The sequence below is a fragment of the Candidatus Krumholzibacteriia bacterium genome, assembly GCA_035649275.1.
Taxonomy (GTDB): Bacteria; Krumholzibacteriota; Krumholzibacteriia.
This window is the reverse complement of record DASRJW010000088.1, coordinates 1-57,361: the sequence shown is the minus strand read 5'-3', so window position 1 is coordinate 57,361 and position 57,361 is coordinate 1. Positions and strand designations below refer to the sequence as shown.

Annotated in this window: 45 protein-coding genes; 15 read left to right on the top strand and 30 right to left on the bottom strand. The window is 67.0% G+C overall.

Annotated features, from left to right (window positions below):
- A partial coding sequence (locus VFE28_09060) for a FlgD immunoglobulin-like domain containing protein (GenBank protein ID HZM16137.1) occupies positions 1-385 on the top strand: 385 nt, incomplete at its 5' end.
- A 98-nt stretch (positions 386-483) separates the two neighbouring features.
- Here the strand turns inward: VFE28_09060 and VFE28_09055 are convergent.
- Positions 484-780 carry a FlgD immunoglobulin-like domain containing protein gene (locus VFE28_09055; GenBank protein HZM16136.1) on the bottom strand — a complete coding sequence of 99 codons (297 nt, stop codon included), beginning with the start codon at positions 778-780 and terminating at the stop codon, positions 484-486.
- Here VFE28_09055 and VFE28_09050 point away from each other — a divergent pair.
- Both VFE28_09050 and VFE28_09045 read left to right on the top strand, forming a co-directional pair.
- Positions 720-3,077 (top strand): S8 family serine peptidase, encoded by a 2,358-nt coding sequence (locus tag VFE28_09050; protein HZM16135.1) that lies wholly within the window; start codon positions 720-722, stop codon positions 3,075-3,077. The two genes, VFE28_09055 and VFE28_09050, sit on opposite strands and share 61 nt — an antisense overlap.
- Positions 3,078-3,443: 366 nt before the next feature.
- Positions 3,444-3,974, top strand: a complete 531-nt coding sequence (locus tag VFE28_09045) for a DUF4097 family beta strand repeat-containing protein (protein ID HZM16134.1) — start codon at positions 3,444-3,446, stop codon at positions 3,972-3,974.
- Between the two features lie 66 nt (positions 3,975-4,040).
- On the opposite strand, the gene VFE28_09040 is transcribed toward VFE28_09045, so the two are convergent.
- Positions 4,041-4,619, bottom strand: a complete 579-nt coding sequence (locus VFE28_09040) for a DUF1579 family protein (protein HZM16133.1) — start codon at positions 4,617-4,619, stop codon at positions 4,041-4,043.
- A gap of 207 nt (positions 4,620-4,826) precedes the next feature.
- Between VFE28_09040 and VFE28_09035 the strand changes: the two genes are divergently transcribed.
- A complete protein-coding gene (locus tag VFE28_09035; GenBank protein ID HZM16132.1) occupies positions 4,827-5,738 on the top strand; it encodes a tetratricopeptide repeat protein in 912 nt (303 codons plus the stop codon).
- Positions 5,739-5,798: 60 nt separating this feature from the next.
- On the opposite strand, the gene VFE28_09030 is transcribed toward VFE28_09035, so the two are convergent.
- Positions 5,799-6,323, bottom strand: coding sequence for a hypothetical protein (locus VFE28_09030; protein ID HZM16131.1), 525 nt, complete (start codon positions 6,321-6,323; stop codon positions 5,799-5,801).
- Positions 6,324-6,450: 127 nt separating this feature from the next.
- Between VFE28_09030 and VFE28_09025 the strand changes: the two genes are divergently transcribed.
- Both VFE28_09025 and VFE28_09020 read left to right on the top strand, forming a co-directional pair.
- Positions 6,451-7,503 (top strand): proline iminopeptidase-family hydrolase, encoded by a 1,053-nt coding sequence (locus VFE28_09025; protein ID HZM16130.1) that lies wholly within the window; start codon positions 6,451-6,453, stop codon positions 7,501-7,503.
- A 510-nt stretch (positions 7,504-8,013) separates the two neighbouring features.
- Entirely contained in the window at positions 8,014-10,989 is a 2,976-nt protein-coding gene (locus VFE28_09020; protein HZM16129.1) for a TonB-dependent receptor, read from the top strand.
- 107 nt (positions 10,990-11,096) lie between these two features.
- On the opposite strand, the gene VFE28_09015 is transcribed toward VFE28_09020, so the two are convergent.
- The 11 genes from VFE28_09015 to VFE28_08965 all read right to left on the bottom strand — a co-directional run bounded on the left by VFE28_09015 (position 11,097) and on the right by VFE28_08965 (position 23,788).
- Positions 11,097-12,479 (bottom strand): T9SS type A sorting domain-containing protein, encoded by a 1,383-nt coding sequence (locus VFE28_09015; protein ID HZM16128.1) that lies wholly within the window; start codon positions 12,477-12,479, stop codon positions 11,097-11,099.
- Positions 12,480-12,778: 299 nt separating this feature from the next.
- Positions 12,779-13,744, bottom strand: coding sequence for a tetratricopeptide repeat protein (locus VFE28_09010; protein ID HZM16127.1), 966 nt, complete (start codon positions 13,742-13,744; stop codon positions 12,779-12,781).
- Positions 13,741-14,166: a biopolymer transporter ExbD gene (locus VFE28_09005; GenBank protein HZM16126.1), complete on the bottom strand. Its 426-nt coding sequence runs from the start codon at positions 14,164-14,166 to the stop codon at positions 13,741-13,743. The genes VFE28_09010 and VFE28_09005 overlap by 4 nt, the downstream gene beginning before the upstream one ends.
- A 13-nt stretch (positions 14,167-14,179) precedes the next feature.
- A complete protein-coding gene (locus tag VFE28_09000; protein ID HZM16125.1) occupies positions 14,180-14,659 on the bottom strand; it encodes a biopolymer transporter ExbD in 480 nt (159 codons plus the stop codon).
- Positions 14,632-15,339, bottom strand: coding sequence for a MotA/TolQ/ExbB proton channel family protein (locus VFE28_08995; protein HZM16124.1), 708 nt, complete (start codon positions 15,337-15,339; stop codon positions 14,632-14,634). The genes VFE28_09000 and VFE28_08995 overlap by 28 nt, the downstream gene beginning before the upstream one ends.
- Positions 15,340-15,399: 60 nt before the next feature.
- Positions 15,400-16,158 (bottom strand): energy transducer TonB, encoded by a 759-nt coding sequence (locus VFE28_08990; GenBank protein ID HZM16123.1) that lies wholly within the window; start codon positions 16,156-16,158, stop codon positions 15,400-15,402.
- 21 nt (positions 16,159-16,179) lie between these two features.
- On the bottom strand, positions 16,180-17,046 hold the full coding sequence (locus VFE28_08985) for a hypothetical protein (GenBank protein ID HZM16122.1): 867 nt from the start codon (positions 17,044-17,046) through the stop codon (positions 16,180-16,182).
- Between the two features lie 301 nt (positions 17,047-17,347).
- Complete coding sequence (locus VFE28_08980; GenBank protein ID HZM16121.1) at positions 17,348-18,412, bottom strand: DMT family transporter; 1,065 nt, start codon at positions 18,410-18,412, stop codon at positions 17,348-17,350.
- A gap of 4 nt (positions 18,413-18,416) precedes the next feature.
- A complete protein-coding gene (locus tag VFE28_08975) occupies positions 18,417-21,539 on the bottom strand; it encodes a CusA/CzcA family heavy metal efflux RND transporter (GenBank protein HZM16120.1) in 3,123 nt (1,040 codons plus the stop codon).
- A gap of 4 nt (positions 21,540-21,543) precedes the next feature.
- Positions 21,544-22,905 (bottom strand): efflux RND transporter periplasmic adaptor subunit, encoded by a 1,362-nt coding sequence (locus VFE28_08970; protein ID HZM16119.1) that lies wholly within the window; start codon positions 22,903-22,905, stop codon positions 21,544-21,546.
- A 571-nt stretch (positions 22,906-23,476) separates the two neighbouring features.
- Entirely contained in the window at positions 23,477-23,788 is a 312-nt protein-coding gene (locus VFE28_08965) for a hypothetical protein (protein ID HZM16118.1), read from the bottom strand.
- A gap of 621 nt (positions 23,789-24,409) precedes the next feature.
- On the opposite strand from VFE28_08965, the gene VFE28_08960 reads away from it, so the two are divergent.
- Complete coding sequence (locus VFE28_08960; GenBank protein HZM16117.1) at positions 24,410-25,633, top strand: hypothetical protein; 1,224 nt, start codon at positions 24,410-24,412, stop codon at positions 25,631-25,633.
- 1,240 nt (positions 25,634-26,873) lie between these two features.
- A complete protein-coding gene (locus VFE28_08955; protein HZM16116.1) occupies positions 26,874-29,522 on the top strand; it encodes a VIT domain-containing protein in 2,649 nt (882 codons plus the stop codon).
- Between the two features lie 66 nt (positions 29,523-29,588).
- Here VFE28_08955 and pepE read toward each other — a convergent pair whose 3' ends face one another.
- From pepE to VFE28_08935, 4 genes are all read right to left on the bottom strand, one after another.
- Positions 29,589-30,305 (bottom strand): dipeptidase PepE, encoded by a 717-nt coding sequence (pepE, locus tag VFE28_08950; GenBank protein HZM16115.1) that lies wholly within the window; start codon positions 30,303-30,305, stop codon positions 29,589-29,591.
- Between the two features lie 202 nt (positions 30,306-30,507).
- Complete coding sequence (locus tag VFE28_08945) at positions 30,508-30,939, bottom strand: hypothetical protein (protein HZM16114.1); 432 nt, start codon at positions 30,937-30,939, stop codon at positions 30,508-30,510.
- 98 nt (positions 30,940-31,037) lie between these two features.
- Positions 31,038-31,853 (bottom strand): hypothetical protein, encoded by an 816-nt coding sequence (locus VFE28_08940; GenBank protein HZM16113.1) that lies wholly within the window; start codon positions 31,851-31,853, stop codon positions 31,038-31,040.
- Positions 31,850-33,844 carry a M28 family peptidase gene (locus VFE28_08935; GenBank protein HZM16112.1) on the bottom strand — a complete coding sequence of 665 codons (1,995 nt, stop codon included), beginning with the start codon at positions 33,842-33,844 and terminating at the stop codon, positions 31,850-31,852. The genes VFE28_08940 and VFE28_08935 overlap by 4 nt, the downstream gene beginning before the upstream one ends.
- A 171-nt stretch (positions 33,845-34,015) precedes the next feature.
- Here VFE28_08935 and VFE28_08930 point away from each other — a divergent pair, with 171 nt between their 5' ends.
- Together VFE28_08930 and VFE28_08925 are read left to right on the top strand one after the other, a co-directional pair.
- Positions 34,016-34,210 (top strand): hypothetical protein, encoded by a 195-nt coding sequence (locus VFE28_08930; protein ID HZM16111.1) that lies wholly within the window; start codon positions 34,016-34,018, stop codon positions 34,208-34,210.
- Between the two features lie 389 nt (positions 34,211-34,599).
- On the top strand, positions 34,600-34,989 hold the full coding sequence (locus VFE28_08925) for a hypothetical protein (protein HZM16110.1): 390 nt from the start codon (positions 34,600-34,602) through the stop codon (positions 34,987-34,989).
- Between the two features lie 3 nt (positions 34,990-34,992).
- Here the strand turns inward: VFE28_08925 and VFE28_08920 are convergent, their stop codons facing one another.
- The 12 genes from VFE28_08920 to VFE28_08865 form a co-directional block, all read right to left on the bottom strand.
- A complete protein-coding gene (locus tag VFE28_08920) occupies positions 34,993-36,153 on the bottom strand; it encodes a hypothetical protein (GenBank protein ID HZM16109.1) in 1,161 nt (386 codons plus the stop codon).
- Between the two features lie 109 nt (positions 36,154-36,262).
- Entirely contained in the window at positions 36,263-37,282 is a 1,020-nt protein-coding gene (locus VFE28_08915) for an energy transducer TonB (GenBank protein HZM16108.1), read from the bottom strand.
- Complete coding sequence (locus VFE28_08910; protein ID HZM16107.1) at positions 37,279-37,701, bottom strand: biopolymer transporter ExbD; 423 nt, start codon at positions 37,699-37,701, stop codon at positions 37,279-37,281. Before VFE28_08910 ends, VFE28_08915 begins: the two co-directional genes overlap by 4 nt.
- Position 37,702: 1 nt before the next feature.
- Positions 37,703-38,107, bottom strand: a complete 405-nt coding sequence (locus VFE28_08905) for a biopolymer transporter ExbD (GenBank protein HZM16106.1) — start codon at positions 38,105-38,107, stop codon at positions 37,703-37,705.
- A gap of 43 nt (positions 38,108-38,150) precedes the next feature.
- Positions 38,151-38,828: a MotA/TolQ/ExbB proton channel family protein gene (locus tag VFE28_08900; GenBank protein ID HZM16105.1), complete on the bottom strand. Its 678-nt coding sequence runs from the start codon at positions 38,826-38,828 to the stop codon at positions 38,151-38,153.
- An 18-nt stretch (positions 38,829-38,846) separates the two neighbouring features.
- Positions 38,847-41,930 (bottom strand): tetratricopeptide repeat protein, encoded by a 3,084-nt coding sequence (locus VFE28_08895; protein HZM16104.1) that lies wholly within the window; start codon positions 41,928-41,930, stop codon positions 38,847-38,849.
- Positions 41,931-41,944: 14 nt separating this feature from the next.
- Positions 41,945-43,210 (bottom strand): PorV/PorQ family protein, encoded by a 1,266-nt coding sequence (locus VFE28_08890; GenBank protein ID HZM16103.1) that lies wholly within the window; start codon positions 43,208-43,210, stop codon positions 41,945-41,947.
- Positions 43,211-43,221: 11 nt separating this feature from the next.
- Positions 43,222-46,329: a FlgD immunoglobulin-like domain containing protein gene (locus VFE28_08885; protein HZM16102.1), complete on the bottom strand. Its 3,108-nt coding sequence runs from the start codon at positions 46,327-46,329 to the stop codon at positions 43,222-43,224.
- 391 nt (positions 46,330-46,720) lie between these two features.
- Positions 46,721-47,194 (bottom strand): hypothetical protein, encoded by a 474-nt coding sequence (locus VFE28_08880; protein HZM16101.1) that lies wholly within the window; start codon positions 47,192-47,194, stop codon positions 46,721-46,723.
- A 157-nt stretch (positions 47,195-47,351) separates the two neighbouring features.
- A complete protein-coding gene (locus VFE28_08875; protein HZM16100.1) occupies positions 47,352-49,187 on the bottom strand; it encodes a glutamine--tRNA ligase/YqeY domain fusion protein in 1,836 nt (611 codons plus the stop codon).
- Positions 49,184-50,338, bottom strand: a complete 1,155-nt coding sequence (locus tag VFE28_08870) for an AI-2E family transporter (protein ID HZM16099.1) — start codon at positions 50,336-50,338, stop codon at positions 49,184-49,186. The genes VFE28_08875 and VFE28_08870 overlap by 4 nt, the downstream gene beginning before the upstream one ends.
- 91 nt (positions 50,339-50,429) lie before the next feature.
- Positions 50,430-51,374 carry a shikimate kinase gene (locus tag VFE28_08865; protein ID HZM16098.1) on the bottom strand — a complete coding sequence of 315 codons (945 nt, stop codon included), beginning with the start codon at positions 51,372-51,374 and terminating at the stop codon, positions 50,430-50,432.
- Between the two features lie 127 nt (positions 51,375-51,501).
- Between VFE28_08865 and boxC the strand changes: the two genes are divergently transcribed.
- From boxC to VFE28_08840, 5 genes are all read left to right on the top strand, one after another.
- Complete coding sequence (gene boxC / locus VFE28_08860) at positions 51,502-53,130, top strand: 2,3-epoxybenzoyl-CoA dihydrolase (protein HZM16097.1); 1,629 nt, start codon at positions 51,502-51,504, stop codon at positions 53,128-53,130.
- A complete protein-coding gene (gene boxB, locus VFE28_08855) occupies positions 53,127-54,533 on the top strand; it encodes a benzoyl-CoA 2,3-epoxidase subunit BoxB (protein HZM16096.1) in 1,407 nt (468 codons plus the stop codon). The genes boxC and boxB overlap by 4 nt, the downstream gene beginning before the upstream one ends.
- 164 nt (positions 54,534-54,697) lie before the next feature.
- Positions 54,698-54,916: a hypothetical protein gene (locus tag VFE28_08850; protein ID HZM16095.1), complete on the top strand. Its 219-nt coding sequence runs from the start codon at positions 54,698-54,700 to the stop codon at positions 54,914-54,916.
- A 74-nt stretch (positions 54,917-54,990) separates the two neighbouring features.
- A complete protein-coding gene (locus VFE28_08845) occupies positions 54,991-55,935 on the top strand; it encodes an ATP-binding cassette domain-containing protein (GenBank protein ID HZM16094.1) in 945 nt (314 codons plus the stop codon).
- Positions 55,932-57,251, top strand: a complete 1,320-nt coding sequence (locus VFE28_08840; GenBank protein HZM16093.1) for an ABC transporter permease — start codon at positions 55,932-55,934, stop codon at positions 57,249-57,251. Before VFE28_08845 ends, VFE28_08840 begins: the two co-directional genes overlap by 4 nt.
- Positions 57,252-57,361: the final 110 nt, after the last annotated feature.

Genomic DNA, 57,361 nt, shown 5'->3' with positions numbered 1-57,361 from the left:
GGGCGGCAATCTGCAGGTGAAGAGTGGCAGCGGCGCCACGATCGCCAGCAAGGCCTCTCCGGATTCGCCGGATGCCGTAGCGCTGCCCCAGAGGTACGCACTCTCCCAGAACTGGCCGAACCCGTTCAATCCCAGCACGTCGATTCGCTTCGACCTGCCCGAAGACAGCCACGTCCGGCTCGTCGTCTATGACGCGCTCGGCCGGCAGGTCGTGGAGCTGGTCAACGGCACGCGGAGCGCGGGAATGTACCAGGAGCTCTGGCAGGGCCGCGATGCGAGCGGTCGAGCGGTGCCTTCGGGAGTCTACTTCGCTCACATCGAAGCCGCGTCGGTGATGGGTGCCGGCAACCTGAGCTCGACCCGGAAGATGCTCCTGCTCCAATAAGGTCCATCGTCCTCTCTGAATACCACAGCCAAACGGAACGCCCGCACGAAGTCCGTGCGGGCGTTCGTCAGTCCGGGTGTGCGTGTTCCGGCCCCGGGCTATTGCACCACCGCGAGCTTCCGCGTCAGCCGCCGCGTCCCCACCTGCAATTCGTAGACGTACACGCCGCTCGCCACCCGTGTGCCCGCGGCGTCGATCCCGTTCCAGGTGACCCCGTAGGCGCCTTCCCCTTGCCAGGTGTCCACGAGCCGCCGCACCACGCGCCCGGCGACGTCGCAGATCGTGAGCGGCGGCGCCGTGTTCTCCGCGAGGTCCGTCGTGCCGCACGCAGGGGTTGCATCGCACGTCGTCTCGAAGGATTTCCGGAATCGGTGAGCGAGATGTCGTCGGACCACCAGCCCTCTCCCGCTGTCAGGTTGGCGGCGTTGCAGCCGAGCCGCCAGCGGACGCGCACGGATTTGCCGGCGTAAAGCGGCTGGCCGAGCGGCGCGGTCATGCCGCCCAAGTTCACCGTCACCGTTTGGAAGCCGTTCGAGTTGCCGCTCCAGAAGAGCGTCCCTCGGGCGAAGGGGCTGCCGTTCGGGTTCACCGGCACGCGCGTCGAGTTGTACGAGTTGCCGACATCCTGCCAGGTGGCGCCATCGTCGGCGGAGATCTCGAGCACCGCGCCGTCGTAGCCGTCCTCGAGGATGAAGCGGTGCTGGAAGTGGAGCATCGAAGTCGAGCTGACATTACTGCGTTGCGCCCGCGCTCCTTTCCGCACCCCGACCGGGGCCGAGCGATTCCTCTTCCCTTCGCTCCCTCGCTGGTCTATCATTCTCTCCTCCGCACGTTGCCCGATTGCTGCACCGACATCACCATGGTTCCCACCGACTTCCGAAAGGAAGGCAACGTGAAACGCGCATTGGTTTGGCTCAGCCTAGCCGGATTCGTCCTCGCGTTGTTCGCCGCGGGCTGCTTGCAGGAGCCCGATCTGACCGGCCCGCAAAAGACCGGTAACCAGGCACTTGCCCCGTTCATCGCCCACCCGAACGCCGAGATCGTTCCGGATGGATACATCGTGGTGCTCAAACAGGACATCATGCAGGTCGACAGCGATGTCGATGACATCGAACGCTCTTACGGCATCCGCGCCGCATACAGGTACCAGACGGCGCTCAAGGGGTTCGCCGCCCGGTTGTCCGCGGCGTCGCTCGACGGGCTGAGACACGACCCGCGCGTGGCCTACATCGAGCAGGATCAGGTCGCCCACGCGGTCGGCACACAACCCGGGGCGACGTGGGGCCTGGACCGAATCGACCAGCACGATCTGCCGCTCAACAGCACCTACAACTACAACCAGACCGGCACCGGCGTGGACGCGTACATCCTCGACACGGGAATCCGCATCACGCACAACGAGTTCGGCGGCCGGGCCGCCGCCGGCGTGGACGAGATCACGCCGGGTGGTACGGCGGACGACGCCAACGGCCACGGCACGCACGTCGCGGGCACCGTCGGCGGCACCACCTACGGCGTCGCCAAGAACGTGCATTTGATCGCCGTCCGCGTGCTGGATGCGAGCGGCTCCGGCACGTTTGCCCAGGTCATCGCGGGTGTCGACTGGGTCACGGCCGACCACACCACGCGTCCCGCGGTCGCCAACATGTCGCTCACCGGCTCGGTCTCCGCCTCGCTCGATGCTGCGGTGCGCAACTCCATCGCCGACGGAGTCACCTACTGTGTCGCCGCCGGCAACTCGGGCGCGAACGTCTCCAACTTCTCGCCGGCGGATGTGGCCGAGGCGATCACCGTCGGCGCCACGAACATCAACGATGTGTGGGCGTCTTTTTCGAACTTCGGTGCCGGCGTCGACATCCTGGCCCCCGGAGTGAACGTCACGTCGGCCTGGAACACCTCGAACACGGCGACGAACACCATCTCCGGCACCTCGATGGCGACGCCGCACGTGTGCGGCGCCTCGGCGCTCTTCCTCGAGGCGAATCCCGCGTCGACGCCGGCCCAGGTGGTCGCCGGCCTGACTGCGATCGCGTCGCCCAACAAGATCACCGGCGTCCCGAGCGGCACCGTGAACCTGTTGCTCTACTCGCTCATCGGGGGCGCCACGCCGCCGCCGGCCGCGCCAACGCTGGTGTCGCCAGCAAACGGCGCCACAGGCGTCTCGACGAGCCCGACACTCACCTGGAACGCGTCCGCCACCGCGACGTCGTACCGGGTGCAGGTGGCGACCGACGCCGCCTTCGCGACGCTGGTCAGCGACCAGAGCGTCCCGGGGACCTCGGCGAACGTGACTGGACTCGCCGCGGGCACGGTGCACTACTGGCGCGTGAACGCGACCAACGCCGGTGGCACGAGCGCCTGGTCCACGGTGTCGAGCTTCACAACCGCAGCCGGCGGCAGCCCGCCTGCGGCGCCGACGCTGGTGTCGCCCTCGAACGGCACGCCCAACGCCTTCCGCACGCCGACCCTGACGTGGAACGCTTCCACGGGAGCGACCTCGTATCACGTGCAGGTCTCGACCAGCTCGAGCTTCGCGACGTTGACGTACGACAATGCGAGCGTGACGGGAACGTCGGTGACCCTGCCGCTGCTGACCGGCAAGGTCACCTACTTCTGGCACGTGAGCGCATCGAACGGCTCCGGCACGAGCGCGTACTCTGGCACCTTCAGCTTCAGAACGCGCCCGAACTGAGCGATTTCATGTTTGCATGGGAGCGGCGCCCCGTCCTGGGGCGCCGCCCTCTTTTCCGCCGTGGGAGGTCGTGGTTCTCGGCCCGAAGTAACCCTGGGCCGGCCTGCCGCGTAGCATCCGATGGGACTCCGCCGCAAGGGCTTCTGGCCTGGGAGGTTCATCGTGGATAGGTCGAACCGACCTGCCGTTCCCTGTTTCCGAAGACCTTGGGCCGGCCTTCCGCGTACTGGCCTGGGGCGAACTCGGAGGAAACTGGCAGCCCAGGGGCTGCCCTTCTTCGCCGCAGTCTGCCTCGTCTCCTCCCCTTCCCAGGCCAGTGAGGAGCGCACGGCAGATTACGACTTCCCGGCGGCCGGCGTCCGTGACGTGGAGCTGCACTTTCCGTTCGGGGCTCTGAGCGTGGAGCCTGGCGACGACGATCAGGTGCACGTAAAGCTCGAGCTCGAGTGCCGCCACCATTGGGGCGACTGCGAGGAGCGCCTCGAGCGGATCAAGGTGGAAGCCGACCCCCGAGGCAGCCACCTGTACCTCGAGGTCATGGGCATGTCCAAGAGCTCGAACCACGGCCTGCACGTGGGAATGCGTGTCACCCTGCCGAAGGAAATGGGCCTCGAGGTGCACATGGGGGCCGGAGAGCTGCGCATCGCGGGACTGCGCGGCGACATCGACGTCCGCCTCGGCGCCGGCGACATCGACATCCGCCTGGCCGAGGACGACGTGGGTTCGGTGGACCTGGAGGCAGCCGTGGGCGACGCCAACCTGAAGCTCCGCCATGGCCGGGCGGAGAGCGTTCGCCGGCACCTCGTCGGCGGCGAGGTCCACTGGAGTCGCGGCGAAGGCGACGCCGATGTGGGCGTCCGCGTCGGTGCTGGCGACATCGAGGTCCGCCTCGACTGAAAACCCGTCAGGCCCCGAGGCCGCTCGGGCACCTCGGGGCCGACGGATTCGCCCAGGCTCGCGCCTTCACTTCTTGCGCGTGTACACCAGCTCCATGCTCTTGAATTCCTTACCATCCGGACCGGTGTCGAAGAACTCGTGCATTTCCTTGTCCGGCCCGTCGTCGCGCGCGGTCATGCGCGACTTCTTCATCTTTCCGGTCATGGGGTCGAAGTACTCACCCGTGTAGGTGCACGCCCCCTTGTCGTCGCACTGGCCCTTGCTCAGCATCACGCCCGTGCCCATGTTGTCGTTCCAGGTACCCCAGAACGCCTTGGCCACGTTGTCGTAGCCCGCCAGCCCGTAGCCCTCGAACGGCTGGCCCATGAACCCTGCACTGCTGACCTTCTCGGCCATGACACGGCCACCCAGCATCATCGTGCGCTCGGCCGCGCCGCTCATTTCCACCGGCGGTGCGCCCGGAGCCTGCCAGAACTTGCCGGTGAACGACCACATGCCCGCCTTGGTCGCCAGCCACTGATGCTGCTTGCCTGGCGTGGCGGCCTTCATCATGGCGTCCATCATCGCCTTTTCTTCCGCCGACATTTCCTTCTGGCCGGGCGGGCTCTGCGCGGCGAGCGGCAGCGCGACCACGGCGGCCGCCAAGGAGGCGACACACCAGATCTTGATCCACGTTCCCCTCATGGTTCGTGTCCCCTTTTCGCTAGAGGAGGTTGACCGTTGGCTGAAACCGTGCCACGGAGTATACGACCCCTTCAGCCGCGTAACCAGGGTGGAGGTACCAGCGTAATCACCATCATGAGGGCATTTCCTACCCCATGGAGCAGGGCCGGGTCGCCCCTCCGCGGCCTGGTGACGCTGACGGCGATGCTGGGCACGGCCCTGGCAGGCGAGAGCGCCGACCATCCCCCGGTGATCCATGTCGAGCAGCCCACCGGCATCGAGCTCACGCAGTACGCCGAGACCTGGCCGGCCCTCGAGCCGTACATCGCGCAGATTCGCCAAGGCGATCGCGAGGCGGTGGTGGCGACTCTGCGGTCTCTCGCCGCCGGGACCGATCCGTCGGACGGCGTGCTGAATCTCCTCGCGCAGATGGAGCGCGAGGATGGTTCACTGGACAAGGCAAGTCTCTCGATCGAGAGAGCGATCGCGTTGCATCCCGAGCAGCCCTTGCATCACTTCCAGCAAGCTCTCATCTGCTTCGCCCACCTCTCCCGTGCCACGGGCGGATTGGATCGCTGGAACTGGCACAACAAGACGAAGGACGCCTACCAAAGAGCCTTCGATCTCGACCCGCGCCCTGTGCCCTACCGGTATTACCTCGCCTACACGTATCTGCAAGCACCGGGAATCGCCGGTGGCGACAAGGACAAGGCGCTGCAGATGGTCCAAGAGGCCATCGACATGGGCGAGAAGGAGTTCTATGTCGTCCGCGCCGACGTCCATCGGCTGCGCAGCGAGCCGGCACTGGCCTTCGCCGACTACGACCAGGCGAAGGCGGAGAATGTCTTCAAGCTGAACGCGTTCCTGGCGGCAGGTCGTCTGGCTCTCGAGAGGAAAGACCCGAAGCGAGCCAAGGACTACTTCGATTGGGCGGTGTATTGCCGGCCCGAGAGCCCCCGCACGCACGAGGGTCTCGGCGATTACTACATCGCGGTGGGGGACACGGAGTCGGCGACGAAGGCTTACGAAGCGGCGCTGCGCGCCGATCAGGAGTACGAGCCCGCCAGGGAAAAGCTCGCGACGCTCACGAAGGCGCGCTGACCCGGGGTACCGTCCCTGCCGCCTTGTGTCGACGAGGGAGAATCCGTTTCCCCTTCGTGCCTAGCGCTTCGGCCCCTGGACGAGCACGTCCAAGCCGTACTTTTCGAAAAACGCCACGGCTTCCGGATCCTGCTTGCCAGCCCACATCACATACTGGCCAACCGCGGCTCCGCCGCAGGCGTAGTAGCCAGCCGCCCCGCCGCCGACTGCAACGCCACCCACAGCGGCGCCGCCCACGGCAAGACCACCGACCGCGAGGCCGCCGAACGCCGCCAAGATGCCCACCGAAAGGCCGCCGAAGCTGAAGAGCCCGGCGGCGAGGCCTCCCAGCGCAATCACGCCGCGCGCCAAGCCGCCGATGGCCAAGAAGCCGGTGGCCATGTCGCCGAGAGCGATGATGCCGCGGGCGTGCCCGCGCACCTCGCCGCGTTGCAGATCCGGGCCGATGGCGATGTCGTACAGCGGCCAGTCGCCGAAAGTCGCCTGCGAGCGCTTCCGCACCGGCCGGAAGGCGCCGCCCTTCGTCATCGCGAGCTCGCGCTCGAGCTGGTTGATTCTCTGCGCCATTTCTTCGCGTGATTTCATGACCCCTCCCGCTGTCGAACGCGCGGGGGCGAGTGGCACCCCCGCCGCGCCAACATCCAACCTTGCGGCGCCTTGCACGCCGTCCCCGAATAGACTAGCGTGGCGCCCCAGAAGGGCAAGGGATTCGATGCGCGTGCGGAGTTGGATCTTCGCGGGTCTGGCTGCCGGCAGCAGCATGCTCCCCGTTTGGGGCTGCTCGAAAGCCCCGGCCCCGCCGGAGAAGCCGCTGTCGGCCTACCTCGACTACACCGGGCGTGACGACATCCTTGCTGGCGGCGTGCAGATGATCCCGGTGACCACGCCGGCAGGCACCTTCCGGGTGTGGACGAAACGCATCGGCAACAACCCGAGAATCAAGCTGCTCCTCCTCCATGGCGGACCCGGCTTCACCCACGAATACCTGGAGGCGTTCGACAGCTATCTCCCCGGTGCGGGCATCGAGTACTACTACTATGACCAACTCGGCTCCCATTACAGCGACCAGCCCGAGGCACCGGAGCTCTGGGACACCGCACGTTTCGTCGACGAGGTCGAGCAGGTGCGCCAGGCACTGGGGCTCGACCGCGACAACTTCTTTCTGCTCGGACACTCGTGGGGAGGCCTGCTGGCTCTCGAATACGCCCTCGCGCATCAGGAACATCTCAAGGCCCTGATCATCTCTAACATGATGGCGAGTGTGCCTGCTTACAACGCCTACGCCGATAGCGTCTTCCACTCCAGCATGGATCCAGCGGTACTCGCCGAGCTGAAGAATCTCGAAGCAGCGCAGGACTATGGCAACCCCCGCTACATGGGCCTCCTGATCCCACACCACTACGAGCTCCACGTGCTGCGCATCCCCCACGACCAGTGGCCGGATCCGGTCCAGCGGGCCTTCGCGCACATGAACCCTGCGATCTACATTCCCATGCAGGGACCGAGCGAGCTCGGCGCCAGCGGCAAGCTCGTGCGCTGGGATCGCAGCGCCGACCTGGGAAAGATCGCGGTGCCGGCGCTCACGATCGGGGCGGCCTACGACACGATGGACCCGAAGCACATGGAATGGATGGCCGGGCGGATGCAGAAGGGGCATTACCTGCATTGCCCGAAGGGCAGCCACCTGGCGCTCTACGACGACCAGGAGGTCTACATGCGGGGTGTCATCGATTTCATCCTGGGCGTCGACGCGGGCCGTCTCTAAAGCCCTTCGAGCCCGGGCCCGCCGAGGCGAGGCCCCAGCGCCCCGGACCCGGTGTCGGCCCCAGAGGCCGGGGAGGTCCTCCGGCCGGCTCCCGACTCGGGGCGCCGTACCCCAGCGGCGGCCTCCGCCGCCGGGCCGGTCGGTCGGCAGACTCCTGCAGTCGGCCTCCGGTGAAACCCGGAGTTCGTCCGGCACCAACAGTCGTCGGGGTCGAGCGGAGCAGGAAAGCTACACGACTCCATTTCAATCCACCGTCCCGTCCCCATTGTGTATCTCAATGACACTGTTACATTCCCCGATGTCGCCTCAAGAGGACCCCTGAGGATCACCCGCGTTCGCCTGACCCTCCCCAGGGCCGTTCTGGGAGCGGCTCCGGGGAGGATGGGCGACTCGCCGTGGGTGGTGAAAACACCCCACCCCGACTGGCCCGGTGATCATTGACCAACGAACGCAACGAGCATATCTTGCGCTTGGTTGGGAGCGGTACACCGGACAAAAGGAGGCGTAACGATGCGGCCAAGAATCCTCGTCCTTGGCTTCGTGGTGTCTCTATTGACCGTCGCGCATGGTCCCGCGACCGCGCAGGAGGTCACTTCGGGAACCATCGACGGTACCGTGGCGGACGCGCAGGGAACCCCCCTGCCGGGCGTCACAGTGATCCTGTCTTCCGCTCAGGGAACGAAGACGGAAGTCACCGATGCCAATGGACGCTTCGTCTTCACCCATCTACCAGCCGGCAGCGACTACAATTTGAAGGCAACGTTGCAAGGCTTCAACACCGTCGAGAGACAGAACCTCGACGTGCGGCTCGGCGCGCGCTTGCGCATCGAGATCACCCTCTCCGCCGGCGTCACCGAGCAGATCGAAGTCGTCGGCGAAGCGCCCGTGGTGGACCTCTCCACGACCACGACCGGCGCCACGATCACCTCGGAGCTCATGTCGAGCATCCCGATCGGTCGGAGCTTTTCCAGTACCCTCGCCTTGGCGCCGGGTGTCGTCGCCAGCGGTCTGCCGGGTTCCGGGGAGTCGAATCCGTCCATCTCCGGAGCCAGCGGCCTCGAGAACGTCTACGTGATCGACGGCGTCAACATCAACAACGCGGGCTACGGCAGCGCCGGGTCGTACTCCATCGTCTTCGGTTCGCTCGGTACGGGCGTGAACTTCGACTACATCAAAGAAGTCCAGGTCAAGACCGGTGGCTACGAACCGGAGTACGGCGAGGCCCTGGGTGGCTTCATCAACCTGGTGACCAAGACGGGCGGCAATGAATGGAAGAGCAGCGCGTTCGGCTACTTCCAGGGTGCCGAGGCCGAGCGCGCCTTGACCGACCGCCAAGTGGGCGCCGTGGATATCACCAATTTCCAGAGCCAGGACTATGGTGCCGAGGTGAGTGGCCCGATCAAGACCGACAAGGTCTTCTTCTACGGCGCCTTCGACCCGACGTTCACGACGCGGACCACGACGACGGCGGCAGCGCTCACCCGGGATCTGGGGTTCAAGCACGAGCTCGACGCGGATCGCACCATCTGGAACTATGCCGGCAACGTCAAATGGTTCGCGCACCCGAAGCACTCGTTCAGTGTCTCCGCGTTCGGCGACCCCTCGACGGGCGACATGGGGCCGCAGCGAACCGAAGCCGCCGCCGTCGTCGACCCCACGGCGCGCTTTTCCGATATCAAATTCGGCGGCAACAACGTCGTGGCGCGCTGGGAGGGCGAGCTGCACGACAACAGCTTCATCGAGGCGTCGTACGCCTATCACAAGGACAACTTCGAGGAAAACCTGGCACGTAACCAGGCCAGCGGCACGATGTTCTTCGATCCCTCCACGGGGGACACGCTGGCGACGCCGCGCCTGTTCGGCGGTCCCGGCTTCTTCGAGGATGCGTCCTCGTGGAACTCGCAGTACCGGCTGAAGTTCTCCAACTTCCTGCAAGCCGCAGGCGAGCACAACCTGCGCTATGGTTTCGAGTTCCAGGACATCGGCTACGACCACACGGCGAACTACTCGGGCCCCTCGGGCTTGCAGATCCCGCTGGACACCATCTCGCGCCCGGGGCTGCCGGATTCGATCGTCTTCACCAACGCGCAGAGCGGTTACATCTGGGATATCGACGCCGACGACTTCCGGATCAGCCGCATCCGCAGCGGCTCGCTCACGGCGGAGACGAAGACCCACTACCTATCGTTCTTCCTCTCCGATTCGTGGAGCCCGGTCAAGTGGATCAACTTGATGGGGGGAGTTCGCTACGAAGAGGAGACCCTCCTCGGCACCGTCACCAAGTTCAACTGGGAGAACAACTGGGCGCCGCGGGCGCACATCACCATCGACCCGACGAGGGACAACAAGACCAAGGTCTCCTTCTCCTACGGCCGTTTCTTCGGCAAGGTGCCCAACGATCTGGCGGTCCGGGCGCTGTCGACGGAGGTCACGCACATCGTGCGCTATCCGATCTCGAACGTCGACCTCAGCGACCCGAACAACCCCAGGATCATCGATCCGACGGTGTTCAATTCGTTCACGGTGTTCGGCAACGAACCGACCATCGTCGACCCCAAGGCGAAGCTGACCTACCAGGACGAGTACGTGGCCGGCGTCGAGCGTGAAGTGATCCCGTTCCTCAACGTCGGGGTCAGCTACATGCACCGGAGTCTGGGGCGGACGCTGGAGGACGTGGCCCTGGTGCCGTACACAGACCTCCTGGCCGGGGCCGAGTTCGGCAGCTACTTCATCACCAACCCGGGGCCGAATGTCCTGGCGGTGAACGGTGAGCCCGGCTTCCCGAAACCGTCGCGCAAGTACGACGCTGTCACCCTCAAGTGGGAGAAGCGCATGCGCGACCGCTGGCAGGTGCAGGGCTCCTACACCTGGTCGAAGCTGGAGGGGAACTACGAGGGTTACTTCCGCCGTGACAACGGCCAAAGCGACCCCTTCATCACCTCGCTCTTCGACTTCCCCTACCTGGCGACGCCCCAGGACCGACAGATCTGGCAGCACACGATCGAGGATGGCGTACTGCCGAACGACCGCACCCACGTGTTCAACCTCTTCGGCTCGTACGCTTTCGAGTTCCAAGGGCGTGTGCCGGGAACCCTCAACCTCGGAATGAGCTGGACAGCGATCAGCGGCGTCCCCATCACCGCCCTCGGTTTCAACGAGGCCTACGGCAACGGTTACGAGATCCCGCTGGTAGCGCGCGGTGAGGGTGGAGTGCGGCAGGCGGACGGTACCGTGGTCCCCGGGAGCTTCAAGCGCGGCCCGACCACGAATGACGTCGGCATCCATGCCGACTACACCTTCCGCGTCGGCCGGCAGCGGATCGCGGCGATCGTTCGGGTGTTCAACGTCTTCAACGATCAGGATGGTGTCGACTTCGATCAAGGCTTCGAGCTGAACGCTCCGGGCGACACCAACCCGGACTTCGGCAAGACCACGGTGTTCCAACAGCCCCGGCGCTTCCAGTTCGCGCTGCGGGCGAGCTACTGAGGTCGGTACGCTCCGGTTCCAGGAGAAAGGAACCGGCGGCACATGGAACGCAACGGCGGGGACGGCGATGCCGTCCCCGCTGTCGTTTCGGGGCTATTGTTGGGCACTCACTTGGTCAAGATGAGTTTTTGCGTCGCCATTTGCCCATTGGCCACAATTCGTGCTATGTACATGCCTGACGGGACGCTGCGCCCCGCTTCGTCGACTCCGGACCAAGACAACACGTAGTCCCCTGGGCCATGAGTTTTCTCTACAAGCGTTTTGATCAACTTCCCTCGCGAGTCGTAGATCGAGAGGCGCACACGACCTATCCTCGCCGCAGAATAAGTAATCCATGTGCCGCTCTTGAAAGGATTCGGCCATGTCCCGAGGCGGAGTTCTGCTGTAGCCGAATTCAGCGACTCCTGAACCGAAGAAGTCGTACAGCCCTCGCCTGTGGCACCAATCAAAACCTCACAACTGTTGTTCTCAGGCAAGCAGGGCGAACTCGACCGGAGTGAAGCATCCAGGCTGGCGATGGGATCCGGAGTGCAGAACAAGGGGTCTACGCTGATGTTCCCTCCACCATCGACACCACAGAGAAGATCGGATTGCGTATTGCCGAAGAGATTAGAACAGATAAAGGTTCCAGAGCCGCTGCAGGCGGAGCCCTCGTTGAAGGCGATGATGGAATTCTCTACCATCCCCGGCTGAAGAAAGACAGCAGATGCAAAGCTGGGGCTGGGCGAACTGTTGCCGACCACAGTGCAACCGACGAGTTTTCCGTGAGGGCTAATACTAATCGTGGGGCCGGTGAAGGACTCGTTCGCGATGAAGATGCAATCCTCAACGTATCCTCCTCCGGAAAGAGCGCTTCCGTTCGTCGCGACGTTGGCGACGAACATGCAGCGGAGCACCGAGTCTCCGTTAGCCGAGACGGCGCCACCCCATGCGCCAAACGGTGCCGTGCCCGAGTTCCCCTCAAACCAACAATCCTTCAGACTCGAGACAGGATAGCCCGTGCGAGTAGCCAGAATTACGGCCCCCCCGCCTGCCCCCTGTCCAAAACATCGATTGTCGTAGAACGTGCAGTGGGAGAAGACGGTGTTTTCGCAGCTCGCCGCGCCTCCGCCGCCTGCCGAGCCTGCATCAGAGGTGTTGCGCAAGAATTGGCATCGAACGATGAGACCAGTTCCTTCATAGCAGGCAAGGCCGCCACCAATACCCGCTAAGTTGTCCCGGATGATGCAATCCGAGACGATGAGATCGGAGAAATCGGATAGAATGCCGCCGCCTAAGCCATCCGAGTATCCACGGGTGATCGTCAGACCTGATATCGATACCTCTCCCGGATCCCGACTCCGCATGACTCGGCCATTGTTCTCTGCGTCCAGGATCGTTTGTGTCGCTCCCAACTCGCCGCGCAAGCGGACCCCGTTTTTTAACTGGACCATGGATTCACCCGTTGCATTTTGCGAGGTCCATGTGTAATTCCCCGCGGCGACAAGCACGGTGTCGCCAGCGCTAGCCGAGTCCATAGCGGCCTGAATCGTCGGAGCGTCGCCGCCGCCGTCGGGCGTCACGCGCCAGATCGTGGGAGTGACAGAGCTGGGGAGACACAGAAAGAGGAGCCCAGCAACGACTTTCATAGGGCGTTTGCTCGCCATTGGCCCCCCAAGGGGTCCTCTGCTCAGCTTACCATCCTACGCACAGCTTATGACGGCGGTGCTCGACTCGTCGACAAGATCGGGGAGGCTCCCACCTGGCGGGTCGACTCGCCGCCCGCACGGCCGGCACGACGCTGCGTCGTTCACCGAGGTGAAGTCTCGATGGCGGTGAGGATCTCCCGGATCTGCGCCGCGTCCGGAGCTTGCGGTTCGAGAGCGAGATAACGCGACAGGTAGCGTTGGGCGGCGGTCACGTCCTTTTTCTCGCCTTGGAGGCAAGCGAAACCGAGGGCCTTCGCGGCCTGGGCGTGGGTGGAATCGAGGCTCGCGGCTTTCTCGAGATGCGGGCGCGCCTGGTCGAACGCCTTCTGCTGGAAGAGAATGGCTCCCATGTTGTACTGCACCTCGACGTCCTCGGGCCGCAGCGTCGCCGCCTGCTCGTATTCCTGTAGCGCCGCTTCGTGCTGCCCTTGCTTCTCCAGGACCAGAGCCAGGTCGAACCTCGCCTCGAAGAGATCCGGCTTGAGCGCCAGCACCTCGCGATACGCCGCCACCGCCTCGTCCAGCTGGCCCTGGACCGCGTAACAACGGGCGCGGACGAAGCGCACGGCATATTCATAGCTTCCGGCACCCAGAGCGAGCAGCTCCTCGGCTTTCTGCCGGGCGCGGACGCAGTCGTTCGCCGCCAGAGCGGCGTAACCCTCCTCGTACAGCGCTGCCGCCTTCTTGCCCAGCTCGCGCTTCGCCTTGGAGACCTGGCTTTCCAGCACGATCTTCGCGTCGATGGTGACCACGTCCCGGGGCGAGGCCGACCAATCGAAGTTCTCCGTCCGCGTGACGTATCCGGACTTTTCGAAGCTGCCCTCGTAGTGCGCGTGCGGGATCATCCGGCGGTCGAAGGTGCCGTCGTCGTGGGTCGTGAACACGAGGCGGGAGCCCGTCTCGACGTCGCGCAAGGTGACATGCACGCCCCCCAGGGGTTGGCCCGAGGCATCGACCACGCGTCCCTTGAAGCGGTAGTCCTCCACCAGCTGGGCGCGGGCCGGGAGCCCGAGCGCGACGAGGAGGGCGACTGTGGCGGAGGCGACCCCTGGCGGTCTGCAGCTCACGGCGACGCCTCGATGTCTTCGGTGACGATGCCGATGTTCTCGGCCCCGGCGCTGCGGCAGAGATCCATGGCTTGGATGACGGTGCCGTAGGGCACGGTGTCCTCGGCGTTGACGAAGATGACGCGCCCGCCGCCGCGCTGGACGAACACCTCGTGCAACCGCGCCCCGAGCTGTCCGAGGCTCAGCTCCTCGCGGTTGAGGAAGAAGCGGCCGTCGGCGGTGATGCTGAGCACGAGCTGCTTCTCGGAAAAGGCCTGCGGCAGCGGCTGGTCGCTCTTCTTTGGGATGTCGCTGTCCATCCCTTGGGTGAGGAGGGGGGTGATGATCATGAAGAGGACGAGCAGCACGAGCAACACGTCGATGAGCGGCGTGACGTTGATCTCGGACTTCTGCTGGTCGAGTCCGCCGAGACCGATGGGCATGGGTCCCCCTCTCCTACGGCGTGCCGGCGCCCCCGGCGCCGCCCGGGGTCTGGCTCGCGGCCGGCGGCGTCCCCGGCGTGGCCTCTTCCTTGATCTCCTCGGCGATCAGCGCCGCCCCCTCGAAACCGACCGCGCGCCCGGCGCGCACGACCTCCTTGATGTCGCGGAAAGGCACGTTGCGGTCGGCCTTGATCTGCAGCTGCAGGGCGCTGTTGCCACGATAGCGCGCCCGCAACAACTCCTCCAGCTTCGTCCGGTCGATCGGGTCCTTGCCGATGTACACCTGACCGCGTTCCGTGAGCGCCACCACGAGCACCTGCTCCTCGTTCTCCGAGACCGGATGGACGTTGAGCGCCTTGGGCAACGACACCCCCACCCCCTTCTGGAGCATCGGGGTCACGAGCATGAAGATGATGAGCATGACGAGCATCACGTCCACGAGCGGCGTGATATTGATGTCGCTCTTCAGCGACTTGCTTTCGCCGATCTCCACAGTTCGCTCCTGGAACGTTTGACGAAGTAATCGACCAGCTCGCTGCCGCCGCTGTTCATCTCCACGTTGAAACGCTCGACCCGGTTCAGGAAGTAGTTGAACCCCCACACCGCGGGCAGGGCCACGAACAGCCCCACGGCGGTGTTCACCAGCGCCTCGGCGATGCCGCCCGCCACCGTGCCGATGCCGCCCTGGCCAGCGCGCGCCATGGCGAAGAAGGCATTCATGATCCCCACGACGGTGCCGAAGAGACCGACGAAGGGAGCGGTGGCGCCGATGGAGGCGAGGGCCGAGAGGCCTCGCTTCAGCTCCTGGACGACCATGACCCCCTCGCGCTCGACGGCGCGCCCCATGGTCACCTCGAAACCCAGCGGTGGCTCCGGGTTCTTCCGGTAGTCCCACCAGTCGACGATGGCAGCGGCGTAGACGCGTGCCAGATGGCTCTTCGGGTGCTTCTTGGTCAACTCGAAGAGCGCGTCGATGTCGCCGCCGGGAAGCAGCTTCTTCGCCGCCTCTATGAAGCCCAACGACTGGTTACGGAGCTTCCGGAAGAGCATGTAGCGCTCGATCATCACCCAGATGGAATAGATGGACATGAGCAGAAGGAAGATGAGCACGCTGTGCCCCACCGTCCCCATCGAGCGCCAGATATCCATGGGACCGAAATTGGTCTGCTCCATCGTCACCTCCTCGTTGGCACGTCCTTCGAACCGCCGTCGGCTGCGCCCCCTTCGCGACCTCTATCGGCGCGTCACCGCTTCCCCTCCCAGCTTGAAGGTGACGGTCACCGTCAAGGCGAACTCCACCGGCTCGCCGTTGAGCATTCCCGGGCGGTACCGCCGGCGCTTGACGGCATCCACCGCGGCCTCGGTGCAACCCATCGAGAGGCCGCGCAGCACCTTGACGTCCCGGACGGTGCCGTCCCGTCCGATCAGGGCCTCGAGGATGACCACCCCTTGGATGTGTGAGGCCAGCGCCAAGCGGGGATAGGTGGGCTTCACTTCGTCCACGATCTCGGGCGGGGTGGCTGGCCCGCCGAGACGATAGACCTCGGCCCCGAGCGCTCCCCCCGGCACGCCGCCGGCGACGCCACCCTCGACTCCGCCTTCCACGCCGCCTTCGACGCCCGTGCTCGGCTCCGCCACCGGAATCGGCTCCATGGAGATCTCCTCGGGCATCTCCACCGGCTGCAGCATCTGCTCCGGCGGCGGCACCTCGATCTCGGGCTCCGGCTTGGGCGCGGCGGGCTTGGGCGGCGCTGGCGGAGGCGGTGGCGGCGGCGCGACCTGGGCGAAGGAAACGCGCAGCGGCGGCTCGTGGATGGGAGGCACTTCGAAGTAGTCTTTCACCACGATGACACAGAGCACGAGCAAGTGCACGGCGATGGCGATCTGCAAGGTCACGAGTCGCCAGCCGGAGCGGCGCTCGCGCTTCGATTCGACCAGGGCGCTGAACATCCGCTCGCCGCTGTCCGCCACTTCGGCTCTTTGCGTCGCCATGCCTGTCCGATCCGCGCCGCTTCAGGTCGCGTTCTTCTGTTGCTCCCGCACCTGCCGCGCCCGCTCCTCGAATTCCGTGTAGAGCTTCTCGAACTCCGCCCGCTCGGCATCGGTCGCGGCGAACTTGGCCTTCTCTCGATAGAGGAGATTGGCGTAGATGAGGGCTTCGAAATAGTCGGGACGCAATTCCAGCGCGCGCTTCACCGCACCGAGACCCTCGTCGAGTAACTCCTGACGTCGTTCCTCGGCAACGCGGCCGTGATAGGAGAACTGCCACGCCATCACGGCCAGAGCGTAGTAACCCTCGTGGTTCGTGGGTTCCAGCTCGAGACGCTTCCGGTGCCAGCGAAGTGCCTCGTCGAGCTCTCCGCTCTCCACAGCGAGGTTCGCCAGCATCTGCAGCGTGGCCATGTCGCGCGGATGGCGCTGTAGGCGCGCTTCGAGAAGCGCGCTCGCCTTGTCGGCCTGCCCTGAGTCCAGATAGAGGGTGAGAATGTGCTGCTCGATCCGCTCTCCCTTGGGCACCTCACCTCCGTCGCGTTCCTCCCCCTCCAACAGCGCGACGTAGCGCTGGAACGAAGCCACGGCAGAGTCGGCGAGCACACGGCGCTCCTCCGGATCGGCGCTGGCGCGGAAGAGTGTCACCTGACTGTAGGCACAATTGAGGTAGGCGCGGGAAAGCGTGGGAACATGAGCGAGCGCGCGATGGTAATGCTCGATCGCCGCCTTGTGGTCCCCGGCTAGGTAGCTCTGATTGCCCTTCTTGAGTTCGACCCGGGCGCGGAGTCGATCCACCGGAGCCCCGCAGCCGACGTGGAGGAGAAGCAGCACGCCCGCCAAGCCCGCCTTCGCCAGGCGGGAGGCCCTTGCCGTCACGATGTCAGCCATCGAAGCATCCCTCGTCCCCGGGGCAATCGCCACCTGCACAAAATATAGACTCGAATTGGAGGCCCTTCAATACGTCCAAACCCAGGCAAACCCCATCCGGGGATCTCCCGATCGGCGCACCCTGGCGCCTCCGGTCTCTGCAGGGTCCGCCATGAGTGGCTCGGGCCGAGAGGAAGCGCCGTGTGGATTCGCCTTGCCCCCGCGATCCTCCTCCTGGGGACGCTCGCCGCCGCCGCCCATCCCGCCACCAGCCGTGGCGACTTCGACCGCGAGCTCCGATTTCGCCTGGCCAGTAGGGGCATCAATGCCGATGGCGATGATGCACATCGGGCACGTGCGGGTGGTCGTGGACGAGGGCTTCGTGCCGGTGCGGATGACTGTGCGGCTCCCCGGTCGGATCGTCGGGCCCATGGGTGTGGCGATGGTGGTCATCGTGCACGTGCACATGCTCGTGCACCATCTCCTCGTGCCGATGTTCGTGGCCGTGGCGCTCGCGTAGCAGAACGGTGACTCCCGCCGCCATGGCGATCATGGCGACGAAGTCGAGCCAGCGCAGGCGCTCCCCCACCACGAGGATCGCGGCGAAGGCGCCGACGAAGGGGGCGGTGGCGAAATAGGCGGCCTCCCTGGCGGCCCCGACCAGTCGCAAGGCGTAAACATCGAGAACGACGCTCGCCCCGTAGCTCAGGCAACCGAGGAGCAATGCCGCTCCGGCGACGCCCACGGGCGGGATGTCGCGCTCGAGGCAGAGAGCCAGAATGAGGTTGCTGATCCCGGCCCCGAGCGTCTTCGCCAGGACGATGGCGACGGGATCGCGGAGAGTGAGTCGTTGGGTGAGGTTGTTGTCGAGGGCCCAGCAGAGACAAGCCGCGGCGAGGCAGAGGACACCGAGGGCGTCGGCGCCCGCTTCTCCCGGCTGGAGCGTGAGGAGCGAGGCACCGCCGACGATCAGGAACGCCGCGCTCGCCGCACGGCGGCCGAGGTGGTCACCGAAAAAAAGTACGGCGACCAGGATGGTGAAGGGGGCTTCGAGGTTGAGGAGAAGGGAGGCGCTGACCGCCGTCACGCGCTCCAAGCCGAGGAGCATGAGCACTGGCCCGAGCACACCGCCGAAGAGCGTCACCGCGGCGAGCTTCGGCAGGTCGGCGCGGTGCAGCCCAGCTTCCTCTGTCGCCGGCCGCAGCCGGCGGTAGGCCAGGAGACCAGCCCCGGCTCCCGCATAGAGCAGCCCGGCGAGGAAGAGCGGCCCTGCGTGTGCGAGGAGCCGCTTCGCGACCGGCGCGCTCATGCCGAAGAGCGCCGCGGCGAGGAGTCCGCACAGCGCCCCGCGCTGTTGCGGCGTCATGCGCATGGCCTCTGGTGTCACGACCTCAGCGCTTCGATTCCACCGAGTCCGGAGTGCGCGCAGGGACTTCCCCGACCTCGCTCCGCCTCGGCATCGCCCGATTCCTGCCGAGAGTGTAGAGCACCGGCAAGACGACCAGCGTCAACAAGGTGGACGAGATCACGCCGCCAATGACCACCGTGGCCAGCGGTCGCTGCACCTCGGCACCGATGCCGGTGTTGAGCGCCATGGGGACGAAACCCAAGCTCGCGACCAGAGCCGTCATGAGCACGGCGCGGAGTCGGGCCATGCTGCCGCGTTGCACCGCTTCCTCGACGCTCGAGCCTTCTTCTTCCAGGCGTCGGAACAGCGTCAGCATGACCATGCCGTTCAGAACCGCGACACCGGACAGGGCGACGAAGCCGACGCCGGCGGAGATGCTGAACGGGATGTTCCGCGCCCAGAGCGCCACGATGCCGCCGACGGCGGCGAAGGGTACTGCGGTGAACAGGCGCACCGCATCGAGCAAGCGCCCGTAGGTGAAGTAGAGAAGGATGAAGACGAGGGCCAGAGCCAGGGGCACGACCAAGAGCAGCCGGCGCTTGCCGCGCTCCAGGTGCTCGAACTGGCCGCCGAAGCGCACGTAGTAACCTGGGGGAAGCGGCACCTGCTGGGTGATGGCGGCCTGCGCTGCGGCGACGTAACCGCCCACGTCCCGCCCGCGAACGTTCGCTTGTACCACGATGCGCCGCTTGGCCCATTCGCGCTGGATCGTCGCCGGGCCCTCCGCCGTTTGCACCCGGGTGAGGGCGGCAAGGGGCAAGCGATCGCCGTTGGCCGCGGCCACGATCACCCGTCCGAGGGCGGCGGGATCTTCACGGTAGCGATCGTCCAGGCGGACGGTGATGGGGAAGCGCCGCTCCCCTTCCTGCAGCTCGCCGACGGGCCGCGTCCCGAGCGCCTCGATCACGGCGAGGACTTCGCGGGCGGCGATGCCGTGCCGCGCGATGGCCTCGCGATCCACCTCGATGCGGACCATGGGCTGGCCGGTGAGCTGCTCGGTGACCACGTCGGCGGCGCCGGGGATGCTCTTCAACACCCTCTCGATCTCTCGGGCCTTGGCCTTGAGGATCTCGAAGTCGTCACCGAAGAGCTTGACCCCGAGGTCGGAACGGATGCCGGCCACCATCTCGTTGACCCGCATCTCGATGGGTTGGGTGAACACCATGCGCATCCCCGGCAGGGACGACAACTCCACCTCCATCTCGCGCACGAGCTCGTCCTGGGTTCGCGCGCGTCGCCACTCCTGCTGCGGCCGCAGCACCAGGAAGACATCGGAGAGCTCCACGCCCATCGGATCCGTAGCGACCTCCGCCGTTCCCGTCCGTGTCCACACCCGTTCGATCTCGTCGGGGAACTTTTCGAGCAGGGCGCGTTCGATCCGCAGGCCGTAACGCACGGACTCGTCCACCGAGACGCCGGCGAGACGGACGGTGTTGATGACGATGGAGCCTTCCCGCAGCCGGGGCACGAATTCCGAGCCGAGACGTGAGGCCAGGTAGGCGGCGTACGCCAGCAACAGCAACACGAGAGCGAGCACGAGGCCGCGCCGGCGCAGCGCGAAGCCGAGAACCGGCCGGTACAGCCGCTGCAGCTGCCGGACCAAGGCGTTCTCCGTCGCCGGCAGGCGCTGGGGCAGGAGCAGGCTGGCGAGCACGGGCACCAAGGTGAGCGACAAGGCCACCGAGCCGAGGAGTGCGAAGATCACGGTGAGCGCCATGGGGCGGAAGAGCTTGCCCTCCACGCCTTCGAGGGCCAGGATCGGCAGGTACACGATCATGATGATGAGCTCACCGAACATGGTCGGCTTGCGCACCTCGATGGCCGCGTCGCGCACGACCTCGAGCCGGCTGCGCCGGCCTTGGCTTTCCCCTAGACGGCGGACGGCGTTCTCCACCTGGATGACCGAGCTGTCCACGAGGAGGCCGAAGTCGATGGCCCCGAGGCTCATGAGGCTACCGGCGATGCCGGCTCGCACCATGAGATCGAAGGCGCAGAGCATGGAGAGCGGGATCGCGGCGGCCACGAGCAACCCGGCGCGCAGATTGCCGAGGAAGGCGAAGAGCACGGCGACGACGAGGAGGGCGCCCTCGAACAGGTTTTTCTCCACCGTGTGGAGGACGCGCTCCACGAGCTCGGTGCGGTCGTACACCGTCGTCACCTCGACGCCCAGAGGTAGGCTCTTGCGGATCTCCTCGAGCCGGAGACGCAGGCGCTGGGCGATCTCATGGCTGTTCTCGCCCATGAGCATGAAGCCGAGGCCGAGGACGACTTCGCCCTTGCCGTCCGCGGTCACGGCACCGCGGCGGATCTCCCGTCCCTCGACCACCTGACCCAGGTCGTGGATGTGGATGGGAACGCCCTGTCGCGCCGCCACCACGATCTGCGCCACTTCCTCCGGGTGGGTGACGATACCGACGCCCTGGATGAGGCTCGACTCTCCCGCCTGGTCGAGGGTCCCGCCGCCGACATTGGCATTGTTCCCCTCCAGCGCTTCGATCACCTCGGAAAAGCTGAGGTCGTGCTTCTGCAGCTGCAGCGGATCGAGGCGCACCTGGATCTGCCGCTCGTCGCCGCCCCAGGTGTTCACCTCCGCCACCCCGGGCACGGAGCGCAGCTGCGGCTTGATGACCCAGTCTTGGATGGCTCGCAGCTCGGCGAGAGAGTGGTCCTTGCTCGTGACGAGGTAATGGAAGATCTCGCCGAGGCCGGTGGCGACGGGCCCGAGCTGAGGCTTGTCGATGCCTGGGGCCAGCGCCACCGTCTGCAGGCGCTCCATCACCACCTGGCGGGCGAGATAGATATCGGTGCCGTCCTCGAAGATCACCGTCACCTGCGAGAGGCCGAACTTGGAGAGCGACCGCACGTCGTGCAAGTGCGGCAGGCCGGAGATCGCCTGCTCGAGGGGGAAAGTGATCTGTCGTTCGATCTCCAGGGGGGAGAGCGATGGAGCCACGGTATTGATCTGCACCTGCACCGGTGTCGTGTCCGGGAAGGCGTCGAGCGGCAGGCGCCGGAAAGCATCGAGGCCGGCGACGACGAGGATCGCCCACGCCACGAGCACCACGAGCCGATGCTGGAGCGACCAGGTGATGATCCGATTCAGCATCGTTTTACTTCTTCACCTCGACCTCGCAGCAGCCGGCACCGATGCTTCCCTTCAGTGTTTCCGTCTTCAGGAGGAAGCTGCCTACGGTGACGACGGGTTCCCCTGGCCGGACGCCCTGGACGATCTCGATGCCCGCGTCGCCGGTCATGCCGAGACGGACGCGGCGCGTCTCGTACAGGTCTTCGGCGAGGCGCACGAAGACCACGGGGACACCTTTGGCGCGTTGCACCGCGGCGCGGGGCACGACGACCGAGGTGCGAAGATCACCGACGGCGATGCGCGCCCGCCCGTACATGTTCGCCCGCAGCAGTCCGTCCGGATTGGCGAGGCGGACGCGGGCCACGGTGGTGCGGGTCCTCGCATCCACAGAGGGCGCGACGTAGTCGATCTTTCCGGCGAACTCGCGCGCGCCGAGAGCGTCGAAACCCAAGCGCACCGGCTGGCCCACCTGGACCGAGGGCAGGACCGCTTCGGGGACGTCGATCTCCGCCCACATCCAGGATGGATCGACGATCTCGAAGAGACTTTCCTCCAAGTCGACCAGCGCGCCGATGCTGCCGCTGCGTTGGGTGACGATGCCGCCGAGGGGCGCCAGGAGCGTGTACGCCGATTCCCCGCCCGGCGTCCCCACGATGCGGAGCGCCCGGACCGCCGCCGCTTCCTCGGCCTTGGCCGCCTCCCACTCCTGCTGCGCGAGCTGCGCTTCCGTGGCCGGGACGATGCCCTTGTCCAGGAGATCCTTGGCGCGCTGGTAGGCCGCCTCCGTGACCTGGACGCGGACGCGCGCCGCCTGCAGCTTGGCCTGGTCGGCGCCCACCTCGGCGCTCTCGATCTCCGCCAGCGCCGCGCCGCGACGCACCTTGCTCCCCACATCCACGTGGATGGTGCGGATCACGCCCGGAGCGCGGGCGTTCACCCGCGCCACGCGCGTCGCGTCGTAGACGAGCCGCGCCACCGCCGCTACGCCGTCCTGGGTCGGGGCCTCTGTCGCGGTCGCGATCTCGATCCCGGCCAGGCGCGCGGTCTCCTTGGTCTTGAAGCGGATCTTCGTGCCGTCGGCAGGCGCCTCTTCCAGGGACACCTCGGCGGCGGGCTTGCCGCCGCGCTCCGGATGGCAAAGCGGGCAGAACGACTCGGGGAAACCGTGCTCGGCGCACCAATCCCCCTTGGCCTGGAAGACCGGGACGAGCGCCGGATTGCACTTCGTGCACACCGCTTCGAGAACACCGTGCTCGCGGCAAAAACCGGCCTCGACGGTGCTCGCCTGCGGCGCACCCACGCCTGCCTGTTCCCGAGGCGCTTCTTCCTTGCCACAGGCCACGGCGGCCAACAATGCGCCGGCGGCGAGAATCTCCCTCCAGCGCATGCTCAGCCCCCCGTCCGCTTGGCCGGGCGCTCGAGTCTCAAGTCGGGATTGCACTGGCGGCACTGCGACTCGGGCAACCCGTGCTCCGCGCACCAGTCTCCCGTCGCCTTGAACGCCGCGACCAGGGTCGGATTGCACCGCGTGCACAGGGATTCCGGAACCTGGTGCTCCTCGCACCAGTCCGCGTGGGAGCCGGCTACGGCCCCGGAATCGGCGTGAGAGCGCCCGTCTCCAGAGTCGGTGTTTGCGGTCGCTTCGCCAGGGCTCTCCGCCGGCTTCGGTGCCTCCGCTTGCCTTTCCCCGCTGGTGCTCGAGCTGCGATCACCACAACCCGGCAGCGCCAGGGATAGAAGTGTGGCCAGGAGCGCGTGTCTCCACATGGTCGTCCTTTCGAGTCAGCTCTGGATGCCCGCGAATGGTGGCGGCGCGACACGGCACGGCCTCGAAGGCCGGATGGGCCGCAGCGCGCTTGCCTGCGCCAGCGTCTGCCGGGCCTACCCGATCAAGGCGGGCAGGACTTCCCGGCCACTTCGAGAGCTAGGCGCGGGTCCGCAACCCAGACTCGGATCGCTCAACCGAGATGCATGGGGCCGGATGGTTTCGGGACGTGGAGGATCTCACGCGGGTGGATCGAGGCGAAGGATGCGACCGTGCTCGGGGGGAGCGGATCGCGCGACAGATCCGCCGGCAGGTCGAGCCCCTGCTCTTGCAAGAAGCCCTGGGAGGAGTGGCAGCACGGACAGAGCGCACAAGGGGTTCCGGACGCTGCCTCTTCGTCCGCGCAGGTCGCGACGCAATCTTCCGTGCCTGCGAGGCCGAAAGTGCCGGTGACCAGACCGGTGAAGACGGTGGCGAGAACGATCAACAGTGCCTTCGTCATCATCCCTCGCCTCCTAGCGAGGCGCGCGAACCGGTGCGCTCGAACCGAAGCATAGCATGACCGCCCCCCCTTGCGCCTCGTTCAGCTCGACCTTAAGGTATTCCTTGAAGCCTGTACGACAAGGAGGGCCTTTTTTCGGGAGCGTTCACAATGTGCAAACGCTATATGTTTGTCGCCTGTCTCGCACTGATACTCGCTCTGCCAGGCTGCGGCGACGAGGATAGCCCGATTGGCATCAGTACAGGCTCGGTCGAGGGAGTGCTCACGGAGATCGAGAGCGGGGCGCCGGTGCCCGACGCTCGCGTGTCGCTCTGGGAACCGGCAACGCTGCGCGCTGGCCCTCTCTCTACGCCGACCAACGCGACGGGGAGTTACCGGGTCGACCTGGTGGCTCCCGGCGACTACGTCCCTGTCATCTACCACAAGAACATGGTCATCTTCGGACGGACCGGTTCGCTCTTGCATGTCCGCGCCGGGCAGGTCGTTCGGCACGACCTGCGACTGCAGGCGAGCGGGCTCTGGACCGGAGAGGGCGCGAGGATCAACGGAACGGTTCTGGATGCGAATACTGGGGAGCCTGTCCCGGGCGCTCACGTCGGGGTCACGAGCTGGGCATTGGGAGGCGTGGACGTCGAAGTACCGTTCTTCGGCACCACGATACCCGAGTTGGGTGTCACCGACGAACTCGGCCGCTTCACGCTCATCACTCAGCCAAGCGAAGGCACGGGAGCCCTCTATTTTCCACCGTTCAGCGTGACGAAGTCCGGTTACAAGCCGTACACGATGGTCGGCCGAGGGCCAGCGTACGTGCCCGGATTGCCGGAGTTCGGCACCATGATCCCAGCGCCGCTGGATTCGGTCCTGAATGTCGAGATCCGACTCCATCCCGACCCGCTGGGCACCGGGCTCGGTGTCGTGCGCGGCCGAGTGATGTTCGCGGGCCAGCCGGTCCCGGGCGTACCCGTCGGACTGTCTCTCGCTGCCGTCGCCGCACCGGACACCTTTTCGCCCACGGTGCGGAAGGCAGGAAGGGACGGGATCGAAACGCCTCTCCCTGATCACACCGCCCTCTCGGATCCGTCCGGGGCCTTCGAGATCGACGCGATCCCGTTCGGAACCTACGTCGTCATCAGCGCCTATCTGGCCAACGACGGCTACAGGGCTTTGGCGCGAGACGAGGATCGACCCATCGTCACACTGACGTCTTCCACACCTGTCGACGTGGGCGACTTGCACCTCGCCAAGGCACTGCAACCGCTGAACCCGCCCGACGGCTCGCTCAGCGCCGAGCCTAGTCCCGAGATCCGCTGGGAGCCTTTGACCGGCCTGCCCGAGGGCTACACGCTGGTCGATTACCAATTGATCATCGATGACGACTACACGCTGGATATCATGGTCCACACGCAGGAACCCCGCTGGCAGGTTCCGGTGCGCATCCGCCCCAACGCCCACATGCGCTGGCTTGTTCAGGCACGTGTCGTTCAATCCGGTTCTGCGGACACACTGAGTATGGGGGTGACCGAACGGGCGGCGACCTTCACGGTGGGGTCCCCCGTGACCGTCACGGTCAGCCCGGGGACGAGCCCCACCTTTTCCTGGACGCCCTCCGAAGCCGGCTCCTGGCTCTCTGTGGAAGCCGTGGAGGATGGTGCCGATCAATGGGTCATCACCACGGATAGCACGAATGCCATCGTGCCACCGGTTCGCTACGGCATCGTGCCCGAGGGAGCGAGGGAACTTCGGGCCCCGGTCGCGCTCACGCGGGGCACGACGTACCTCTTGCTGCTGGTGCGGAATGCGGATGCGGGTGGATTCGAATACCTCGCCATCCACCGGTTCACGCCCTGACCATTCGTCGTCCCTCGCGTCCCAAAACGTGTTCGGCGGCCTTGGTGCGAGATCGTCACTCTTCTGATGAATGGAGCGCCCCATGCCAGATGAATCGCAGCAGCCAGGCGTGTCGGGTAGGGGAGGATCTGTCTCGATCCCGCTGGGGATCGCGTTCGGTGTGGTAGCAGGGGTCATCGGTGGGGCGACGACCGGCAAGTGGGGCGTTTGGCTCCCCATCGGGATCGCAGTGGGTCTGGCCCTCGGTGTCGCCGTGGCCCGGCGCACAATGGGCAAGCGGCCACCCGGGGAGCCGCTGCGCTGAAGACCCATCCTTAGGCTTCTCGCTCCACTCATTCGTTCGGCACGGTCGATGCGCCGTTCGATCGTGAACTTCGTTTACAGTGTCCGTCACCAGCATTGACAGTCCCGCACGCTTCGACCTTCATAACTCAAGGTTTTCCACCGACTCGCTCCTCGGCACGGTTCTTCCTTCGAGAGGAATCGGCATGTCACCATCGACTCAGGCGCTGCGTTGGCATCAAAACCACTTCCGGTGTGAGCCGGGTGACCCCGTGAGGCGCCTGGCGGCTGGAATCCCTCACCGTTCACCAAGGTGCGAGGTTTGGTGGGCGAGCCACCGAGACCGCTCTCTTTTCTCCAAGGAGTCGGCCGTTTGCGTAGCGAGCCATCGGGACCTCTCATCGTTCTCCAAAGTGCTGACCTTTCGTTGGCCGAGCGACCGGGACCGCTCACTTTTCTCCAAGGAGTCGGCAGTTTGGGTAGCGAGCCATCGGGACCTCTTATCGTTCTCCAAAGTGGTGACGTGTTCGGTGGCCGAGCGACTGGGACCTCTCATCGTTCTCCAAGGGGGTGACAGGTTCGGTGGCCGAGGACCGGGACCCCTGATCAGGGCAGGACCGACGCGAGCAGGCTTGCATTCACCATCCCGGGGTGCATCTTTGCGACATACCCGGCCCTTCCAGGCACGACCCGGGAAGGCGGCGCGCGGGAATGCACCGGGGGGCTTCCCGGTAGTAGGGGCGCGCAGGCCACAGGCCCGGCTGGGTCCACCCGGCGGCCTGGCCTGATACAAGTCCACCTCATGACCGGGAGGAGCCCCATGTGCGCCACCCTCGGGCGCGGGGCGAAGCGATCGGCCGCAGCGCCGTCGCATCTGCACCAGCCCAAGACTGAGCCCCCACCCAGCGTCCCGTCGCGGATCCTGCGTTCGTCCAGGATGCCCCGACTTTCTCGCCTTATGGCCGCCCTCGCCCTCTTGCCTGCGGCGAGTTGGGCGCAGCCCCCGGCGCCCCAAGAGCGCCCAGGGCAGCCACAACAAGCCCCCGAAGGAGAGCAGAAGATCCGCACCGATGCGGAAGCGCCGGTCTTCCCGCTGCGGCACACCGATGTGCGAGTCGAGATCTCCGGCAGCATCGCCCGCGTGCTCGTCGAGCAGATCTTCCAGAATCCCTACGACCGTCCCATCGAGGCGGTGTACGTGTTCCCGCTCCCGAACCGCGCCGCGGTGGACGAGATGGAGATCCGCATCGGCGACCGGGTGGTGCGCGGCGAGATCCGCAAGCGCGACGAGGCCCGGCAGATCTACGAGCAGGCGCGGCGCGAGGGCCGCGTCGCCGCCCTCCTCGATCAGGAGCGCCCCAACATCTTCACCCAGCAGGTGGCGCACATCCTACCGGGGCACGAGATCCGCGTTCGCATCCGTTACGTCGAGACGCTGCCCTACGAAAACGACGCCTACGAGATGGTCTTCCCCACCGTCGTTGGGCCGCGATTCATCCCCGGCGTCCCCCTCGGAGCTCCTCGCGTGGAGCCTGCCTCCGCCGGCGGTGCGGGGAATCACGGCCCCGGCGGACCCGGCGACACGGGAGAGTCCGGAACCGCGGACATCTCGCTACCTGGTGGTCACCGACAGACCGGCAGCGGCTGGGCACCGGACACGGACCGCGTCCCCGATGCATCGCGCATCACGCCTCCTGTCGTCCCGCCTGGCCAGCGCAGCGGCCACGACATCGACATCCGCGTCGATCTCGATGCCGGCGTGCCGCTCGCGGCGATCGAAGTGCCGAGCCACGCCGTGGACATCGAGAGGCAGGGGCGGAACCGGGGGCGGATCGTGCTCCGCCCGACCGACACGCTCCCCAACAAGGATTTCGTTCTGCGCTACCGCGTCGCCGGCACGGTCCCGGAGTTCGGTTTCCTCGCCCACCGCGACGGCGACGGGGAGCCGGGCTACTTCGCCCTGCACCTCGTGCCCGAGCTCGAGGTGAGCGCCCGCGAGGCGCGCCCGAAGGAAATGATCTTCCTTCTCGACACCTCCGGCTCCATGCGCGGCGAGCCGCTCGCCCGCTCCAAGGCCGCCATGCGCTGGGCCATGCAGCACCTGGGACCCGACGACACCTTCCAGATCATCCGCTTCTCGGAAGCAGCCTCGTCCTTCGCCGCCGGACCGGTGGCGAACACACCCGAGCAGGTGCAGCGGGGGCTCGTCTATGTCGAGCAGCTCGAGGGCGAAGGCGGCACACACATGCTGGCAGGCATCCTGGCGGCGCTTCGCATTCCGCCCGATCCGGCGCGACTGCGCGTCGTCTGCCTGCTCACCGACGGCTACATCGGCAACGAGACGGAAATCCTCGCCGCCGTGCGCCAGGAACTCGGTGAGGCCCGTCTGTTCTCCTTCGGCATCGGTTCGAGCGTGAATCACTACCTCCTGGACGAGCTCGCCCTGGAGGGCCGGGGCGCGGTGGACTACATCGCCCTCGACGGTGACACGCGGCCGCTGGTGGAGCGCTTCTATGCGCGCATTGCCCGCCCCCATCTCACCGACCTCAGTCTCGACTGGGGCGATCTGCAGGTCGAAGGCATGGTCCCCGAACGGCTGCCCGACCTCTTCGCCGGGCAGACGCTCGTGGTTTCAGGACGCTACCGCGCTGCCGGCAGGGGCGAGATCCTCCTCCGCGGCAAAATCGGGCGGCGCCATTTCGAACGCCGACTGGCCGTGGTCCTTCCCGCCAAAGAGAGCCAAAACGGCGCCCTCGGCACGCTCTGGGCCCGGCGGCGCATCGAGGCCCTGACGCGCCTCATGGTGCGAGGGGAGCAGGAGCCCTACGTCCGCGAGCTGACCGAGACGGCGCTCGCCTTCCACCTGGTGAGCCGCTACACCTCCTTCGTCGCCGCAGACAACCAGGTCGTTTCCAAAGACGGCGAGCCCATGCTCGTCCCGCAGCCCGTGGACATGCCGGAGGGTGTGAGCCACGAGGGCGTCTTCGGTGTGCAGACGCAGGGGATTTCGGGCATGACCGGTGCGGCACTGAACACAGGCACCGTGGTCCAGAGTGGCGAGCTGCACGTGCGCGGCGGGCGGTCGGGCATAGTGACTACACGTATCCAGCCGAATCTACCGCCCACTGTGGCGGCTCCTGCGCCCACTTCGGCACCTGGCATCGGTACGTTGGCGTCGGCGCTCGAGAAGAGCGAGGAGAGCTCCCGGGTCGACACGGTCGAGCGCCGTCTCGCTCCCGGAACGCTCGAAGTACAGATAACCATCGACCGGCAGAGGTTGCTGGTCGGCGAACGCGGCCACCTTCGTCTCACGGTGCGGAACCGGAGCGCGGCTGGCGTCCAGGTTCCCGAGGTAGTCACCTGGAACGACGTGCAGGTACGCATCACCCACAACGGCAAGTCGGTGACGGCGGCACCTTCGGGCCACGGGCGCGGGAGCGGCAGTGTTCTGCTCGCACCGGGCGAGACGCGCACCTATGAGCTCGTCCTGGACGAAGCACCGGGTCACACATTCGCCGCCGCGGGGCGCTTCGAGATCGAGATGGTGGAAATTGGTTCCCTGCTGCTTCCCGAGCCGCACCCACGCGCCACAGTGCGCATCGAGTAGGCGCGAGCGCCCCGAAGCTCGATCGGGTGTTCATGATTCACATGAGGGCGCCTCAAAGGGGCGCCCTCATGCCTGCAAGCCGGAGAGCGCGCCGCCTGGCTCGATGTCCACTGGTTCCCTGCAGTGCACGAAGACCCGCGCCGACTTGGTGCCGAGCAGGGTCCACGCGGCTCCCTCGACCCTGAGAATGCTGCCTTCGCGCAGAGCGAGAACGGGAAGACCCGGATTGCAAGCGATGAACTCGAGGAGCCGCTCGGCACGGGTCTCGCCAGCATGCTCCGGGATCTGCGCATCGGTGTAATGCGGGTTGATCTGGAAGGGTATGAGGCCGAGGGCGCGCAAGCTCGGCGGCTCGACGACGGGCATGTCGTTCGTCGTCCGCACTGTGGGGCAGGCCACGTTGGCGCCGGCACTCCAGCCGATGTACGGCATCCCGGCCATGCCCCGCTCGCGGATGGGCTCGAGCAAGCGCCGCTGGTACAGCTCCTCCAGCAGTCGGAAGGTGTTGCCGCCACCGACCGCGATGGCTGCAGCAGAGCGCACCGCGGCCTCGGCATTCGCGACTGTATGAATGGAACGCACGCGATAACCCAAGGGGGCGAGACCCGCCTCGACGCGCGCGGCGAAAGCATCGTAGGGGAAGCGCACCGCCGCGAAGGGGACGAAGAGCACCTCCCGCACCTCGCGGCCCAGGAACGTCTCGATGCTGCCGGTGGCATGCTGCAAGAAGCCGCCGCCGAAGTTGGTGGAGTTGCTGAGCAAGAGCAAGCGGGGGGCGGTCATGGGGTCATCCTAGGGTATTCCGTTCGTGAGCTCGACCGTGCCAAGCTCGGCGACAAGCCGCGGGTGGCAAACGCACGAACCAGTGCCTGCCGGCCATGGACGCCGCGGGCGCCCGGTTCCACCGCGGGCGCCCGCTGACGTTCGATTCCTTGTTCCACCGCCCAGCGAGCTCCGACTCGGCGCGGCGATCACCCTGCCACCGTCACTTCTTGGCCAAGGACATCTTCACCGGTTCCCAGATCGCCTTCAGGCCGGCGACCTGATCGGACTTGAGGCCGACTTCGCTGGCTGCCGCGGTCAGGCTCGAGCCGACGGCGTCGACCCCCGCCGCATCCAGCTTCTTGTCCTTCAAGGCACCCTGGAGATCCGTGCCCTTCTCGAAAGCGTAGCCGCCCGTCTTGGCGATGCTGTTGTAGAGACCCATCTTCGTTTGCTTGATGCCTTCGCTCCCGAGAGCTTGGCTGAGCATGGAATTGGCACTCATGTTCCTACCGAAGCTGTCGATGAGCTTCGACACGCCGGTGACACCTCCGAGCGTGCCCCACAGCCCACCGCCGACGTCTTTGGACCCGGCGCAGGAGAGGACGCAAGACAGGGCGAGAACGATGGGCAACGCGAATCTCTTCGAACGCATGATATGCGGACCTCCCGTGAGTTGGGGGCTCCTCGAGGCACAAGAGATGCCGCATTGTCCAGCCCGACCCCGCGCCTGTCAACCCGGCAGGCAGGAGATCAGAACGCCAGTTCCTCCCCCGGGATGAAGCGCCGTCGCGGATCCGGAAGTTGCAGCCAAGCGTCGTCCCACTCCTTGATCACTTCGATGCGCTCGAAACGCAGTCGTCCATCGAAAACGCCATCCATGAACATCTCGATGTCTGCCGGCACCTGCACGGCCCCGGCCTTCTCGAAGCCGTGGTACACGAACTTCCGCACCACGTCTTTCTTCGTGCCCATCCCCTCGGCCTCGGTGCCGGGAAACTCGAGGGCCACGAGACGGCCATTGTCCTTGGCGAGGGAGAGAACGGCCTTACCACGCCCGTCACGCACCTCCACCCGCCACACCGCGGCACCGGCCTCCTCCCCTTCGCCTGCAACGACGGGATCGAGCGACAGCGCCTGCAGCAGGAAGGGCAGTCGGTGCGCGGCGCGTTCACGATTCTCGTCCAGGGGGATGTCGTCCCAGGTGGAGCGCGAACGGCGTTTGCACATCGTGCCGTCGTACATCGTCACCGTGGTCCTGGTGCTCCCGCGAAACTCGAAAGCGACCTCGGTCCGGAGGGCGCCGTCGGCGCGCTCGTAATAGACCGCATCCATGGCCCGACCCACGAGCCGCCCGCCACCTTCATAAGTGCCGCTTGCCTTCCAATGCGGCATCGCCTGCAAGGCGGCGCGTCCGCCGTGGAAGGCGATGGCTTTTTCGAGCAAAGCGCGCGCCTCCGACGCCTCCGCCCGGAGGGGAACGGCGCCCAGGAACAGGAGCGCCAAGCACGCCGTCGGTGTGGTGAGCCTCGCCGCCACTCGGCGGCTCTGGATGTTCCGGTGGTTCACTGGCCGCCCTCCTTCTTCTCGCTGTTCGGCTTGCCGTGCGGTGCCACGCTCCCGTCCGCCGGCGCTGCATCCGGTGTCGGGGCCTCCGGACTCGCCGACTGCGCGCCGGTGTTCCCCGCTGCTCCTGCCTTCGCCGCGGCACCGGCGGCGGCGTCGGCGCCTGCAGAGGTTCCCTGCGCCGCACTCGCGTCCGCGGCTCGCGCTTCCGGCGTGACCACGGGCTTCGTTTCCCGCTTGGGTGCGATCGCCTTCCACGCTCCTGCCGGCACGTCGAGCGGCGCCGGCGTCGAGCGCCCGGACGCCACCTCGGCGCTCACGAGGAAAGCGAGACGCGCTGCCTTCTCCACCTTTCCCGGCAGCACCTTGTCGGCGGTGTCGCCGGGCTCGTGGTAGTCCTCGTGGGTGCCGGAAAAGAGGGACGCCGTCGGGATGCCACCCAACCAGAGGCTGCCGTTGTCGCTGCGGCTCGCCCCGGCGCCGGCATCGTCGTTCAGGGCGAAGCCGACCTCGGAGGCGAAGCGATCGAAGAGGGCGGTCAATTCGGGCGTCTCCGTCCGGCCCACGACAGACATTTCGCCCTCCTTGTTGCGACCCAGCATGTCGAGGTTGATCCCCGCCACGATCTTGTCGAGGGGCACGGCGGGCTTGCGCACGAAGTAGGCGCTGCCGAGGAGACCTTTCTCCTCCGCGCCCCAGCCGACGAAGAGAAGGCTACGAGCCGGTGCCGGCGACAGCGAGGCGAAGGCCTCGGCGATCGCCACCACCGCCGCCGTGCCCGAGGCGTTGTCATCGGCACCAGGGTGAATCTCCGCGGTGCGGCGGTCCTTGCCGACGTGGTCGTAGTGCCCGCCGACGAGGACGTATTCCTTCGCGAGCTCCGGATCGGAGCCCGGGAGGATGGCGAGGACGTTGCTCGTCGGCTGCCGCTCCACCTCGACCGCATGGACGAAGCGCACCGTGACCGCGGGCACCGCGAAGGCTTTCGATCTGCGCCCCGCGTCGAGATCCCGTTGCAGGGCCTTCCAGTCCCGCCCCGCATCGAGCCAGCGCAGCAGCTCCTGCGAAGCGTGCGCCGCCAGGACGCCGAGGGGCTGGTTCAACCCGTCGACGCTCGCGGTGCCGCGCGGCCGGGCGGGATCGTCCTTCGGCAGCTTGCGTTCCTCCGCGGTCAAGTAGGTCCAGCCACCCAAGGAGTTCGAAGGATTGGACTGCACCTCGTGGAGCAGCGGATCGTCCACCACGAGGAGCGCCACGGCGCCGCGCGCGGCGGCGACACGCGCCTTCTGCCGCAGCGAAGCATGCAGTGTCATCTCCCGGCCCTCGAAGAACTTGCTGCCTGACTTGCCGTCTTCGTCGGGCTCGTGCCGCAAGACGACCACCACTTTGCCCTTGGCGCCGTTGGCGCCGAGGGCGGCGTAATCGTCCCATTTGTATTCCGGCGCGACGATGCCGTAGCCGGCGAACACGACCGGCGCTTCGACGCTGCCGATCTCGGAGAACGAGAGCGGCACCCAGTCCGTGCGCAGCGCCAAGGGGCGTGAGGAGGTGGCGCTCCCGCTGCGGCGCGTGAGCGTCAGCTCCTCTTCCGGCGCCAAGGTGCGCCGGACGAGATCGAAGCGTTGCAGGTAGCCGTCCTTCGACCCGGCGCGGAGACCCGCGGCCTGGAAACGGGAGACGAGGTAGTCCGCCGCCACCTCGGCGCCGCGTTCGCCGGCGTCGCGCCCTTCGAGGCGCGGCGAAGCCAGGAAGCGGATGGTGGCGATGATCTCGTCCGCATGGATGCGTTGACATGCCGCCTTCACCTCGGCGGGAAGCTCGACCGCTGCCGGCTTGACCTCGCCGGCCGGCGGGGCTGGGGGTCGCGCCGACGACGGGGCGGGGCGCGGGGACGGCTGGGCCGCGACGGTGAACGGTGTCACGGCGAGAGTGAGCGTCGCTACCCCGGCGATGCAGGCGGCGGCAACATGCGATTGGAGCGTTTTCGTGGGCATACACACCCCTTGTGGAGAACGATCGCCTCCTCAGAGTACCCGAAATCGCTGCTGACCGGGAGCACTCGTCTCGCTGCTGGCTGCCGCGGAATCTGACCGTGGTATGCTGACTTTTCGCCTCGCTTTGTCGTTCCCCCTTCGAGTCATGCGGCGCTCGGCGCCCTGCACCTGGTGTGCACTTACCAATTCGAAGCGGCCGGACCGGACTCCACCCGCCTCACCTTCTCGGCGCATGCGACTGGCGAATTCGAAGACGGCTGGCCAGCCGCGGTGGACGGCGTCTGGCGGCATTTCCTCTTCGAGCGTTTCAAACCCTACGTCGAGAGGGGCGAGCACCTGAAGGCAGCGAAGACGAAGCAGGACTGAAGAGGAACGCGCCGTTGACAGTCAAAACGAGCAGGTGTTGGCGGGACCGGTGGCGACGGTTGCAGTCAGGACATCTCCGTCCGGATTACCGTCATTCCCCAGGACGCCTGGCGTCGCCACCTGGAGGGGAACATCCTCGTCCCGCTTCTCATTGTAAAACGAAGGTTGCGGGATGAGCGCTGCTCTTTCCGCTGCTGTCGTCGAGATTCCTCGCAGACCCTCGTCGGGGTGGAAGGTGGAGACTCCCCAACCTTGCCAGCGACCTCGATTGCGCCAGGCCACCCAGTGATGACCGGCCAGGCCGGCTTGCGCCGGTCCGAGGCAGGCGCGATCATGGGAACAGGGAACCACGAGGGGTTGGGCCGCTCGAACCGGGCTTAGGGGAACCCATGCACCGACAGGAAGAGCGAAGGCGGGGCCTGACGTTGCACCCGTCCCTCGATCGTCGCTACGAGCACGCCGATCTCACCTCGCACCGGCACAAGAACCGGCGGCGCCGGCGTTTGACCTTCCTGGCCGAGAAGTCCGTGCAGGCGATGGTGGCGCACTACGCGCGGGAGCTCGAGGCGGAACCGGCGGAGTTCGAGGCCTTCGCTGCCGAGGTGGGACGGCGCCTGCGTCTCGAGCTGCAGCCGGAGTGGACGCTCGACCTGGCCGAGACTCGCGCTCTGGCTCTGGCGGAGGCGCTGTTCGTCGAGCTGGAAGTAGAGTCTGAAACGCCGCGCCCGGAGGACGACCCGGACGAACCGGGACGCGCTCCGGGCACGGGGTCCACCTGAAGCTCAGGGCGCGATGGTGATCGCCACGCTCCCTTGCGGCGGCGCATCGGGTTCCACGGCGCTCTGCGCCTGGATGCGGGCCGGATCACCGATCACGAGCGACCCGAGTTGCTGCACGAGCGTCTGCGACAATGCATTCGCCACCTCGAAGCTGCGTGCCGTCGCCTTCACCTGGATCGGCTGCTGCGTGCGCGGTGACTGATTGATCCAGCTCGCCGCCTCGAGGACGATGGGAGCCGGTGCTGTACCCGGCCGGTTCGCCGCCGGGCCTCCGAGCCGCTCGCCGGCAAAGAGGAGCACCAGCGCCTGCGGCGTCTCGCGCCGATAGGAAGGCAGCTGGAAACCGTCGCCGACGAAGTTACGCTTGTTGCCCGCCCGGTCGAAGGCCTCGAAAACGTAAGAGTAGGTCAGGCCCGGCTGGCAGGGCTTGCCCGTCGCATTGAGACCGTTCCATTCGATCTCCTTGGGGGGCGAGCCGGTGCCTTTGAACTCCACGACCTGTTCGCCCCGCGAGTCCACCACCGCCAGCCGCCAGCGCTCCACCCCGGTCACCGCCGGATGGAAACGCGCCACCGGCCCGGTGGTCATCTCGTCGAGCCAGGGCCGCCCCTGGTAGGGTGTGCGCACCAGCGCCGAGGTCTGCAGATACGGCCTCACCAGCTCCGGCTTCTCGCGGTCGAGGATCTCTTGCGAATCCCCGAGTTCCAACCCGGGGCTCTGGCGCGGGTCGAGCTGGAGATCGAGCGGCGGGCGCTCGAACTCGATGCGGATGCGATCCTCCCCTTCCACCGTGAGGCTGCCGAACGCAGTGCCTTCCTGACCGGCGGGTAGGGTCATCTTCGGCTTCGCTGCGCTCTTGCCGGGATTCGGGGGCGCCGGTGTGGTGTCTTCGGCCTTGGGCGCCGCGGCGGTCTTGGCCGGCGACGCTTTCGCCTTGGCCTTGGTCGCCGGTGCCGCAGGCTTGGAGTCGGTACTCTTGGCCGTCTGGCTCACCGACTTGGACGGTGCACTCGACGACGCTGCCGTCGTGGCCTTCGCCGTGGGTGCCGCCGCCTTGGCCTGGCTCGTGGTGCTGTCGCTCTTGGCGAGCTTCGCGTCCAGCGCGACCGGCGTGAGCCAGAGCGTGGCGGTCATGGCCGCAGCGATCCATGGAACTCGTTGCACCGTCATCTCCCATCACCTCGCAGGTCTCGACCGGTGGGCTCGGCCTGTGGCGACCGGCGTGCGGTCATGGTCTGGTCCGGCGCTCGGCCGGCTCGCTTCGCGGCCGATCTCAACCGGAGCTCAACCGGTAATGGAACGTGATCCGTCCCCACTGCTCACCGGTGGAGCCGGGACCCAACGCTTCGAAGCGCCAGCCGCGCAATGCGGTCACGGCATTGGCGTCGAAGTCTTCGAAGCCCGACGTCTTCTCCACCAAGATGTTCTCCTTGATGTGACCGTCGGGTCGGACCACGAAGTAGAGACTCACGGTCGCCTCGACACCTTGCACCTCGGCCCAGTCCGGATAGGCCGGCGTCTGCTGCTGCAGGATGTTGCGATCCGCGATCGGACCGAGGAGCGAGGCGCCGGCGAGCTTCCGCACCTTGGCGTTGTCCACGTCCTGGGGTTTGGAGCGTTGGCTCTCGAAACTGGGCGCGCTCACGGTCGCCAGCTGCGGGAGCGACGTGGCCGGCAGGCCAGTGCCCGCCCGCGTCAAGGCCACGGGCCGCGTCCCACCGCCACCGCTCCCCGTCGCGCTGGAGCCGCCGGCACCCGTCCCACCGCCCGCGGTGCCGCTACCGCCGCGGCGCAGGCCGACGGCCGCGCCGGAGGGCGAGGTTCCAACTCCCGCCAGCTGCGAGCCCGCCATGGGAATCGCCATGGGGGCCGCAATGGGGCTCACCGGACCGCTGTGTGCTTCGCGTTGCATCGAGGCCATCCGGGCATTGAGCACGTCCTGCAAGCTCCGCGAGGTCTGCAACGCCGGCGCCTGTTCCGAACGGGTGAGGGTGCGCTCGAACTGGTGCTCTTCCACTGGGTGCGGCCGTGTCGCCTGGGTGCTCGGAGCCGCGGCTTCCGCCGCGGCCGCTGCCGGCGGCGGTGAGGCCGGACCTGGAGGAGGCGACGCCGGCTTCAAGCTCGACGGGTCGATCCAGGCGATCTCGGTCAGCGTCGGCCCTTCGGCCAGGACCATGGGTCGGAGCGCCAGCCAGGTGAGCAGGATGAGATGCACCAGGAAGCTGGTGATCTGCGCCCGCCGGGTCTGCACCGAGATGAACCGGTGCTCCTGTCGTGCCGCGATGGCACTCACTGCCGTTCCTCCGTCTTCGGCGATGCCGCCACCGCCATGCGTTGAGCGCCGGCGCCACGCACCCGGGCGAGGATGTCGGCCACCTGGGCGTACTGCACGCCGCGATCGGCGCGCACGACGACGAGGGTTCCCTCGCCGGTCCCCTGCAAGCGGCTGTGGAGCTCGTTGTCGAAGCGGGCGAACTCCACCATGTCGTCGTCGATGGCCAGCTCTCCCGACCTCCCCAGGGTGACGGTGAGCCGGCTCTGGCTCTCGATGCCGCGGGTGCGCGCCTGCGGCACCTCCACATCGATGTTGGCGACCGAGAGCATGGGCATGGTCATCATCAGGATGACGACCAGCGTCAGCGCCACGTCGATGATCGGCGTGACGTTGATCTTGGCCATCGGCACCTTTGGTTTCACGATGAGCGCGCCCATGTTACCTCCCGAGCACGGCGATCTCGCTGGCACCAGCGCACTTGGTCACGTCCAGGACCTCGACGAAGGTGCCGTGGGTGATGCCGTCGGCACAGGACAAGAGCACCTGGCGTTCGGCGCTGCGCTCGAGCAGCGGCTGCAAGGCATAGGTCAGGTTCTCCCGCCCCACCATGCGCCGGTTGATCCGCACGCTGTCGTCGGAGACGACGGCGATCTCGATGAACTCGTGCTTCTCCACCTGCTTGGCCTTCTGGGCCCGGGCTTCCGCCTGGTTCACCCCGATGCTGGCCTCGAAGGCGAGCGGCGCCGCCAGCAACAGAATGACCACGAGCACCAGGGAGACGTCGATGAGCGGCGTCATGTTGATGCTGAGATCGTCCGACTTCGGCAGCGACTTCTGGAACACGATGTTCTCCCATTCGAGCTGTGAGCTCTGCAAAACCTACCGTTCAGGCACCGGCTCCCACCGGGTGCCGCGTCGTCGCCCCCTCGGGGACGTGGCGGCCCGATACCGAGTGCTCGCCGGCCGCAGCACGCAGGCTGCGCGTGTGATTCTCCGCCACCGTCAACATGACGTTCATCTGGCGGGCGAAGTGGTTGTGGAACATGAGGGCCGGCACGGCAACGACGAGACCCGTGGCCGTGGTGATCAGCGCCTCGGCGATCCCTGCCGCCACCACGGAAGGCGACGACGAGCCGGACATGGCCATGTCATGGAAGGCGCGCATGATGCCCCACACGGTGCCCAAGAGGCCGATGAGGGGCGCGGCGCCAGCCATGGTTCCCAGGAAGCCCATGTTGCGCTCCAAGAGCAGGCGTTGTTCCGACAGGGACACCTGCATCTTTTCTTCCACTTCCTGCGCCGGCAGCCCGCGCTGCTCCAGGACCTGCGCCGCCACCGAACCCATGGGATGGCCGGTCTTGCGGCAGGCCCAGATGGCCTCCTTGACCTCGCCGGCACGCAGGCGCGTCATCGCCGTGGCCAGCGTCTCGTCCGGGTTGCCCCGCCGCTTCCAGTAGTAGTACAGGCGCTCGAGCACGACGCCCGTGGTCAGCACGCTGCACGCCAGGAGGCAGAGCATCGTGGGGCTCGTGCCGATGATTTGAAGCCAGTCGAACGACATCATGGTGCGGACTCCTTCCCTCTACGGAACTGCGGCTTCGAGCTGGGCAACGCGCTCCTTCGCGGCTGCCACCATCTCCGCGTCCTTGGCATTGCGGACGAGGTCGCGGTACGCTGCCAGCGCACCCTTGAAGTTGCCCTTCTCCTCGTGCAGCGTCGCCAGACGCACCACGGCGGAGAGACGGAAGGCGTCGGACTTGTCCGATGCCTGCATGGCCTTCTGGTACGAGGCCACGGCAGCGTCCGCCTGGCCTTCCTGCTCGCGGCAAGCGCCCATGCGGTAGTAGAGCTCGACAGCGAGCTTCGCCGGGGGTCCGCCGGCCAGAGCCTTCTGGTACTCCTCCAAGGCCTGGCCACAGTGGCCCGCCTTCTCATGCAGGTCGCCGAGCTGGTAGGCCACGTCGATGCTGCGAGGATCCCCGGGATGCTCGGTGCGGTAGCGCTCCAAAGAGGTGCGGGCCGCTTCCGTGTCGCCCAGCACGCGCTGGCAGAGCGCCAGGTTGTAGAGGCAGGCCGTCCTGGTTTCGGCGTTGGCTTTTTCGCTGTCCAAGACGCCGGTGAACTGCACCGCGGCGCGCATGTGGTCGCCGGCCTGGAAGTCCAGCATCCCGAGGCGGAACTGTGCCGTCGGCCGCAGCTCGCTCTCGGGGAAGAACATGAGGAACTGGTCGTAGCCGCGCCGCGCCTCGTCGGTCTGCTGGTTCTGCTCGGCGGCGTCGGCCATGAGGAAGTGCGCTTGATCGGCGGCGGTGAAGCCAGGGAACTGGGTCACCACGCGGCGGAAGCCCTCGATGGCCTCGGCCCAGCGTTTCGCCTCGTAATGGTGCATGGCGATGCGGAACTGGGCGTCGGCGGCGAAGGAGCTGGTCGGGTACTGCTCCACCAGCTGCGCCAAGGTGGCGATGCCGCCCTTGTCCTGACCGAGGCGGTAGAGAGCGAGCTCGCTGCCGCGGGCCGCTTCCTTCGCCATGACGGTACCGGGGTAACGCTGGCCGACCTCGGAGAATTCCTGCAAGGCTTCACCGTCGCGGCCGGCGTTGTAGTCGCACTGCGCCAGGCGCAGGTGCGCGAGCGCCGCCGCCTGGCTCTCGGCGAAGTTCTCCAGCAACCCTTGGTAGCAGCGCTTGGCATCGGCGTAGTGCTCGGCGCGGAAGTAGAGGTCTCCGACCCGCGCCCAGGCGCGTTCGGCGATCTCCGACTTCGGCGCTTCCTTCACCAGCATCTCCCAACGATCCACGGCGTCGCCGTTGCGGTCGAGCCGCGTGTAGGCGACGCCCGCCTGGTAGAGAGCCAGTTGGCGGCCGGAGTGACCGGCGAAGCGTTTCAGGTAATCGTCGTAGGCCGCCGCCGCCTCGGCGTATTTCTTGGAATTGAAGAGCACGTGCGCCTTGTTGAGGTAGGCGCTGCCCAGGAAATCGGCGTTGCCCGTGGCGGCGTAGCGCACCAGCATGCGCTGCTCCGTCTCGATGGCGAGGGCGTCCTTGCCCTGCTGCGCGTAGGTCCAAGCCAGCAACCGGTTGGCGTGCAGCGCCACGGCGTGGTCCGGGAACTCCTGCACCAGCTTGCTGAGCGTGCCCTGGGCCTCGTCGTGCCGGCCCATGGCGGCCAGCGCGTCGGCGTCGATGAGCAGCGCGTAGGCGCGCCAGCTGGAACGGCTCGGCGGCATCTGCTGCAGCGTCATGTGCGGCGCCCCGGAGAGCTGCCCCAGGTCCCCGGCCTTGTGGTAGCAGAGCTCCAAGAGACAGAGCGCCGCTTCCACCAGCTCTTGATGTTCCGGCGAAGCGAAGACCAGCACCGCCGCATCCTTCGGACGCTGGGCGTAACGGTCGAGCACGAGCTGGAAGTAGGGCGCCGCGATCAACGGCTTGCCCTGCTCCATGAGACCCACACCGGCCAGGTAGGCCGCTGCCGGCGACTCCGCTTCCAAGGGATAGCCGCGGACGACGGCCTGGTAGGCGCTCGTCGCCTCGGCCTTGCGGTTGAGCGCGTCCAAGCAGCGGCCGACCCGATACTGGGCCGTCGCCGCCAAGGCATGTTCGAAATAGGTGGTGAGGAGTCGGTTGTACTCGACGATGGCGGGCTCGTACTGCTGCTGCGAGTACGCCACCTCGCCGAGGAGGTACTGGGCGCGAGCGGCGAAGCCCGTGCCGGGGTACTTCGCCACCACGCCTTGCAGCTCGCTGCTGCCGGTTGCGGTGTCGCCATCCAGCACCAGAGCCCCGGCGCGGCGCAGCTCGGCCTCGGCGCGCAGGTCCGGCGTCTGCACCCGTTCCGCCACGCGGCGGAATTCTTCCGCGGCGCTGCGGAACGCCTTGCTCTCCAGGAACGAGTTGGCCTTGGCGAGCATGGCGTGCTCGCGGAGCGGCGACTCGGGGTAGCGGTCCACGACTTCCTGATAGTGGGCCGCCGCCTTGAGACGAGCGCCGAGAGCTGCCTGACACAGTGCCCGCAAGTAGGTGGGCCCGGCGCCGCTCTGCGTTCCGAGAGCGGCGAGAGCCTCGTTGTACCTCTGGTTCAGATAGTGGAGCGTCGCATCGGCCAGGACGACGCGCGGATCCTTCTGCAGATGCGGCCGCTGCTTCACCAACTCCGCCAGCGTCCTCGCCGCTTCCTCCAGGGCCATGCGGCGGATGGCGTTCCAGGTCCGCGCCAGCCGCACTTCCGGAAGGAGCGAGCTCTGCGGGTAGCGTTTCTCCCACTTCGCCCATTCCTTGGCGGCCTCGGCATCCTGGCCCTTGGCCTCCAGCGCTTGGATGCGCGCCATGCCGGCATCGTCGGCGAAGACGCCGCCGGACTTCTCCGCCTCGCCGAAGTACTGCGAGGCCCGAGCGTAGTCGTGGCGACCGTACTGGACCTCGCCGGCGAGCAGCTGCGCCGCCAGCCGTCGATCCCCGCTGAGCCCGCCGCGTTGCGCCTGGCTCAGGGCCTGCTCGACATCGGCCAGCGCGGCTTCCCGCTCTGCGGGGGCGCGCAGCGGCACCTGCTCGAGCTGCATCCCCACTTCTGCCAGTGTCGCCGGGCGGGTCGAAACCTCTTCGCCGCCCTGGGTGAGGGCCGGTGCGGCGACGAGAAGCGCCACCACACCGGCGACCTGCATCGACCTCATGGCTCCGCTCCCTTTCACGGCTGGACTTCGACCGGCACCGAGCCCTGCGGCCCGCCGGTGGAGATCTCGACGCTGCGCATGCGGCTCAGGACCTCGCGACCGTCGGCATCCGTGACCACCATGTGGTAGCGATAGACGCCATCCGCGAGCGGCATGCCGAATTCGTCCTTGCCGTCCCACATGACGTGGGCCGGGGGCACGCCCTTGCCACCGAAGCTGCGCACCACTTGATTGGAGGCGCTCAGGATCTCGAGCTTCCAGTCACGCGCGTCCGACTTGGTGTGCGACTCCAGCTGGATCTTGGTGACCGACTGCTGGCCCGTCGGCGAGAACACCGGCGGGTCGGCGACGGAGCTGGCGAAGAAACCGCCGAACTTGTAGGAGATTCCGAAGCGGTGCGTCATGCCCAGCTCGTGGTCGGAAACGCCGTAATCGAAGCGCATTCCCGACGCCAGGCGGTAGCTGAAGCCACCGGTGGCATAGGCCTCGTTGTAGCCCAGGCGCAGCGCCATGGTCGGATGCACCCAGAACTCGGTGCCGGCGTGCATGGTGGCGCCGGGGCCATCGCGGGAATCGACTTCCGCCGCGATGGTGCCGCGGCCGCCGAGGACGCGGAGTGCCACGCCGCCGCGCACCTCGGTGGGATAGGTTTCCTGCAATTCGCGCAGCTGCAGGCTCGGCCCGCCGACGTTGAGCAGCGAGACGCCGACCCGCACCTGCCGCGTGACATCGGCCATGGCTCCCAGGTCCATGCCGAAGCCGGCGGCATCGAAGTCCTCCAGGGACTGGCGCGCCACCTTGAAGTTGGCGCCGAAGGAGAGACGGGGCGAGATGGCTTTCGAAGCCGTGAGCAGCACCGCCATCTCCCCGGAGTCGAAGGTGCCCAGGTTCTCGTTGAGCTCGCTCGTCCGTTCGAAATCACCGGACGAGAGGGACACCACCGTGATCCCGAAGCTGGGGATGCGCTTCGCCGGCAATGCGAAGCTGAAGCCGTTCATCGAGGTACTCTCGAACAACCGCGACATCTCCAGGTGCACCTCGTTTTGATCGAGGAGCGCCAGACCTGCGGGGTTCCAGAGCACGCCCATGGGCTCGTTCATCGCGGCTACGAAGGCGCCGCCGTATCCGACCGAGCGGGCCCCGGCGTAGCGCGACAGCCAATCTCCGGGCGCACCGTTGCTCTGTTCCTGGGCCCGCGCTTGCAGCGCGGCTCCGAGGATCGCGACCAGGCCCAGAGCTAGACCACGGCCGCACTGCGTGGAACGTGCGTGGCGATGCATGTCTCCTCCGTTCAGTGCACGACCGCGATCTTGCGGTGCATCTTGTGCAAGGTCTCACCGACGCCTTCGGCGTTGATGATGAGCAGGTAACCACCGCTGGCGACGAACTCGCCCTTGCCGTTCTTCCCATCCCAGACGAACTCGTTCAGGCCCGCCTGGCCGCCCGGAGAACCCAGGGGGAACTCCTTGCGCAGCACCAGGCCGCCGGCCAAGGTGTAGACCTCGAGCTTGACGTTGGCGTTGTCATCCAGCTTGTAGGCGATCGTGGTCGGCGCCTCCTTCGGATGGAACGGATTCGGGTAGCTGGTGATGTGGCCGCCCGGGGCGTCCGGATCCACGAAGGCGGTCTGGATGTCATAATCCGTGATGAAGCCGGCGCTCCGCGCCCGCAGCTTCGTCACCGCCGGCTGGCGCCCGCTGTGAAAGTCCGCCTGCGCCCTGCCGGCGGCGTCGGTGACCGCATCCACCGGGTTCGTTCCCGCCAGTTCGAGGCTGTCGATGGGCGCGATCTCCCCGGGCCCGCTCACGAGCTCGAAGGTCACCGGGCGGCCGGGGACGCCGTTGCCGTAGAAGTCGAGCAGATCGGCGTTCACAGCGGCGTGCTTGTTCCCCTGCACCCAGGTCGGCGCGCTCGACAGCAAGAGCTGCGTCGGCGGGCCGGGCAGGATGGTCACCGCCTCGGTGCGGGCGATGTTGCCCGCCTCGTCCCGCACCTCGAGCACGATGGGCTCGGCGAAGGTATAGGTCTCCGGCACCAGCTCGATTCCCTGCGTGACCTGGAAGCCGGTGCGGGCCAGGACGCCGCGCCCGGCGTCGCCGCTCGAGGCGTGCCGCACGCTCACGTCCACGTTGCTGCTGAGATCCACGATGACCGAGCCCGCGTCGTTCACGATCTTGACCGTGAGCACGAACTGCTCGCCGGCCTGGTAGGTGTCGGGACTGGTATTGGCGCCGACGAAGGCCTCCAGATGCACGCCGGTCTCGTCCACCGGGAACTCGGTGAAGTTGCTCGGCATGGACGGCTGATCGACGCTGGAAACGATGAGCTTCTGGAAACCGCCGCTCGACATGCGCAGGAACAGGTCGACGCAGCTCTCTGGCGTGCCGTTGCCGTCGCAGTCGTCGGTGAGCTGGTAGTCATAGGGCAAGTAGTGCTCGACATTGTCCACGACGACACGGGCCAGGGGATCGGTCGAGGTGATGCGCACCCGATCGCTCGCCCCGGACACCGGGTTGAACCAGCTGTCGGTGGCGTGCACCGTCGCCCTGAAGGTGAAGTTGATGGACTGCTCCGGACCCGGATTCGGGTACTGGCCGTTCGGCGTCCCGGGGGCGAGCGACTGCCCGTCCACGGTGATGACGACGCGGGAGTACGGACCGCCCTCGACCGGGATCGGACTCGACGTGTGTGCCGTGATACTGCCCTGCGACACGTCATCGGCCGTGATCGTCTGCAGGCCAGCGCGGAACAGGCGCACCGGGAGCAGGAGCTCGCCATTGGCGAGCGTGGTCTCCGCCGGCATGGCGGCGAAGAGGTCGGTGGAGGTCAGGCTGATGCGGTCGCCGATGCCGGGAACGCGGTTCCAGAACTGGTCGACGGCGCGAATCTGCACCGTGAAGGTGGCGCCGGCTTGCTGGGTGGAAGGCACACCGGAGACGCCGGTCGGCGTTCCGCCCTGCGCCGTCTGCCCGGCGGGCACCACTTGCAAACCGGTGAACGGCCCGGGCAGGACCTCGAAGCTGTTGCTCGTGCCCGTCTTGGGCGGCGCACCGAAGTCCGAGCAGGTGAAGGACACGGCACCGCCGGCTCCGCGGAAGGTGATGCTGCCGTTCCAGAGGCCGCTAGCGAAGACAATGGCCGTCGGCGTGATGCTCTGCGGGCCGGTGTTCGCGGTCAGGATGGCGTCACCGTTATAGGTCGGGATGGTGTTCCCCGTGGCGTCGGTGGCGCGAATCTGCACCGGCACCGAGGTGCCGGCGGTGACCGGACCGGTCACCGGGTCGATCACGAAATGATGCGCCGCGCTCGGGATCACCTGGATGCCGGCGCTCGTCATCCCCTGGATCGAACCGTTCGTCTGGTCCGTGACCGTGAGGGTCTGCGTGCCCACGGTGCCGAGGGACAAGGTGAACTGGCGGAAGCCGTTGGTGAGCGCGCCCGTCACCGGCGTGCTGGCGGCGGGGTCGCTGGAGGCAATACGCACCGTGTCGGCGCTGTACAAAGGATTCCAGTACTGATCGGTGGCGTACACCTCGACTACGAAGTTCTGCGCCGCCCCCTGGGTCGCCGGGTCGCCAGAGAGGCCGCTCACGCTGCCGGGCCAGGGGTCCTGGCCGGGCACGACGATCTGCACGCGGGAGAAGGTTCCCGGATGCACCGTGAACGGGTCGCTCGTGCCGTTGACCGCCGGCTCATTGGACAGATAAGCGTAGATGTTGACGTTGCCGCGGTTGATCGCGGTCTCGTCGGCGCGGTAGAGCCGCACGTTCCCCGACCAGGTACCGTTCGTCATTGTGATCTGGCTGGGCTCGATGCGGCCGATGCCGAAGCTGGTGAGCTCCTGCAGGTTCACCGTGCTCGAGAAGCCCGGGACGGGACTCCCGGAGGGGTCGACGGCATGGAAGGAAATGGGCATGTCCACGCCGGCGTACTGGTTCTTCTGGTTGATGCGGGTGAACTCGAAGCCATGCACCAGCATGGCGGAGAACGGGGACGAGGTCGCCACCGGAATGGTGTTGTCCGTCTGGTCGGTGGCCGAGATCGTGAAGGAGCCGGCGGCATTGATGGTGACCGCGAGCGTTCGCGTTCCCGCCTGCAGCGCCGTCGCCGCCGGCAGGCTCGCGGTGGCATCGGTACTCGTGAGCCGCACGACGTCGGTGATCGAGGCCACCGTGTTCCAGGAGTCGTCGCAGGCGCTGACGCGCACGTCGAAGGGGATGCCGACCACTTGCGACGCCGGCGTCCCGAACTTCCCTGTCGCGGTCCCTGGGGCCGCACTCTCACCCGGCAGCAATACCTGCAAGCGCGAGAAGCCCTGCGCGAAGCCGAGCGCCGGGTGCAACGGCAGCGACAGGACTGCACTCGTCACGATCAGGAACTTGATGAGACTTCGTTGCACTGCTCCCACCCTCTCTGGGCCTTCACGCGCAGCGATAACGGTCGCATCGGATACGGCGAGTGAACGCGAGATGCGACTGCTCCTGCGTGGTGGTGTTCGACACAGGCGCCGGATATCAGGACTCGTGCCAGGCGGTAAAAACCACGGCGTTAAATTCCGACACCCTGCGGGGTTTGCCGCGCCGCTTTCCAGAGGCGTGGCGCTCGAGGCGGCGGACAGTGCGGTGGAGCCGCGACGTTCCAGGTGACGGCGCCGGCGGCGCGGCGCTTCCCGCCGCGACCCTGTCAGCGCGTCGGGCAGGGGTGTGCAAGATGCATGGAGCGAAAGCGAAGACGCCCGCGACACCTGCACTCGAGCGGCGTCGCGGGCGTGAGGAGGAAACCTGCGAGACCTAGCGGAACATCCAGCCCACGGTGAACTTGAGATCCGGGCTGTCGACGACGCCGATCCGCATTTCGGCGAAGAAGCCGCCGCCCTTGGTCACCGTCTGCATGCCGCCGATGATCCCGAGGCCCACTTCCATCTGATCGTCGAACTGGTCGTGGTCGGCCAGGTGCAGGGCTGGACCACCGCCCATATAGGGGTGCCAGGTGCCCGCATGGGCGGAGAAGACGTACTTGAAGTCGAAGTTCCCGGAGAAGAGGGTGGTGTCGTCCCCGACCCCCGCTTCGAAGCTCGCCATGAACCCCAAATGCGGCGTCATACGCAGCGTCGGCAGGTGCAAGCCCATGTGCACCTGGTCCGGATCCGAGGTCAAACCGAAGCGCGGTCCGAAGCCTTGGGCCCAGGACGCGCTAGCGCCGGCGAGCAGGACGGCGATCACGATGGCCGCCTGCATCCCATGGGTTTTCTTCCACACGATCATGGCCTCCCTTCACTCCCTGGTCCTGGCTCGAGTCGCTCGGTCTGCAAGGGACACGCCGAAACGCCCTGGGGCACCAGCGCGCCTTTTGCGCCGCGCGGACCGGCGAGCGCGATTGCAAGGCGTCACGCCGATCGGCCCGCGACTCTCGCCCGACTTCTCAACCTCCCTCTCGAACTTGTTGCTTCTTCTCGATCTTGGCCCACGAGTCCTTCAAACCCACGGTGCGGTTGAACACGAGCTGCCCGGGCCGCGAGTCGGGATCGACGACGAAGTAGCCCTGGCGCAGGAACTGGAAGCTCTTCCCCGGCGCGGCGGCCGCCAACGACGCCTCGACCTTGCAGCCCCTCTGCGTGACGAGGGACTCCGGGTTGAGCAATCCTTCCAGGCCCTCTTCGCCGCTCGCCGCCATCGGGTCGGGGACGGTGAAGAGCGTCTCGTAGAGCCGCACCTCCGCGTCCAGGGCGCTCGCCGCCTCCACCCAATGCACCGTGCCCTGCACGCGCCGGTCGGTGGCCGCACCGCTCTTGGTGGCCGGATCGTAGGTGCAGCGCAACTCGACGATCTCGCCGCTCTGCGGGTCCTGGACGGCGCGCTCGCAGCGGATGAAGTAAGCGTGCTTGAGGCGCACCTCCCGCCCCGGGGCCAGCCGGTAGAACTTGGGCGGCGGCTCCAGGCGGAAATCGTCGCGTTCGATGTAGAGCACGCGCCCGAAGCGTAGCTGGCGTGTTCCCGCCTCCGGAACTCCCGGGTTGTTGTCGGCGTCGACCGCCTCGAAGCGGTCCTCCGGGTAGTTCTCCAGCACGACACGGAGCGGCCGGAGCACTGCCATGACGCGCTGGGCGAGGCGGTTGAGGTCCTCCCGCAGGTGGTATTCCAGGAGCGTCAGGTCCACCAAGTTGTTGCGCTTGGCGATGCCGACGCGCTCGCAGAAGGCCCGGATGGACTCGGGGAGGTAACCACGCCGCCGCAGACCCGCGAGCGTCGGCAGGCGCGGATCGTCCCAGCCGCGCACCACGCCCTTTTGCACCAGGCCGAGGAGGAAGCGCTTGCTCATCACCGTATGGCTCAGGTTGAGACGGGCGAACTCGATCTGCTGCGGCCGATGCGGCACCCGCACCGCCTCCAGGAACCAGTCGTAGAGCTCGCGGTTGTTCTCGAACTCCAGGGTGCAAAGCGAGTGGGTCACGCCCTCGACGGAATCCGAGAGGCAGTGGGCGAAATCGTACATGGGATAGATGTTCCAGGCGCTCCCGGTGCGATGGTGCGCCGCGCGCCGGATACGATAGATGAGAGGGTCCCGCATCTTCATATTGGGAGACGCCATGTCGATCTTGGCGCGGAGCACGTAGGCGCCGTCGGGGAAATCACCGCGCCGCATGCCCTCCAGGAGCTCCAGACTCTCCGCCATAGGACGTTCACGGTCTCGGCTCTCCCGCCCCGACTCGGTGACGGTGCCGCGGTCGCGGCGGATCTCCTCCTCGCTGGAGCTGTCCACGTAGGCTTTCTCTTCCTGCACCAACTGCACGGCATAGCGGTACATCGTCTCGTAGTAGTCCGAAGCGTGGTACAGGTGCTTACCCCAGTCGAAGCCGAGCCAGTGCACGTCGCGCTGGATGGCGTCGACATACTCGGGGTCCTCCTTGAGCGGGTTGGTGTCGTCGAAGCGCAGATGGCAGCGGCCGCCGAACTCATCGGCGAGGCCGAAGTTGAGGCAAATGGACTTGGCGTGGCCGATGTGCAAGTAGCCGTTCGGCTCCGGCGGGAAACGCGTGACGACGCTCCCCCCGTGCTTGCCGGCGGCCACATCGGCGCGGACGATGGCGCGGATGAAGTCCGGCGCTTCGGCGTCGGGGGCGAGGCCAGGCGCGTGCTTGGTCTCCGACTTCGTCTCCGCCGGTTCGGTTCCGGAGCGCTTCGTCCCGGACGACTTCGTCTCCGCCGGCTCGCTTCCGGCGGGCCTCGTCCCGGACGGCTTGGTCTCGGGGCGGGTCATGCGCGGCCCTCCTCGGGGGGTGGTGGCTCCGGAACGAGAGGCGGCATCTCTGCCTTCGAGCCACGGTGCAGCGGCAGGGAGTCCCGGAACACCTCGCCGTAGATATCCCAGATGGTGACGAAGAGCGCCATCAGGATCGGGCCTACCAGAAGCCCGGCCAAGCCGAAGAGGAAGAGGCCGCCGAGTGTGCCGAAGAAGATGAGGAGATCGTGCATCTGCGTGTCCCGCCCGACGAGACGCGGGCGGAGAAAGTTGTCCAGCGTCCCGACGACTCCGGCGCCGATGACGACGAGCACCAGACCGCGACCGGTGTGATGGGTGGCGAACAAGTAGATGGCGGCAGGGATCCAGACGAAGGCCGTTCCGACACCGGGGATCATGGCGCCCACCACAGCCAGCGTCCCCCAGAAAAGCGCCCCCTGGATGCCGAGGAGCGCCAGGGTGAGACCGATGAGCGTCCCCTGCAGGAGGGCGATGACGAAGGTGCCCTTCAACATCGCCTTGCCGACGGAAACGAACTTGCCCAGCATGACCTGCTCGTCGCGGTCGCTCAAGGGGAGGTAATAGAGGATCCGCTTCAGGACACCGGCGCCGTCCTTGAGAAAGAAGAAGAGGGAATAGAGGAAAACCACAAGTTGGAAAACGAACTGCACCGTCCCGACCGTGAGGCTCGAGAGCTTGGAGACGACGATGCGGCTCGCTCCTGCCAGGACCTGGCTGCTACGCGCCGCCAGCTCCTGGGAGTTGGCTTCGACCTGCGCCGCAAAAGGCAGCTTGCGCAGGAAATCCAGGCTCACCGTCCCGGCTCGCACTCCTTGCACCCAATCCACCGCTTTCTGGCTCACCTCGTAAGCCTGGGTCGCAACGAGCCCCAGGACGCTCAGCAACGGCAGCAGAACCACGGAGAGGAAGACCAGCAGCGTCGCCATCGAGGCCAGGCCGGTGCGGGCGCGGAAGAGCCGTAGGAGGAAGCGGTGGAGCGGCTGCACCACCCCGGCCATGATGGCGGCCATGAGGATCGTGAGGAGAAACGGCCGCAGCATCAGGACGATGGCGGTCGAGATCCCCAGAACCAGGAGGACGACGAATGCCTTCTGGAAGCGGTCCTTCTCCATCCCCCGACAGTAACAGCGCCGCGGACGGGGTTCCAATGCTGGATCCCCGGAGGCACGCTCGGGGTGGCCCGGAGGCGCACTTCGAGTAAAGCCTGAAGTCGATGCTTCTAGATCATTATAAGGAGGCCTATTTCGACCGCGCGAGCTGCCGTGACACGGGTCTTTGCCTACGGGCCCACCCTCGCGGTACGGGACCCAGCGTGCCGGCCAGACGCCGCGTCGCCGCCTCGATTCCCACACCGCGGGTGTCGCAGGTGATCTGCGCCTGGGCATAGAGGGGCTCTCTTGCCGCCAGCAGAGCCCGCAGTTCCTGCATGGCAGCCGGCTTCCCTTGCATGGGTCGACGGTCCCCCTGTCGCACCACGCGCTCCCAATGCTCCTCCGGTGTCGCGCGCAGCCAGACGGTGAGGCAGCGCTGGCGAAGGAGCGCGAAGGTCGAAGGCGCGGTCACGATGCCGCCCCCGGTGGCGAGGACACCACCTTCCCGGCGGCGGAGAAAGCGCCGCAGCGCCTCGAACTCCAACTCCCGATAGCGAGCCGGGCCGAGGAGATCGAAGACCTGTTCGAGTCGCAGACCTGCCGCCTCCTCCACCAGGTCGTCGAGCTCGAAGAAACCGACCCGCAGCCGCCGCGCCAGACGCCGGCCGACGCTGCTCTTACCCGCACCGCGCAGGCCGAGAAGCGCCACCACGGGTCGTGCGCCGGGGAAGCGCGAGGCCAGCCACGCCTGCACTTCCCGCATCTCCTCCGCCGAGCGCTCTTCGAGGCGCGCGAGAACGGCGCGCCGCAGTGCGTCGCGGCGCTGCTCCGGCGCTCCCGGTGCTGCCACGCCGTCGCCGTTCAGGACCTCTGCCCATTGCAGGCCGAGGGCCAGGAGGAGGTTGCGCAGGCGCAGGATGGAGATGTTGCCCTTGCCGGCCTCGAGAGCGGCGAGATAGCGCTCCGAGAGCTGGGCCCGCGCGGCGAGCTGCCGGCGGCTCTCGCCGCGGGCCTCGCGCGCCTGCCGTACCTTCCGGCCAAGGCTGCCGAGAAGATCCTGGTCTGTCGGCGGCGGGGTCGCATGCGAGCTCATGCGTTGCATTATATTGCAGCATCGACGCCCATGCAACCGAGGCATGTTTGCAGTATGATGCAGCTTCGTTCCCGCCGCTCCTAAGGTCCTCGCCGACCTCGCGAGCCTCGGGGTGCCTGGAGAAACGATGCCAACGCTCGGTTTCGAAACCCATCCGGACCGTTACAAGCACTGGCGGCTGCAGGTGGACGGCCCCGTCGCCCGTCTCGTTCTCGACGTGCAGGAGAACGAGCCGTTCCGTCCAGGTTATGTCCTCAAACTCAACTCCTACGATCTCGGCGTGGACATCGAGCTGGCCGATGCGGTGCAGCGCCTGCGTTTCGAGCATCCCGAAGTGGGTGCGGTGGTGATCACCAGCGGCAAGGACCGCGTCTTCAGCGCCGGCGCCAACATCCACATGCTCGCCGGCGCGTCGCACGCCTTCAAGGTGAACTTCTGCAAGTTCACCAACGAGACGCGCCTCGCCCTCGAGGACGCGAGCGCCCACAGCGGCCAGAAGTACATCGCCGCCTGCAACGGCACCACGGCCGGCGGCGGCTACGAGCTGGCCCTCGCCTGCGACGAAATCCTTCTCGTGGATGATGGGAACTCCGCGGTGAGCCTCCCGGAGGTGCCGCTCCTCGGCGTTCTCCCCGGGACCGGCGGCCTCACCCGCGTCGTCGACAAGCGCCAGGTACGGCGTGATCGGGCCGACATCTTCTCCACCTTGAGCGAAGGCATCCGCGGCCAGCGCGCCGTCGACTGGCGCCTCGTAGATGCCGTGGTGCCACGGAGCCGCTTCGACGCCGCCGTCGCCGAGCGCGCCCACGCACTGGCCGGGCTCACCCCCCGACCCACGGGCCCGGGCATCGTGCTGCCGCCGCTCGAGGTCGACCGCACCGCCGATGTCTGGCGCTACCGCCATCTCGAAGTGCACTTCGACCGGCCGCGCCGCCAGGCGCGCCTCGTCGTCCAGGGTCCCAAGGAGGCCCCGCCGGCGAGCGCCGCGGCGCTGCGTCAACGCGGCGCCTCTGCCTGGTTGCTCGCCCTCTGCCGCGAGCTGGACGATGCGCTTTGCCACCTGCGCTTCGACGAGGAGACCTGCGGCCTCGTGCTCCTCGAAACCGCGGGCGATTACGAAGCCGTCCTCGCCTGGGATCGCGCTCTCTTCGCTTGGCGCGACGATTGGTTCGCGCGGGAAATCCTCCTGCTCGCCGCGCGCACTCTCCGCCGCCTCGATCTCACGGCGCGGAGCTTCTTCGCTCTCGCCCAGCCGGGCTCGTGCTTCGCCGGGTCGCTCCTCGAGCTGGCACTGGCGGCGGACCGCACCTACGCCCTCGACGATGCGGCGGTGCGCTTCGCGACCAGCCCGCTCAACGCCGGCGCCTATCCCATGACCCATGGCTTGAGCCGCCTCGCGGCACGCTGGCTGCACGCGCCGGAGCGGGTGGAAGCGATCCTCGCCGGCGGACCCTACGACGCCGCCGCGGCCGAGGCCGCCGGTATCGTCACCGTCGTGGCCGACGAACTGGACTGGGACGACGAGGTGCGGGTGGCGACCGAGGAACGGGCGAGCCTTTCTCCCGACGCGCTCACCGGGATGGAGGCGTCGCTCCGCTACCCGGGGGCGGAGAACATGGCGAGCAAGGTCTTCGGCCGTCTCACGGCCTGGCAGAACTGGGTCTTCCAGCGTCCGAACGCCGTGGGCGAGCGCGGGGCGCTCAAGCTGTACGGTCGGCCCGAGCGGCCGAGCTTCGATTGGGGAAGAATCGGATGATGGACTCGCACGCCAAGATCCCGAACAACGTCAACCTGTCGGAAGATCCGAAGCTGCAGCGGGCGCTGGAGAAGTGGCTGCCGGACTTCCAGCGCTGGTGGCTGGAGATGGGCCCCGAGGGCTTCCAGGGGCAGGAGGTCTACCTGCGCACCGCCATCGCCGTGGACGCCAAGGGCTGGGCACACTTCGATCACGTCAAGATGCCGGACTACCGCTGGGGGATCTTCCTGGCCGAACAGGAGGGCGAGCGTCGCATCGGCTTCGGCGATTTCGCCGGGCAACCGGCGTGGCAGGAGGTGCCGGGGGAGCTCCGCGGCTACCTGCGCCGTCTCATCGTCACCCAGGGCGACACCGAGCCCGCCAGCGTCGAGCAGCAGCGCCAGCTCGGGAGCACGGCGCCCAGCCTCTACGACCTGCGCAATCTCTTCCAAGTCAATGTCGAGGAAGGCCGGCACCTGTGGGCGATGGTGTACCTGCTGCAGCGCTACTTCGGCCGCGACGGCCGCGAGGAGGCCGACGCGCTCCTGGAACGCCGCAGCGGCAACCCCGACAAGCCGCGCATCCTCGGCGCCTTCAATGCGCCCATCCGTGATTGGCTCTCCTTCTACATGTTCACCATGTTCACCGACCGGGACGGCAAGTACCAGCTGCTGGCGCTGGCGGAGAGCGGCTTCGAGCCGCTGGCGCGGACGACGCGCTTCATGCTCACCGAGGAAGCGCACCACATGTTCGTCGGCGAGACCGGCGTCCGCCGCGTGGTGCAACGCTCGGCGGAGCTGCTGCGCCAGGACCCGAACGGGGACGTCCGCGCCCAGGGGGGGATCGATCTGGAGACGATCCAGAAATACATCCACCTCTGGTATTCCCTGTCAGCGGACCTCTTCGGTGGCGAGATTTCCACCAACGCCGCCGATTACTTCGCCAGCGGTCTCAAGGGCCGCTACCAGGAGGAGCTGGAGGAGGACCACCGGGCCCTGGACGGGACCTACCGCATGTCGGTGCCCGACGGCGAACGCTTGCGCGAACAGGACGTGCCGCTCCGGAACGCGATGAACGAGATCCTCCGTGACCGCTACATCGACGACTGCCAGCGCGGCGTGGATCGCTGGAATGTGAGCCTCGAGAAGGCGGGCTTGGACTACCGCTTCCGCCTCCCCAGCCGGCGCTTCCACCGCCACGTGGGCCTCTATGCCGGCCATCACTACAGCCCCGAGGGCGACCCCCTCACGGCGGCGGAATGGGAGGCCCGGCGCGAGACCTGGCTGCCCTCGGCCGCCGACCTCGAGTACGTGGCCAGCCTCATGCGCCCCGTGCACGAGCGCGGCAAGATCTCCCAGTGGGTGGCTCCCCCGCCCAAGGGGATCCACGGCAAGCCCTTCGACTTCGAGTACGTCCGGCTCTGACCGAGCGGTCTTCTGAGCCGGCCCCAGGCCGGGCACCGGACCCCAACGGGCCACCCCCAGGGGGGGCTAGCGGACCCTTGCGTCCCCGGGGGCGAATCTGCAACATACCGATCCGCAGCCGGCATGGCCTGCTGGGATTCGTGCTCTATGGGAGGAGGATCGACATGAGCCCCGAACTCCGCGATCAGGAGTCCGGATGGAATGCAGAGCGTCCACGACTCGCCACCGAAGACGAGTGGGAAGACGATGACTTCGATGACGACGAGGATGAGGACGATGACGATGCCGACTTCGACGACGAGGAATACGACGAGTACGACGATTACGAAGAAGCTGAAGAAACCAGCGAACGCAAGAAGCACCACGACGAAGAAGAATACTGAAATCTGAGTCCACCTAGACAGACAGGCAGTTCCGCGCGGCGCGGCTGTGCTGACGCGTCATTCCCGGAGGCGGTATGCCTGCCATCGACATTCGGCAGGTGAGCAAGCGCTTCGGGACTTTCACCGCCGTCGATGACCTGACGCTCACCGTCCCCGCGGGGTGCGTGCAGGGGTTTCTCGGCCCCAACGGCGCTGGCAAGACCACCACGCTGCGCATGGTGATGAACATCTTCGCTCCCGACTCGGGCACCATCCACGTGCTCGGCGAGCGCATGAGCGAACCCCTCAAGAAACGCATTGGCTACCTCCCGGAAGAACGCGGGCTCTACCGCAAGATGCGGGTGCTGGAGATGCTCGTCTTCTTCGCCGCCTTGAAGGGGCTGCCGGAGCGCGAAGGGCGGCGGCGCGCCCAGGACTGGCTGCAGCGCTTCGGCCTCGAGGCCTGGGGCCGGCGCTTCGTCCGCGACCTCTCCAAGGGCATGCAGCAGAAGGTGGGCTTCATCGCCACGATGCTGCACGATCCTGAGTTGGTGGTGCTCGACGAGCCCTTCTCCGGTCTCGATCCGGTCAACCTCGAGTTCGTCCGTGACGTGATCCTCGATCTCAAGCGCCGGGGCCGCACGGTGGTGTTCTCCACCCACCAGATGGACGAGGCCGAGAAGCTCTGCGACCGCATCTTCATGATCCTGGCGGGGCGCAAGGTGCTGGACGGCAGCCTCGACGAGGTGCGCACCGGCCGCGACCAGGTGGCGCTGGTGGAATACCGCGGCGAGGGCGGCTTCCTGCAACGCGATGCGGACGTGCTCCGCGTCAACGACTACGGCCAATACAGCGAGATCAGCTTGCGGCCGGGGGCCGAGCCCTCGGCGCTACTGCGCCGGATGGCGGAGCGCCTGCAGGTGCTGCGCTTCGAGCTGCGCCAGCCGACGCTGCACGAGATCTTCGTGCGCACCGTGCGTGACGGCGGCGGCGATGTCGAGGGGCTGGTCGGCACGAGCCGGGAAAGGGTGGGCGGATGAGCCGCAACATCCTTCTAGTGGCGCGCCGGGAGTATCTCTCCCACGTGCGCACGCGCAGCTTCATTCTCGGCGTGCTGCTGACGCCCGTCCTCATTGCCTTCGCCGTCGGGTTGAACCACGTGATGGAGAAGGCGGCACGCAAGGCGGGCAAGCCCTTTGCGATCGTGGATCTGAGCACACCGGCGCCGCCGCCCGCGCTCCCCGGCCTCGAGCGGCCCGAAGCCGGCCGTTTCGAGGGCACGCCGCCCGGGAGCGATCTCGGCCGGCGGCTGGAGAAGAGCTGGGAGGGTGCCGCACGCTGGCGTTTGGAGGCGGTGCTGCGCCCCGGCGCCGCGGAGGCGCCGGCGCTGCTGGATTCGCTCTCCCGACGCACTCGGGATGGCGAGCTCGAAGGCTTCGCTGTGCTGCGCGGCGATCTGGTCGCCGGCGACGGCAAGATGCAATGGTACACGCGCAACGTCGCCAACGTGGACTTGAAGAAGGCGCTGGCGAACGACTTGCGCGAGCTGGTGCGCCTCGACCGCACCGTGTGGCACGGCGTCAGCGAGTCGACCCTGGCGGCGATCCAGGCGCCGGTCTTGGACGAGCGCGACGTGGATGTCTCGGGTCGTAGCACCGGCGACGCTACCTCCAGGGAGGCGGCGTCGTTCATCCCCATGATCTTCGTCTACGCGCTCCTCATCGGCATCTCGGCGCAGGCGCAGTCGCTGCTCACCTCCACCATCGAGGAAAAATCCAACCGTCTGGTGGAAGTGCTGCTCAGCTCCATCAGCCCCTGGGAGCTCATGGCGGGCAAGATCGTCGGCCTCGTGGCGGCGACGCTCACCCTCATGGCCCTCTGGACCGTTGCCGGCGCCTACATGGTGCACCGCCAGGGCTGGGAGCACCTGGTGCGGAACGAGATGTTCGCCTGGTTCCTGGTGTACCTGATGGTGACGATCTCCTTCTACAGCACCTTCATCGCCGCCATCGGCTCGGCGGTGACGGAGCTCAAGGAAGCGCAGAATCTGATGCTGCCGGTGTGGATCTGCCTCATGATTCCCATGTTCCTCATGTTCTTCGTCGGCCAGCACCCGGACCTGTGGTGGGTCCGCGTCCTCACCTACGTCCCCTTCTTCACCCCCTTCCTGATGATGAACCGGCTGGCGAGCGCCGTGCCCCCGGGCCCGGTGGAGATCGCCGCCAGCCTCGTCCTCATGGTCTTCTCTTGCTGGGGAGCCACCTATCTCGCGGCCCGCGTTTTCCGCGTTGGCATCCTGCTCTACGGCAAGCCGGCGAATCCGCGGGAGCTCTGGCGCTGGATGCGGGCGGGCTAGGGTCGCGTCGTGCTACGGGACCGGCGCGGGCTGGACGTGCCGGACGGACGCTAGCCTGACGGGCTCGCTTTCGCCTCGAGGGCGCGGCGGAGCTGCACCAACTGTCCCAG

Bases quoted from the DNA above. Each gene is read 5' to 3' on its own strand.
- VFE28_09030 (HZM16131.1), bottom strand. From the start codon at position 6,323: ATGAAATCACGCGAAGAAATGGCGCAGAGAATCAACCAGCTCGAGCGC.
- VFE28_09025 (HZM16130.1), top strand. From the start codon at position 6,451: ATGCGCGTGCGGAGTTGGATCTTCGCGGGTCTGGCTGCCGGCAGCAGC.
- VFE28_09020 (HZM16129.1), top strand. From the start codon at position 8,014: ATGCGGCCAAGAATCCTCGTCCTTGGCTTCGTGGTGTCTCTATTGACC.
- VFE28_09005 (HZM16126.1), bottom strand. From the start codon at position 14,166: ATGCCCATCGGTCTCGGCGGACTCGACCAGCAGAAGTCCGAGATCAAC.
- VFE28_08995 (HZM16124.1), bottom strand. From the start codon at position 15,339: ATGGAGCAGACCAATTTCGGTCCCATGGATATCTGGCGCTCGATGGGG.
- VFE28_08990 (HZM16123.1), bottom strand. From the start codon at position 16,158: ATGGCGACGCAAAGAGCCGAAGTGGCGGACAGCGGCGAGCGGATGTTC.
- VFE28_08985 (HZM16122.1), bottom strand. From the start codon at position 17,046: ATGGCTGACATCGTGACGGCAAGGGCCTCCCGCCTGGCGAAGGCGGGC.
- VFE28_08975 (HZM16120.1), bottom strand. From the start codon at position 21,539: ATGCTGAATCGGATCATCACCTGGTCGCTCCAGCATCGGCTCGTGGTG.
- VFE28_08970 (HZM16119.1), bottom strand. From the start codon at position 22,905: ATGCGCTGGAGGGAGATTCTCGCCGCCGGCGCATTGTTGGCCGCCGTG.
- VFE28_08965 (HZM16118.1), bottom strand. From the start codon at position 23,788: ATGATGACGAAGGCACTGTTGATCGTTCTCGCCACCGTCTTCACCGGT.
- VFE28_08955 (HZM16116.1), top strand. From the start codon at position 26,874: ATGGCCGCCCTCGCCCTCTTGCCTGCGGCGAGTTGGGCGCAGCCCCCG.
- pepE (HZM16115.1), bottom strand. From the start codon at position 30,305: ATGACCGCCCCCCGCTTGCTCTTGCTCAGCAACTCCACCAACTTCGGC.
- VFE28_08945 (HZM16114.1), bottom strand. From the start codon at position 30,939: ATGCGTTCGAAGAGATTCGCGTTGCCCATCGTTCTCGCCCTGTCTTGC.
- VFE28_08935 (HZM16112.1), bottom strand. From the start codon at position 33,844: ATGCCCACGAAAACGCTCCAATCGCATGTTGCCGCCGCCTGCATCGCC.
- VFE28_08925 (HZM16110.1), top strand. From the start codon at position 34,600: ATGCACCGACAGGAAGAGCGAAGGCGGGGCCTGACGTTGCACCCGTCC.
- VFE28_08910 (HZM16107.1), bottom strand. From the start codon at position 37,701: ATGGGCGCGCTCATCGTGAAACCAAAGGTGCCGATGGCCAAGATCAAC.
- VFE28_08900 (HZM16105.1), bottom strand. From the start codon at position 38,828: ATGATGTCGTTCGACTGGCTTCAAATCATCGGCACGAGCCCCACGATG.
- VFE28_08895 (HZM16104.1), bottom strand. From the start codon at position 41,930: ATGAGGTCGATGCAGGTCGCCGGTGTGGTGGCGCTTCTCGTCGCCGCA.
- VFE28_08890 (HZM16103.1), bottom strand. From the start codon at position 43,210: ATGCATCGCCACGCACGTTCCACGCAGTGCGGCCGTGGTCTAGCTCTG.
- VFE28_08880 (HZM16101.1), bottom strand. From the start codon at position 47,194: ATGATCGTGTGGAAGAAAACCCATGGGATGCAGGCGGCCATCGTGATC.
- VFE28_08875 (HZM16100.1), bottom strand. From the start codon at position 49,187: ATGACCCGCCCCGAGACCAAGCCGTCCGGGACGAGGCCCGCCGGAAGC.
- VFE28_08865 (HZM16098.1), bottom strand. From the start codon at position 51,374: ATGAGCTCGCATGCGACCCCGCCGCCGACAGACCAGGATCTTCTCGGC.
- boxC (HZM16097.1), top strand. From the start codon at position 51,502: ATGCCAACGCTCGGTTTCGAAACCCATCCGGACCGTTACAAGCACTGG.
- boxB (HZM16096.1), top strand. From the start codon at position 53,127: ATGATGGACTCGCACGCCAAGATCCCGAACAACGTCAACCTGTCGGAA.
- VFE28_08850 (HZM16095.1), top strand. From the start codon at position 54,698: ATGAGCCCCGAACTCCGCGATCAGGAGTCCGGATGGAATGCAGAGCGT.
- VFE28_08845 (HZM16094.1), top strand. From the start codon at position 54,991: ATGCCTGCCATCGACATTCGGCAGGTGAGCAAGCGCTTCGGGACTTTC.
- VFE28_08840 (HZM16093.1), top strand. From the start codon at position 55,932: ATGAGCCGCAACATCCTTCTAGTGGCGCGCCGGGAGTATCTCTCCCAC.